Here is a 46,583-nt window from a genome sequence, read left to right on the forward strand (position 1 = left end):
CTAAACTTTTATCAGGAATAAATCCTTTTTACTGTACCAAGTACAATATCAATTATAGATAGTAAATCTTTTTCCTCCAGTAGTATTCTCTTTGTATTTAAAAGCTAACAGCACATTCAATTAGAAAGATAGTACATCTATTTAATTGAGCAATTTGACAAAAAAATTTATATCTATGAATACAAACTAGATTTCCCTACAAATTTGATTCCATTTATTGAGCAGTAGGTATCTACTATTTGGACAAACCAGTCTGGTGTCATTGGATGTAACTTAACATCACAAATGAAATTATTAATATGTCCAAATGATATATTTTTAGTCTTTATTCTCTGATTTAAATTCATTGTAGTGACTGTTATATGTCCAACTCAATTCGCTACACAGTGCGTAGCCTTTTGGAAAAGTAAGATAAAACTGACGCATATTTTTAAGATTTGCAGCAGTAAATCCCTTTCCAAAATCTTCTGTCATTTGTTTGGATAATTCCGCAATTAATCTACTGCCATACTCTGCTTTTTCGCAGCTATCCTGATGCTCCACAATACTTTTTCCAATATTCAGTATGCTTCCACCATTGAAAAGTTTGCAGTTTGATATACTTTGTTTCTGGCTACAGAAAGAATTCTTTTTATTTGTTTATAAAATTGTTGTTCCATTCCTCCCCAATTCAAAATATTAAACAAATTGTATAAAACAATTATGATTCTACTCCATTCTTCAACCTCAAAAGAATTCTTATTTATACCTTTATTACTCTAATATTTTGCAATATTTGATCGAGATATCATGAATTATCCCTCATAGTCATTTGCTGATTTTTATCCAGATAATTCGCAAACCCGCCTAGAATCAGAGTTTTCGCTCCAGCAACACCACCGTCTCCACGTGCACCGTCGAAGGAAACATATCCACGCATTCCCCTCTTTCAACTTCATACCCCGCCTCCCGAAAGATTTCCAAATCTCTCGCCAAGCTGGTCGGCTTACAGCTGATATAAACCATCTTCTCCACCCCAAAGTCAATGATTTTCTGGATCGCTTTCGGGTGTATCCCATCCCGGGGCGGGTCCAGCACAATAAAATCAGGCTTGTCTTCCAGCTCATCGATCACCTTCAGCACATCCCCTGCAATAAATTCACAATTCTCAAGCCCATTAAAACCGGCATTTTCCCGGGCAGCCTCCACGGCTTCTTCCACAATTTCCACGCCGACCACCTTCTTTGCCACCGGCGCCAGCATTTGGGCAATGGTCCCGGTTCCGCTGTACAAGTCAAAGATAACCTTATCCTTCGTCTCTCCCACATACTCCCTTGCAGTCTCATACAGCACTTCCGCCCCCAGAGAATTGGTCTGGAAGAAAGAAAACGGTGAAATTTTAAATTTCAGCCCAAGGATTTCCTCATAGAAAAAATCTTCCCCGTAAATCGTCTCCATCTGGTCCGCCTGAACCACATCGGCCAGACTGTCGTTCACCGTATGCAGAATTCCCCGGATACTTCCGGAAAGGGGCAGAGAGAGCATCTCCTCCGCCAGAGGCTTCATATCCACATCAGCCTGGGAAGTTGTGACGATGTTGATCAGCAGGTCTCCATTTACATCGGAACGGCGGATGACCAAATGTCTTAAGTATCCCTCGTGGCTCATTTTATGATAAAAATCACAGCCTGATTGTGAAAAATAATTTAATGCACAGGAGACGAGCAGATTAAAATCATTATCCACAATTTTGCAGTCCGTAATGTTGACAATATCGTGGAATGTATTCTTTTTATGCATGCCCAAGGCCAGCGGGCCTCCTTTGACTTCGTCTCCAAAAGAAAACTCCATCTTGTTTCGGTACTCCCACCATTTAGGACTTCCTTTGATTCCCTCCCATTTTTCATCGGAGATATAATCCTTTAACAGCTCCCGTACCTGTCCTTCCTTGATTCTCAGCTGATTTTCATAGGAAACTGTCTGATAAAAACAGCCCCCGCAGGCCCCGAAATGAGGACACGTTGGAATCCCATCCTCCATCTCAGACGGTTCCAGTACTTCTACCAGTCTCGCAACAGCCTTGCCTTTTCGAAGTTTGGTCACCTGTCCTGCGATTCTTTGGCCCTGGATGACTCCTTTGACCGTGATCTCCCTGTCCTCAAATGCAAATGTCCCTTTATTCGGAAACTCTGTCTTCTCAATCAAGCCTTCTACAAAATCCTTCTTTTTCATCTTTTGACCTCAAATCTATTTTATTTTCTTTATACGACGAAAAAACTGCCTGTGCCATTGACACTCGGACAGCCTCGCTGTTACTTACAGTATTCATGCCACAAACAGTTTTTTCATGTTAAATGTTCAGTTCTCTGAAATGCTCTTTATAATATCCATGGGCATAATGAGCCTCTCCCATATCGTCGATCTCCATTAGAAGAAACGTCGGCTTTCTGCCGGCCTGTCTCGGATAGGAAATACTCCCGGGGTTTAAGATTGTCATATCGTCCCCGATCTCTATGAACGGCACATGTGTGTGCCCATACATCACGACATCTACGTCGTGCATTTCTCCATATTCCCGCAGATAGTCCACCCCGGAATTCACATAATACGGATGTCCGTGGGTTACCCAGATTCGGTAGCCCTCTACCTCTATGGTCTCCTCACTGGGGAGGTCAAGATAATAGTCATTATTTCCCGCCACCATGACGACAGGGCATCCTGCAATATCGCGGATATACTGGTCACCGCGCTCTACGTCGCCGCAGTGGATCAGCATGTCGATCTCGCCGACCTGCTCCAATACCCCTTTTACATCGTCATTACGACCATGAGAGTCACTGATTACTAAAATTCTCACAAGATAACCTCCCTAAAGAATGTCTTTGATTTTCCTCAATGCTTCTCCGCGATGACTTAACCTGTTTTTCTCTTCACTGCAAAGTTCCGCACTGTATCTGCCTAACTCCGGCAGAAAAAAGATCGGATCATAGCCAAATCCATTCTCTCCCTTTATCTCATATCCAATGATACCTTCCATAGTACCACGACTTGTCCGTATTTGTCCATCCGGAAATGCGGCTGCGATCACACAGACGAATCTGGCGGTCCTTTCTTTTTCCGGCACGCCTTCCATCCGGTCCAAAATCTTCTGATTCTTAACGGGATACGGGGTGTCCTCTCCCATATATCTGGCCGAGTATACGCCTGGCTCTTTATTCAGAGCGTCGATCTCCAGACCGGAGTCATCCGCCAGAGTAAGTTCTCCGGTAAGTTCCATGATAGCCTTAGCCTTAATGACTGCATTTTCCTCAAATGTCGTACCGTCTTCTATTATCTCAGCGTCCACCCCTGCCTCTTTCATAGACACGACCTCATACTCTGTGTCCGCAAGGATTTCCCTGATCTCTTTCATCTTTCCCTGATTTCCAGTTGCAAATATCATTCGTTTCTTCATCGTTTTATCTCCTGGGCGGTTTTGGTCCGAGATACTGGCAGAACTCGGCACGGATCATTCCGTTGTATACCTTTCTGACCTTTGTTGCTTTGCCAATGTACTTCTGTGCATCTTCATAGGAAGTGATCATATATTTAGACCATGTATCCATCTTCTGAAAAATGTCTCCGATCTGTCCGTAAAGTTCCGGCAGAGCCTCTTTTTCTTCAAGGCGCTCGCCATACGGCGGATTGGTTATGATAAATCCATAAGGTTTCGGATGGCTGAAATCTTTTATCTCTCTTTGCTGGAAATGGATCAGATGATCCACCTCAGCGGCGGCCGCATTTTCCCTGGCAAGCTTCAGTACTTTTGGGTCCTTGTCGTAGCCCTGAAGGTCCATGGAAACATCCAGGTCCATCAGATCTCCGGCTTCATCGGCCGCATCATACCATATCTTTTTCGTGAGAAAATTGGTCCATGCCTCTGCCTCAAAGGAACGGTTCATCCCCGGGGCGATGCCTGCTCCCATCATGGCAGCCTCGATTAAAAAGGTTCCGCTTCCGCAGAACGGGTCTACCAGGATGCGGTCCTTCTTCCAGGGTGTCAGCATGATCAGCGCCGCTGCAAGGGTCTCTCTGATGGGAGCTTCACTTGTCAGTGTGCGGTAGCCCCGCTTATGAAGCGGAGTCCCGCTGGTGTCGAGGCTTATGGTTACCTCATCTTTTAATATGAAAACACGCACTGGATACTGGTTCCCTGTTTCTGAAAACCATGACACACGGTAACGCTTTTTCAGACGTTCCACCATGGCTTTTTTGACGATCGACTGAATATCCGGAGCACTGTAAAGTCTGCTCTTTGCAGTGGAAGCCTTTTTCACCCAGAACTTTCCGTCCTCAGGGATAAATTCTTCCCAGGCAAGTTCTGCCGTCCTGTCAAACAGCTGCTCGAAGGTCGATGCGCGAAAGGCACCAACCTTGAGCAGAATCCGTTCTGCAGTCCTCAAAAACATGTTTGCCCTTGCAATTCCGCCAAGGTCAGAAAAGAAGGTCACCCTTCCGTCTTCAACCTTTGCAATCTCGTATCCTAAATCCTGTATTTCTCTCTTTAATACTGCCTCCAGACCAAAGTGGCATGGGGCGATCAATTCTATATTCTTCATGTTTCTCCTTTGCATTATAATATTCATTCTACAATTTTAGGCCCAGAGATGTCAACTCTCCGCGGTAATAATAAATCCCGCCCACAATATTGTAGACCTCATATCCCTGCTCAGCCAGATGCCTTGCAGCGAGCATGCTCTGTCCGCCGAAGTCGCAGTAGACAATGATCTTTTTATCTCTGAAAGCATCCTGGTCTTTTATGACACCATAGGGCATACTGAGAGCCCCTTCGAGATGTCCCTGTTTATATCTATACGGTTCTCTCACATCGAACATCACATGATCATCCTGTTTTGAACGGTCAATACCTTCCTGCAAAGTTATATTTGTAAATTCCATTTTCAAACACTTCCCCTTTTATAATTTAGAATATGCAGGGACATGAAAAGACGTCCAAAGAAAATTTCTTTGGACGTCTCTCCCGCTTTCTTCTTCTAATAACTAACGGTTAGAAGAGTTCTGGCTGCTGTTCTGAGATTTGTTCTGGTTTTTGTTCTGAGATTTGTTCTGAGACCTGTTCTGGCTGTTGCTCTCGTTTGAGCTGTTGCTGCAGTTATTGTTTTTGTTATTGTTGCTGTTGTTACTGTTGTTGCTTTCGTTAGAATAATTTTTTGACATAATAAATTCTCCTTTCTGTTGGTTACACAAATATTGTCTGCAAAAGAGAAAAAAATATTCTTGCAAGATTTACAAAACGCAATTTTAAAAAATTTTTGTTTCATCCATAATTTTCATCTGACTTAAAAAATTTATTGCTTTTTTTTTGAAGATACCTTATAATGCAAATAGTAGAAGGTATTCATTATGTATATTTCTACTATATAACCCCTTATTAATTTATTTATACTCCCCTCAAAAAGGCCAGATTTCCCTATCTGGCCTTTTTACTGTCTAAAAATAATATTTTTTATTGTAATCCGATCGCCTTTTGGATTCTTTCCTTCACCTGTTCTGCAATTTCCGTAGTCTTCATATGTTTGTAATCATCATAATACAGGGGCTTTAAAAAGTGCACCTGGACTGTGACAGGCTTTATCGTATTGGAATCAAAAGGAAGAAAGGCATCAACGAGGGCCACCGGGACGATCGGACATTTCGCCTTTACGGCAGCCTTGAAGCTTCCTCCTTTCAATGTCTGCACCTCATTTCCGTTTTTCGAGCGGGTTCCTTCCGCAAATATGAGATAATTCCTACCCCGCTTTACTTCCTCTGCAACACTTAAAATCACCTGCATGGACTGGCGGATATCATCGCGGTCAATCATATAGGCCTTCATACATGCAAAAACCTGTTTTAAAAACTGGATTTCAGCCACTTCTTTTTTTGCGACCACAGAAAACGGTCTTGGACACGCCTCTGCCACCGCCAGTACATCATAAAGTCCCTGATGGTTGGGGTAGAAAATAAATCCGTCTTTCTCTGGTATATTTTCTTCCCCATGGACTTCAATCGTAACATTTCCTCCTTTGTTTGCACGGGATGTGATAAATTTCAGCATAGCAAACCGCTTCTCCTCCGGATATTTATCCACATGAGAAGCATAATAGCACAGCTTGATCCACATAAACGGCACCAGAAAAATGTTTCTGAATACCATAAGCAAAATTCTCTTCATTTTTTATCACTCATTTCATCCTTCTGCAGTAACTGCGTGTTTGATCTCCGCTTTTTTTGCTCTTTTCTCATAGTATCCGAGGGATAAAAGAGAAAAAGCAATCAGAATTCCTATAAATACAAGCACATCCGCCGTGATGCCGCCGCCGATCATGAGCGTATTTCGGAATGCGTTCACACTGTAAGTAAACGGCATAAACGGATGTATCATCTGGTAGAATTTCGGTGACAGTTCAATCGGATAGGTTCCTGCCGCTCCGCCCAGCTGCAGCACCATGAACACCAGCACGATAAAGCTGCCCACTTTATCCAACCAAAGATTGAAAAATGTGATCATGGCCATAAACGTCATAGAGACTAAAACTGCCATCAAAAATGTTGCCGTCAGTTCTTTTGGTTTCAGCCCATTGATGAGCATCAGCATAAGAACCATAACAACTGCCTGCACAGCTGCGATCACCGCCATGACAGAAGCTTTGGACAGCCACCACCTGAATCCGCTTCGCACCCTGCCGTTGTGTTCCTTCAGCGGAAACATGAGGCAGAATGCGATGCATGCCACATATAAAGCCACAGACATCATATAAGGAGCCATGGCATGACCGTTGTTCTGCACATCTGACATCTGAGAATGTTCTGTTTTTACCGGTGACGCAAACATGCCGACGGTCTTTTTTGAATCTTTTACTTTTCCTGCCTGTGCAGCTCCGTCAGAAAGTTTTGACTTTAATGTTCGGCTTCCGTCCTGAAGTACAGAAAGCCCGGTCCCCACTGTTTCAGAGCCGTCTGCCAGTTTTTCTGCCCCGCTGCCGATCTGTTCTGCCCCGTCGGAAAGTCTGCCGCTTCCGTCTAAAAGAATCCGGCTGTTTTTGTTAAGCTGACCGGTTCCTTTGCAGAGACTCAGTGTCCCGTTTTTCAGATCTGCCATTCCATGAAACAGCTCAGGCAGCTTTTCTGTCATCTTTCCAACACCTGCGTTCAGCTCTGACGCTCCAGTCTTCAGCTGTCCTGATTTGCTGTCCAGCTGCTGTAAGCCCCCGTTTACCTGGGTTACTCCGGCTGTATATGCATTCACTCCTTCTTTGAGTCCGTTTTTTCCATCCACACTGGTTTTCAGCTTTTCGGTTCCCAGGTGAACTGTCTGCATGCCCTGAATCAGTCCCATATCCGAAGGTTTTGTACCCGTTTTATCAAGGTTTGTTTTGACCTGACTAAGACCGGAGGACAAGCTGCCAATGGCATCCGCACCGTTTCTGAGAAGGTATGCAGTATTCTTCATCTGATCTGTCCCAGCTGACTGTGTACTGGCCGCAGAATTTTTGACCTTCTGTGCCCTATTCTGAATCGTCTCCGCATCAGAGGAAACAGCATCCGCACTTTTCTCCAGCCCGGAGAGTAGACTCTGCTGTTCCTCCCTGCTGAGTTTCTGAAACTCTGAAGAAGCCTTTAAATCTGCAATCTGCTGTTTTAGCTCATCTGCGTGTTCTGAGAGGTCCGAAGCCTTCTGTGACAATGTCTCCGCCGTTTTTTCTGTCTGTACGCTTACGGTCTTTGATGTCCCCTGAGGGTCCAGCTGATCGGCTGCCTGTTTCATCCCCGCGGCCAGCTGCTTTGTCTGCTGCTGTTTTTCGGGTGTCAGCGACTTTCCAAGTTCAGAGGACATGGCCTCTAATCCGGTGAGGACACTTCCGCTTCCTGACTCCAGTGCCTGAATTCCTCCGGATAGCGCCTGTACTCCTCCGTTTAATGAACTGCTGTTTTTCTCAAGCTCACTGCTGCCTGCATAGACAGCCCCGACTCCTTTCGTATAGTCTGCCACTCCTTTGTTCAGTGTTCCGGTTCCGCTTTTTAACTCATCAGCGCCGGACTTGAGAGCTTTTGCGCCTTTTGACAGCTGCCCCGCTCCCTGATCCAGCTTCTTTGCTCCCCGGTCCGCCTCAGCCACGCCGTCTGTGTAGCGTTTAAGCCCTATCTGGAGAGAATCTGCTCCGTCTTTAAATGTCAGAGAGCTGGAGGCCAGTGAGTTTAAATTGTCTGTAATGGTTTGACTGCCTGCCGAAAGTTTCTTTGCTCCGCTGCCGATCTGCTCTGCGCCTTCGGCGGCCTGCCCAAATCCTGCTCCTGCGGACTTTATCTGCCGGAACATGGTTTTTGTATAAGTCTTCGTGACCTGTTCTGCCACCTGGGAGCGGATCGTATTGACGGCCGTCTCATCCATCTTAGACGCAATGTAGTTTGTTCCCGGGTTCGTCCGGTATTCAAGTTCCATCTTCTTCGGATGTTCATTTAATACTGTAGCAGCATTTTCTGAAAAGTTCTCGGGAATCGTTATGACCATATAGTATGTTCCGCTTCTCAGCTTTGAGTCCGCTTCCGCCTCATTGACAAAACGAAAATCCATCGCATCCGATTTCTTCAGATTGCTGATCAGTTCTTTTCCCACTTCCATTTTTGTGCCGTTATAAGAAACCGCTTTATCATTGTTGACCACTGCCACCGGCAGATGTTCCGTCTCACCGTACGGGTCCCACATAGACCCGAGAAAAATCGTCGTGTACAGGGTTGGGATCAGAATGATCGCCGTCAAAACCAGCATCATCCATTTACTGTTCCGTATGTTCTGCCATTCTTTTTTCAGCATCTTTCTTCCTTCTTTCTCAGCTTCATTTTTATGTCCTTCCCACACCTTTTGTTTACAAAAGAATACTTTGTAGATATAATATATCCATGGATATTCCTTATCTACGGATACAGAGTATTATATTCATCCGGTTTTTATTTGTCAACACATCTTGATAAAACGTCTCCATATCAAGTAAAATTGTGTTTAACAAGGAGGATTTATAAAAATGAAAATCAAAGGAAGCCTGGAGCAGGCCGTCTGTATTCTGCTGGTCATCGCCCATACCAGAGGCCATGCCCCTGTGAAAAGCTATACTCTCAGCGAACGTCTGGGGTTGTCAGACTCATACTTAAAGAAAATCATGCGCCAGCTGGTCGTGGCGGGCCTGGTCGATTCCGAAGCGGGGAAAAAGGGAGGATTTGTTTTAAAAAGGGCCCCGAAAAACATCAGTCTCCTGGATGTGTTCGAGGCCATTGAGAGTACCGCTCCATTTCTGTCCACTACAAATCTGGTAGATAAAGTATTCCCGAAGGAAAAAATGATTGCTCATGAAAAAGAACAGCAGATCATCTCTGTTTTTACCCGTGCAGAACAGGCTTACAGACAAAGTCTCTCACAATTTACACTGGATCATGTAGTCGCAGAGGATCTGCCTGACAGCTGATCCTCTCCCGCTCTTTATTATTTCTTTTTCCATTTTGCATAAAGTGTATAATTTACACGCTTTCCTTTCGGTATGGTCTTGATTCTTTTCTTATATTTCTTAGATGTGTACCAGCCTTTAAACCGATACCCTTTCCGAGAGGGATTTTTCAACGCCACCTTTATATTGTAGTAACTGATCATATTCGCATTGTTGTTTTTGCCTTTATTGAGCCGGTATTTGACAGTATATCCTTTTGTTTTGCTGCTGTATGTTCCATACACTTTCCTGCCCGCAGAATCCCAACGGTAAGCTCTGATTCTGACATAATACACTGTATTTTTCTTAAGCCCTGTCAGTGTCTTTCCCCCGGCTGCAGTTTCCCATCGCTTCGTGGAACTTTTGCTGAAACCTGTATTCGGTGACACAGAAATCTCATAGCCCGCGGCACCGGGAACCTTAGAATAATCCACTGTCATCGTCGGTCCCAACGGATTCTTCATAGAGGTCAGCTTCGGTGCCGAAAGAGCGATCTTCTGCCATTTGGCATACAGTCTGCACTCCCTTTTCTGTGTAACAGATTCTACTTTCGATCGAAACCCTGCGTCCGCATACCAGCCTGCAAATAAATATCCATCCCTTGCCGGAGCTTTCAGACGCACCGGCGTATTCGAAAACTCAGAAGGATTATCTCTGTGGTTTCGGCCGCCGTTTAAGACATATTCAATAGAATAAGATCTGACGGATACTGTAATGTTACAGCTGGCCTTTATGCCGCTTCCGTCATTGGCTTTGGCAGTCACCACTGCCCGGCCCTGAGATAATGCCGTAACCTTTCCCGCGCTGTTTACTGAGGCAACCTTTGGATCTGAGCTGCTCCATTTTACCGTCTTATTCGTCGCATTCTGCGGTTTTACTTCTGCTCTCGTAGTAAAACTTTCTCCTGTATACAGTGTCTTTTCTGTCTGACTCAGCACAATCTTTTCCACCGGTTTTGGCTTTACTGTAACCTGACAGGATGAAGCGGCTTCGCTTCCGTCGTCGGCTTTTGCCGTGGCAGATGAATAATACTTTTATCATATATTTAAACTCCTTTAATTGTAGGTTTTTCCTTGATTTTTCAGCGTTTTTACAACATTTCATTTTCTTTGCTATTGGCATATCTTCGCATAATTTGGTATAAGGTTCCGCCCAAAAGTTGTAAAATTAGTTGTAAAATTATGTGTTATATACAACTTTACAACTCACTATCACATACCTGTTTCATCTCTTTTTGAATATCCTCAAAATCTAAATGTGTATAAGTATTCAGTGTTACACCAATATCGGAATGTCCCATTATTTTCTGCAATGTTTTTGGATTCATTCCCGATTTCGCCATGTTGGAACAAAAGGTATGCCTGCATACATGAGGTGTAATCTTTGGTAGTTCTTCCTTGTAAATCTTGTTGTACTTTTCACATATATGCTGGAAATACTTTTCCCAATGGAGGGCAACCATTGGCATTTCGTTTTTATCAAGATACAGGAATCCCTTATAAGCAACTCTGTTCTTATCATAAATAACAGGTTCTTTCTTAGGTTTCTTTCTATTAGTAATGATAAAGCGAAAACATTCTTGAACTTCCTCCGTCATAGGAACCATTCTCGTGCCACTGTCAGTTTTCGTAGCTTCTATGATGTATTCCATATTCCTCTTTCGTTGTAACTGATGATCAATATTGATTTTTCCATTTTCCAAATCAATATCAGATACTGTCAAGCCTACAAACTCCGATATACGAAGTCCTGTATGAAAAAGGATATAAATTCCTTCATAGTAACGGTTAAAGTGCTTATCCGCTTTGATAAACTCCAAGAATGCCCTTTGTTGTTTTCTTGTAATAGCTTCTCTGGTTACACTGTCATTGACAACCACTGTCGCAAGCTGAAATTCAAATGGATTCTTGCGAATCAAATCATCATCAACCGCCATCTGAAACGCAGGTCTTACCACACCTCTTACAGTATGTATGGTACTGTAACCTCTTCCGTCTGCTTGTAGCTTTATCAGCCAACCTTTTGCGTCTGATAATTTTACTTTATCAATTCGTTTGTTTCCAAATGCTTCTTTCTTGATAATATTGATTACAAAGTTGTAATTGGCTTCTGTATTGTGTCTTACCCCCGTTTTCTGTGAAATGTACTTTTTCACAAGTTCCAGAACTGTCATTCCACCGCCAAGAGAAACAATATCATCTTCCAAATCCTTATGTATCTGCTTTTCCTTATCTCGAAGTGAAACATCGTTTTTTGCACCTTGCGGAACAGTGTCGGTCTTGACCAGCTTCCAGCTATACACATATTTTGCATTTCCTGCATTATCAATGTACTTATACATATAACGCCCATCTTTTCGTTGGCTCTCTCCATTGCGTAAAATACGATTTCTATTATCACGTCTTTTCGCACTCATCAAATCGCTCCTTTCGTATCTTGAAAGAGCCCCGATATGATAAAATAAGTATATACCATATCTGCAGAAAAACAAGCGGCTGCGGAGCAGACATTTGTTTTTACCTGATATGGTAATGACAAAATCTTATAGCAACAGTTTGCTGCGGCAGATGTGCTATGCACATCTGGATTTTGGAATTATTCTACCATAATCGGAGCATAATCGCCACATCAGATTTCCTCCAACTCGTCTATGATTTTCTCGAATTGCTTTCGTTTAATCTGAATCCGATTCCCGTTTGTAATCAACCAACTGGCATTTCTATGTTCATCAACCAGTCTACGGAGTTTCTTTTCTCCGATACGAAAATACGCTGACGCTTCTTCAATCGTTAATGTGTATTTTTCCCATACAGGAATATCCACATTTTTCATATATACAGCACCGCCGCCCCTTTCTTTGATTTTTAGAAAAGAGATAGAATTGCACTCATAAATCTTCACTTTATTTCTAACTCAAAATTTAAAATGGCTTTCATTATGGTAGTTCGCACCCTGCCTTTTAAATCCATATCAACCACAATCCGCATATTTCCATATTCATCATAACAAGGACGTAAACATGCCTTTGATATGTATGCATTATAATGATTTAAAATCTTTTCCATAGCTATCTCATCACCGTCTACCGCTGAACAGATAGTTGAAAATCGCGGACATTTTTGTATACGTTCCATTTTGCTAATCCTCCGTATATTTTTCTCTGATAATATTTAAGGCTCTCATTCTGCTCCGATAAACAGAACATCTTGAAATACCAATAATCTCACCGATTTCTATATCTGACATTTCAAGGAAATAGGACATTAGAACAATGGTTCTCTGCCTTTCGCTCAATGCTTTGATTGCTTCACACAAATGCTCATCAAAAACACGGACTTCCGTTCCGTATACAGGAAACACTGTATATCCCATAGAATACTCATCTATGATAGCTACATGGTTTAAATCTGCTTCTGTCACATCACAAAACGGAACTTCATGCTTTGCACGTCTTCCGAGTTCTCTGTAATAGTTCTTAACTGTCCTGTCTATGATTTTACGGATAAGACAGTCAAACTGTAGTCTTATTGCTTTTTCAAATGAAGAAGGGGACATAATCTCACCTCCTTCCTGTGAAAGTTGTTAAAGCGTGAAGATTCTTACCTCTTTTCGCTCTAACACTCACCATAGAGATGAGATTTGTTACCCTGTCCGTAAAATTGTTTAAAGATATTTTGAGACAGCAAAAAAGCACAGGAACAACTAATAAATGCTGATCCTGCGCTTTTCCGATAGTTCCTGCTATGTAATGTAAAAAACCACATTCAAGGGTGTAAAATGTTATTGAATAGATATATATTTTTTTGACAATAACGGATTTATTAAGAATTGTGTTTTACAATGCTTTATCAAAGCGACTACCTCCAAGAGCCGCCAAAATAAAACCTGTATTATTCATAGAATTAGGAAAAGAAAAACGACAGCTTTTCAACCGTCGTCCAAATTTATCGTATTCAAAAAAGATGCTGTCGGCAACGGTTTTTTTATTTACGCGAGCAACGAGCCAAACGAATATGCTTGCATATTCACTTGGCGACTGCCGCGATAACCAGCGAAATTCGCAAAGCGTGTTTCGTCTGGTCTATGCCAACAGCAATAGAGTTGAGTTGTATTGATTTTACAGATTATCACATATCCAATTTTTTATAATTTTGTCATCTCCATTTCTCATAAAAGAATGTTCACTCTGCTCTGATATAGTCAATGATACAGAATTGGACTTTGCAAAATTTTCTATGACCTGTAAAGATTGCAAATTGTCCTTACCTCCATAAAGTATATAGGTTGGACTATTCCATCTTGTTACGGGATTTTTCTTTACATACTGGAAGTAATCCCAAGACAAAGTATCAATCGGTGTTGGAATTTCTCTTTTGGTATAAAGCATTTCTTCCGTGACATGAAACCACTGGAACATATTTTTGATGAGATATTCCATATTTACGATTGGAGACAGGAAAAAGCACTTTTCAAAAGTAATATCTTTATATGCCTGCAAACTGAAATATGCGCCCAAACTACAAGCAAACAAAGATACCGACTTCCAATTAGCAAACGTATAGGAACTTATTTGATGAATGTCAGAAATGCCATTCCAAATATCACACCTGTAATTTTCGCTTTTTCTTTCTCCATGTTCCGGCAAGTCAAAACTGATTGTCTGATAGCCTTTATTTTCTGCTATCCGAGCAAAAGTTTCAGCAGACTCCTTATCGGACATTTTTCCGTGAACATAAATATATGCTTTGTCAGATTTCGTTCCCCAAATAATGACAGGAATTTTCCCGATATAAAATTTTGTTGTTTTCATCTTTCATCACCGATTACATCGTATCACCAGAAAATGACATCCTCAATATACTGTCATTTACAGAAGTGTTTTTTACCTATAAAAATTTTCACCGTGGCTTCCTTTTAGATACACGGAAACACAAAAGAGAGGCCGCAAAACTACGACCTCTCGGAAATTATTTCTCATATATGATTTTTCTGATTGAATGAACAGAAAGATAATAGATATCAGCTAATTCATCAACGCTTTTCCCTTGCTGATAATCTTTTCTTATTTTTCTGTTTCTCTGCTCAATCTCATATCTACAACCGCTTAATTCGCCCCATTTCTTTTTGCTGTCTTTTCTTGAGGGAACATAAATATATCCGCCTTGTATATAACTTTGCAATTCTTCAACTAAAGCAATGGGGAGCACCGAATCTGCTTTGATATATTTCATGCAGGCTCACTCCTTTAACTTTTCATCGTCAAATAGCAAAGCCAGCATATAACGCCTTACTACTCCATGCAAATGGCGTTAGCATTTACTGACTTTGCATGGAGTGCAACATCGTTTTTTCTTTTTTTATTCATACACATCGTATCACCATCCCAACTACATTTACATTGATTGTTTTAACTGTTCAATATTTCCACTTTGTATAGCACCAATATTTTTTGCGATTCTTTTCTCAGACCAGTTCCACCATTGAATCTCCAAGAGTGCAGAAATGGTTTCTTCTGAAAATCGTTTCTTTATTGGTTTTGCCGGAACACCGCCAACAATCGTATATGGCGGAACATCTTTTGTGACAACTGCACGAGTTCCAATGATCGCTCCGTCTCCAATCGTGACACCAGCTAAAATAACAGCTTCATAACCAATCCAAACATCATTTCCAATGATAATATCGCCTTTATTATCCCATGCGTTTGTTACGTCTTTCTTCTCTAATCCCCATTCCTCAAAAAATAATGGAAATGGATAAGTGGACAATGAAGACAGCGTATGATTGGCACTGTTAAAAAGGAATTTTGCACCACAGGCAATAGAACAGAATTTCCCAATCTGCAATTTATCATGATTTATCGGATAGTGATATAATACATTGTTTTTCTCAAATAACGTCGGGTCATTTACAAAATCATTGTACATTGTAAAATCTCCAACCGTTATATAGGGATTCGTGATTACATGTTTCAAATAAATTGTTTCTTTATCGCCTGTACGGGGATAAATTTGTTTTACTGGAATAGTCATTTAAAATCCTCCTGTCAATTTGAATACTGTCTATTTAACTATTCCAGATAATGCAATGCAAAGTTTCACCAAAACCACCTCTCTTTTGATTTAAGGACAATTATATACGCTGTCCGATTGGAAAACAATAACCATGTGACATTTCTTCAAAATATCACACACCTCATTAAGTAGTTCAAAGCCTTGTATAATCAGTGTTTCGAGACTTTTTGATACTGTTTCCTATTGTATTTGTACCCCACTGTTAGATATCTGGGGTTACAAGTTGGATTGGCGTACGCCAATCCAACACAGGCTAGTCCGATCCAGCGGCTTACGCTTCGCACGCCGCAGGGCGGACTGCTTGGTATCCTTCCGTCAACGAGAACAAAACTTGTATTATAACCCTATTGAGATTTTTGCTTTTCTTCTTGTGTTTTTTGAACGAACGCAGGAAATAATTTCATAAGTATACATCCAAATGGAATTACTAAAATGTATTTAAAAATAATTAATATCCCTGAAAAGATTGGTTTGATACAACTTATGTAAAATGTCTTTATAAACATGAATTTAGTTCTATCTATCATTGCCAATTCAAATTTAATCATTTTAATACGAAATTTTGCATCTAAAGCATTTTCTTTTGCAATCGGATTACTAGAAATATCATTCACAAAAAACGCAAGTGCTTCGTTATTTCCTATACTGTTAAAATAACTAAGACCCACTTCTTTACGCATAGTAACTAATATCTCTGACATGATATAGATAATTATATTATCTTTATAGTATTTACACTGTTTAATTAAAGGATTATTCGTAAATTCACGAAATAACAAGTATTGACGATATATTTTCTTTGATCCATATAGTAAAAGAGAAGAACCTGTATCAAAAAATTGTTTCTTTAATTCATCAGATAAAATAAGCTCGCCCTTTTTATCTTTTTTAGTCCCCATAAAAGTTTCTTCCATTAAATTAATTAATTTTAAATATTGGACTTTTTTATCATCATGTTTCTTATATTTAAGCTCTTCATGACGACTTGCTACAAATATAAGAACCGTTATAATAACAGACAAAAGAGCGATATTGTCCGCTGTTATAAACCCACTAATCTTACTTAGTATATCTTCCATATTAATCTTATCACCTCCATATCTTTGTATAGGAATATCTTTGAAAAATTACAAATAAGAAGAACAGTTTTACGACGTATTCAGGTCGTGTAAGCCCATATTAGTGACATTTGGCTTTGTGATTAGCTAAAGTTTTTCCGGCTTTACTCTTTGCACTTTTGCTAGATGAATTACTAGCTAAAATTTTTCCAGCTTTTCCAACTTTTCCACCATGATGTACTGCCATATATATCAACCTCCTTTGCAAGATATTCTTGCCAAAGAAAATTTCTTTTGCTATATTTAATTTGTGAGAATAAATATGTCAAGGGAATTTTCTTTGACTCACTGCCAAGTTAAATACTTGGCAGTTTTTCTATGTAAAGAGTTTCCTCTATACATCTTTCTTTCTATTTGTCAAATACTCAGAAAAAGTATTTACCGGCAACTTACGTTTTTTCTCTAACATTTTCTTCCAAATGTCGTTTCCGGCAGATTCTGTTATCAGTTCCTTTCTCAAAGCCTCTACTAGAATCTGTCCTGTGTCAATATGCCTTAAATTGTACTTTTCAATATATGGAGCAATATCTTTGTAGTTATTACTTGCAAGAATTCCATTGTATGTTTTAGCCAATGCTATTCCACTCGCTTCGCCACGACCAATACTCTTTTTCCCTTTCTCACCACGTACAAGTGAAGTATATAATTTATATTCTTCAGTTCCCGCATCAATTGTTTTTATTGATGCATCTTTATTACTAATCAATATATCCGCTCGTTACTTTATATGTGGGATACTTGGATTGGATAGCTCCTGATAAACTGGTTCTGGTAAAACAATTCTCCCACCATAAAGTTCATGCAGAATATTTGTATCATTAACCCATAAAAAAGCAGATAAACAATCTGTATCAAAAAATAAATCATTAATCATTCAGATTAGTCTCCTCCTCATCGAAATTATATACTATATCTGCTCTATATGCTTCTAACAACAATTCTTCTCTCTTTCCATTTGAAATAAGATCTTCTTCTGCCATCTTTTCGACTTTTCGAATATATTCACCTGTTGTAAAATATTGTTTATTTTTATTAGTCGGAAAATACAATTCTTTATCATATCCCAATTTAGCAGCTACTGTAGATACTGTAACAGATTTATACTCATCTGCAATATCATTGCTAAGCATATTATCACATACTAATCGATGTAGCATTGCTTGATGGCTTATTTGAAAAAATTGTTCTGCATCAATTACTTTTTCAAGACTCCATTTTGATTTATCATGCTCATATTCTAACAGTGCATCATATGGCATTAATAAATAACTCGCAAACTGGTCTGCTTCACGTTCTGATTCAGATTTGTCACCATTCATATTCATATCACAAATTGCTCGTTGCATATTTTCCTCATACAACACATGATACAATTCATGTGCTAAAGTAAATCTTTGTCTTCCATAAGATGTTGTCGAGTTTATACAGATAACAATATCTCCTTTTTCTTTTGTACACATACCACTTATTCGTGATGACATAGGATATTTAACTATCGTAATTTTTTTATCTTTCCATCCATTAACAATAGCAAAAATATCAATTGGAGAATATCCATCTTCATTCCATATTCTTCGTGTTCTTAATGCTAACGAATTTAACTCCTGAGCTGTTCTCATAAATATTAATCTCCTATCATTTCATTCATATAGCGAATATTCATTACAATTTTATTGACCACTGCAATACTTTCTAAATCTTCTGGCTGTATTCCATTAGAGCGAAACGAAAAATTCAAAGGAATATATGCGTCATCCTCTCCCATCAAATACGCCTCTGAACATCCAAATAAACTACAAATTTTTTCAATCAGTGTAACGTTTAGATTTCGTGTTCCATTCTCTAGTTTTGTAATCATAGATTGATCAACATCCAAATATTTTGCTAATTGCTCTTGAGTTATTTTACTTTCTTTTCTAAGTTTTTTTAAACGAATATTTTTTGTATTGGCTACCATTTTATATTCTCCTTTCAAAGGACACACTCTGTGTTCACTTGTATTATATGCTTATTTTGTCATATTTTCAAGTGATTATCGAATTATTTTTATGACATTATATTCTTAGGCTATTTTTGAGTTTATAATAATTATGAATTATAAACCAAGGAAAGGGAGTCACATTGCGAACTCCCCTTCCTATTTTTTATCATATCAGAGCATCTTTCAAAAGTTGTAAATTGGTTGTAAAAATTCTTCCTGCTGTCTGGAAAAACGCATGCGATAAGGAAATTTAACAGAAATAGAAACTCCTGCTGTGATACTTGCCGTACCCGGTGATACTGCCGTTACATTTCCTTTATCGTCTACATCTGCCACAGAAATATCGGAGGAAGTCCACTGATATCCGCAGTCTGCATCGAATGGCAGAGCCCGGGCCTTCAGCTGAAAAGTTTCTCCAGCAATCAGTTCTTTCGCATTTGGACTCAAAATTATACTTGAAGCCTTTACATGATAGGACAGCAGGTCACTGCATGATATATCACTGTCTGAATACTCACCAGTATCAGAAACCGCCTGGACAGCCGCCTTGTACCCGCCTTTTCCATATCTGCTCAAATCTTTGGAACAATCCAGGCTCTCTGTACTGCTCTCTTCGTCTGTAAGAATCTCTTCGTCTCCTTTGAAAACTGTGACCAGATACCTGGATGCCCCGGGAACTTTTTCCCACGTAAGTTCACCGAATCCTTTTTCATCCCAAGTAATCTTTCTGGGCGCATCCAGCTGCGGGGCTTCCTTCAATGTTCCGATATATTTTTTGCCGCTTTTTTGGACAGGCAGCACATACCCCTTGGTATTTTTTAGCCTGACCCTGGAAATCTCAGTATTTCCAACAAAAGAATCTGCCGTCACATAAATACCCTCGGATATCATTCCCTGTTTTGGAAGAACTGTGATTGAAACCTGAGGATCAAAATCTTTAACAGTAATCTGGCTTCCGCTGGTGATCTGAAGATTTGCCTCCTGTCCGTCTGTCTCCAGTGATCCTGACTTAATATCTCCATCTACGGTGAAAGATTGTGTTCCTCCTAATATGGTCAGCCAGCCGCTGCTCTCAATGCCTCCTCCTACAAATACAGCATCATTGTTCCACTCTTCCGGTGCCGCATTAATATAGCCCCAGCCGCTGATTTTCCCCTGGATAGATCCTTTATGCAGGATAAGGAATGCCTCCTCATTTTCTCCGTTTATATTCCCGTAAGTGCCGCTGAATATATCTACCTGCTGTCCCGCATCTACAGATTTTATATATCTGATATCAGGCGGAGTCCCCTCCATCGTAAGATTATCTTCAAATACAGCCATATCTGTGTCGATCACAATGCCGTCCTGTCCGGCACACCCCGTAAAGTCCATGGTCAAAAAGCTGAATTCCGTGTATTCTCTGATTGTCAGAGGCTTGCTGACCGTAAGCTTAGCGGGAGCAGATCCGATACCGGAAATTGAAAACGTGTGTCCCGGCAGGGAAAGTTCCAGCGGCTCATCGACTGTCGTGTCTCCCGAGATAATCAAGGATATGTTTTGTTTCCCGTATTTGGCGGCCTCCAGAGCCTTTTGTACAGATGCAAATGCCTGGTCTGCCGACTCCCCGGTATTCCCGTCGTTCCCCGACGTTCCGTTAATAAAATACACACTCTCCTTATTTTTTGGCGCGGCAAACCATCGTTTCCCTGATGACGTCTCCTCTGTGCGCATCTCCCATGCATTCACATCGTTTGAAAACGACAGACGTCCGTCTGAATCTTTTCTCTCCGAAACTACCTGTCCCCTAAACCATGGAGTGATCGTTCCCGAGCCATTTACCGTCCCCTTGACATAAAGATCAGAGCTGATGTCCAGATTGGCGTCTCCCTTCATATTCAGGTTCCCTTCCAGCGTGGTTCCGCCGTTAGCGCCCATCGCCAGAATAGAGCTAAGAGTCACATTTTTAACCTGAAACAGGTTATATGTGTTAAGAGGCGCGGCAATATTCAGCAGGTCAATATTCCGTGCTGCCTCCCTGAGATTCTGTTTTGTATAGATATTTACAACGGATGCCGTGTCCAGCCGGTCGGTCAGGGCATTGTCCCTGATCGTAACCTCTGTTCCTTCCAAAACTTTTGCCCCGTTTTTCCCATAACCGTATATTCCGGCAAAGTTTCCGCCGCCCACATCAATCCTTGCCCTCCGCCCTGAGACTTCTGTGGTGTCCGGACTTCCCGCATAAATATAGGCTTTCTGATTGTCATTTTCATTCACAAAACACTGGACCGTATCGGTCAGGGTCAACGAATATCCATTGACATAAAAAACGCCTGGCCTCCTCATCAACAGAAGTAGTCTCAAGTTTGATCCTGTCAAACTTCAGATCACTCCCCAGAGTTATCCCATAACGGAGAGTCAGAGATACGCTCGGATGTTCTCCCCGGATTGTAAGTTTTTTCTCCTCAGGCGTTGTAACCCCCTTTTGATCCACATAGGAATCAATAATGACAATCGTTCCTCCATCCGCTGCAGCCCGAAACGCCGCATTAATATCATGCAGCGGCTGCTCCTTTGTACTGCCGTCTCCAGACGGATATCCGTCTGATCCAGTCAGATAGACCGTCTTAAGGCCTGATGATTTGACGGTGCTTCCCGCCGCAGATATTTTCACTGTCTGAAACAGCATTGAAAATACCATGACTGCGGCAAGGAAACAAGCTGTGATCCTTCTAAATCCTGTTAAATTCAACTTTGTTCCCCCTCAATATATTTGTATATGTCCCACATAATAATTGGACAAAGTGGCAATCCCACTTCAACTCCCACCCCCCTCATTCTTTGAGGGGTTTGACAACTTTGCGTGCCAGATGCGATTTGACGTAGTCAAATAATTTCCTTGCGCATCTGTGTACAACCCGCGGAGCGTTTGTTATTACTTAGGAAAGACTTTCACGCATTAGCGTGACAAGGTCTTTCCTAAGTAACAAAAAATGCATTGCTGTCCTAAAAACGCAATGCATAAAAACTGCAGCTGGCTGTCATAATCAATAAAATCTTAGACCCTTTAGCTTTGCGCCGCAGGCTTTCACCTGTTTTGCCCAATATGTAATATTCCTTTCTTCTAATATACTTCATCCCAGAAACTGTTACAATGAAAAAGCCGTATGAATACAACATTCATATGGCTTTTTCCGAAAAACATGCTGCCTACTGTTTATTCACTGCAGCAATTCCTCCGCATACAAGAAGAATGGATGCGATATTAACCGCAGTAAAGACGTTTTCTTTTAAAAGCAGGCCGGAAAGCAGTGTTCCGAACACCGGAATCAGCAGATTATAGATGGAAATGGAACTGACCTGATAATGGGATAAAAGCCAGGTCCAGACGCTGAATGCAACAGCAGAAAGGACAGCCATGTAAAGAAGCAGGATCAGTCCGCTTGTTTGGAATGTCAAAGTTCCGTTTCCCGCATATCCAAAAATCAAAAGCAGGCTTCCTCCAAGCAGAAGCTGATATCCGGCGATCAGCATCACATTCATCGTCTGTGCCAGTTTCTTGCTGTAAATGGATGCGAGACTCTGTGACAGTGCTGCCAGCACAATGAATCCTTCTCCATTCCAGGCAAATCCGCCGAGACTCCCTCCTTTCAGATTGATCAGGACGATGCCGGAAAGTCCGACGGCACATCCTATGATTTTCTTCGCCGTCAGCCGGTCGCTCTTAAAGAAGAACGGAGCCAAAACTACCGGAAAGAATGCTGTAAATGAGTTGATAATCGACCCCTTGGCTCCCGTGGTATGCGCAAGTCCCACATAAAAGAAATAATACTGGATTGTCGTCTGAAGAATTCCAAGAGTCAAGAGATGTTTAAATGCCCCTTTTTTCGGCAGTGGCCTCTGTCTTGTCTGAACTCCCAAAACTGCAAGCACCATGAGTCCTGCCGCCGCGAAACGAATGCCTGCAAACAGCAGCTTGCTTCCGATATCGTCTCCCTGTATCTTGAAAATCTCGTAGCCCAATTTTACGCTGGGAAAGGCACTTCCCCATAAAAAAGTGGCAAGCACCGCGAGGGCTGCCATCAATGATTTATTCTTTATTTTCATAAATTCCTCCGCTCCTGATGATTCTTCTATTCTACCATGTTTTACAGACACATTAAGAATGATTTTCATCTGTATTTATTTTTATACAAACCGATTTTTTATTGACAAATGAGTCTTCTGGAGTATAATGGGAACCATTCAAGAACAAAGGCGTTCCGATCAAGAGATTGGAATGCCTTTTTTTCTTAAAATAAAAAAGAGGAGGAATTATATTATGATGAAGAAAGTTGTAGTTGTCATCAAACCCGAGAAGCTCACAGATGTAAAGCATATCCTGGAAGCTCACAAGGTATCCGGACTCATGATCTCCAATATCATGGGCTATGGAAATCAGAAAGGATTTACACAGAAATACAGAGGGAATGAATTGAATTCCAATCTGCTGCCTAAGATCAAAGTAGAATCTGTAATGCCGGAGGAAGTTGTTGAAAAGGTGACAAAAGATATCGTGAACACCGTCCGCACCGGCGAATTCGGAGACGGCAAGATCTTTATCTCACCCGTGGAAGAAGCGATCAGAATCCGTACCGGTGAAACCGGAAAAGACGCTTTATAATCTAATCGGCAGAAATATGAAAACAATAACATACTTACATCATTATCAAAGGGGATAATGCAGCCAGGCCATAAACGGCAGGCACGCATTGTCCCCTTTTTGTCTTAAAGGAGGATATTAATATGGACGTACAGCAGTTATTAAATATTGTATGGACTTGCATCGCAGCTTTCCTTGTCTTCTTCATGCAGGCAGGCTTCGCAATGGTCGAGACAGGTTTTACAAGAGCGAAAAACTCAAGCAACATCATTATGAAAAACTTGATGGACTTTGTCCTCGGTACTCTTTGTTTCTTTGTCATCGGATTTGCTCTGATGTTCGGAGGCAGCAATCCCATCGTCGGCACCACAGGCTTTTTTGATCCGACATCCATTGACCTGCAGCAATTTAAAGATCTTACACCCGGTGTCTTTATGATCTTCCAGACTGTATTCTGTGCCACAGCCGCCACCATCGTTTCCGGCGCCATGGCAGAGCGCACAAAATTTTCTTCCTATCTGATTTACAGTGCGCTGATCAGTCTGATCATTTACCCGATCACCGGACACTGGATTTGGGGCGGCGGATGGCTGGCTGAGTTAGGGTTTCATGATTTTGCAGGTTCCACTGCAGTCCATTCTGTCGGCGGATGGCTGGCACTGGTCGGTGCTGCGACAGTCGGTCCCCGTATCGGAAAATACAAAGCCGACGGAACTCCAAGAGCGATCCCGGCTCATAATATTGCGCTCGGCGCATTAGGAGTCTTTATTTTATGGTTCTGCTGGTTCGGATTTAACTGCGGTTCCACGACTGCTGCCACCGATACTCTCGGTTCCATCGCCATGACCACGAACCTGGCCGCCGCCGCATCCACGTTAGTGGCGCTGGTTATCACCTGGGTGCGTTATGGTAAACCCGATGTTTCCATGACTCTGAACGGTTCCCTTGCCGGCCTCGTAGGTATCACAGCCGGATGTGATGTCGTATCCAACTACGGCGCAATCGCCATCGGTGCCATCTGCGGAGTCGTTGTAGTCGCAGTCATAGAACTGCTTGACAAAAAAATAAAAATTGATGACCCGGTCGGAGCCTGCGGTGTGCATCTGGCCTGCGGCGTAGCAGGAACCCTGCTGACAGCATTCTTCGCAACCGGAGATTCATTAAAACTTATGGATATCACAAGAGGCGCATTCATCAAAGCACAGTTCATCGGTGTCGCTGCCGTTGCCGCTTACTGTATCGTCGGCGGGCTCATCATCTTCCAGGGACTGAAGCATACCATCGGACTTCGGGCTTCCGAGGAAGAAGAAATTGCAGGTATGGATATATCAGAGCATGGTATTTCCGGTTATGCAGATTTCCCACTGAAAAGCGATCATTAATATTAGTGATATAACCGGGGTCCTCTCCCCCGCTTATATAAAAAGCTGGAATTCGACTAGTTTTTACTAACATGACGACTAATCTCTGACAAACTTAAGACATTTCAATGTAACTCTAATATAATACTTCAAGATTGTTTTGCTGAAAACCCCCTGAGGATGTGCTCAGGGGTTTTCTCTCGTTTCATAGGAAAGTTCTGCGGCCTTCCCTATGAAATAAAAACGCTCCGCGGGCTGTACACAGATGCGTATTGAGGTGTTGGGGAGTTGAAGCGGCCTGCCCACTTTGTTCTATTTTATCACTTTGCTTTTTTCATGGTTAGGATCACAAATCCGGCCATGGATGCGGCCGTCAGCAGCAGCATTCCCTGCACCGGCCTTCTGTCTGAAGTCTTTGCCGCGTTTGTCTTTGATGCACTTCCGTTCCTCTTACTGTATTCCCAGTCCGGAGTGTTCTTCTTTTTTGTTTCTCCTCCACTTTCTTTTTTACTGTCTCCCCCCTGCTCTTTCTTTCCGTCTCCTGTCTGTATCTGCTTCTCCGGTGTCTTCTCCCATTTTGCTCTCAGTGTCATGCCATCATGGACTGGTGTTTTGAAGTCCCATTCTTTTTCTGTCCCGTTCTCATCCGTGTAAAACCATCCCGCAAACTCATATCCGTCTTTCTTCGGCTCTTTGGGACGGACCAGGCGGTTCCCGCCTTCCACCGTCTGTACCTCCGGTGTGTAGTCTCCTCCGTTGGGATCAAAGACTACCTGATGTTTTCCGGTCAGCGTTACTTTCACCTGCACCTTTGTGCCGTCCTCCATCGAGAAGGTCATCCCAAACATTCCCGTCTTTCCTGCCTTTTTCGCCTCATTCAGCGCAGTCAGCTGGTTTTTGTCCGCTTTAAGGTCCAGAGTGTCTCCATTTTTGTTCTTTCCCCGGGCCTTACAGAGTTCTATGATCTCTTCTTCTGTAAACGCCTCTCCTCCGGTCTCATGCTCCGCATCGTCAGCCCCGATGGCTGCAGCCGGGTTCTCCGGATCATAGGCTGTCCCGTCACTTCCCTCGTCTGTAAGATACACAGTAACTGCCACTTCGGTTCCGCCCTCTGTCTTTATGGTCAGCGGAAACTCTCCTTTGGCCCCTGCTTTCTTTGCCTGATTGATCTTCTCCACCTGACTGCTGTCAGCCAGGCTGATCTGCCCCTCCGGAAGGGGTTTTCCGTCCTGGTCAAGCCCTGATGCCTTGGTCATGGCCAGCAGCTGCTCTTCTGAGAATGCAGCTCCCCCGGTTTTACTGATCACATCTTTTCCTTTCAGCGTTTCCCCGTTTTCTGGGTTCTCCGTGGTCTGGTCATATTTGACCAGGGTCACGCTGATCACGGCTTTCTCCCCGTCTGCGGTCTCGTAGGTCAGCGGAAAGACCCCGGCCTTCCCCGCTGTCTTTGCATCGTTGATCTTTTTATATTGTTCTGCATTTAAAAGATAGTGCCCGTAGGAGATATTGTTCCCCTCCGGGTCCTTCCCCTTCAGCTCCCCAAGCTTCTTGATCTCTTCTTCTTCAAACGCCTCTCCCCCGGTTTCCTCTTCAAAGTCGTTCGCACCGATCATTGACGTCGGTTTCTCCGGATCGATCTGGGCCGCATCGGTCCCGTCCATTCGAAAGGATACGGTGACCGTAGCCTTAGTTCCATTTGCCGTTGTGAAAGTAAGAGGGAAATCCCCGATCTGCCCTTTCTTCTTTGCCTCGTTGATGGCTTCCAGCTGTGTTTCATCGGCGATGCTCAGCTCATCGGCCGGGAAATATTCACCGTTTTCCTGCTTTCCCGTTACCTTGGTCAGCTGTTTTAGCTGTTCCCCGGTAAACGGTTCTCCGCCGCTCTTGCTGATCAGGTGGTTGGCTCCGATCTGTTCTTTGCTGGTCTTGTCAATGTCATTGGCATCCCGGAACGGTCCGAAATAGACCTTTGTATAAAACCTTCCGACCTTGATATCCGTCGATCCTGAGAAAGGCGTGCCGTCCATGAACGTATAGTCTGTCAATGAAGTACCGTCCTGGATATACCCCTGATAGCCGGTATCCGGAGATGCCTTGACGTTTTTCACCTTGCTGTTTCCTCCGCCGGACCCGATCCCCGGCATACCTCCGGCATCCCCGATGGCCGTGACCACCGTGTCTCCTCCGCTGATGACTACATTTTCTGTCTCTTGAGTTTGAAAAGAGGTAAAAGCATCTAAAGTACCAGACGCACCGATGCCCGGAGCATACTGTCCTCCCGTTGCCTTTACCGTTCCTCCCGTGATCCTGATGCCGTCTACCTTTGTGCCCATCCCGGAACCGATACCGGAGCCATACTGGGTCCCCACAGCGGTTACGTTCCCGCCCGAGATCAGGATATCTTTTGTATAGCCGCCTCTTTCCTGTGCCCGGCAGGCCGCTCCGATCCCTGGACAGTGTGCTCCGGCAGACGCCTCGATGTTGCCTCCTTTGATCGTAAAGTTGACAAACCCGGTCTCGATGGGCTTTGTATCCGGATTGATGGCCACCCGGTAAGTACCCCCGATAGCTCCGGCATGGCTTTTGCTCGGATCTCCTTTTGCGGATAAGGAACCGCAGCTTTCATCACAGCGGTGTCCTTTTTTGTCTTCGTTCTCGCACTGAATCGTCAGGGAGCCATCCATCCCGTCTTTTGTGATCGCATTTCCGTTCTTATACTTGTCAGCCGTACCTCCGGCCTGACTGTACAGACGGTTTTTTCGTACCAGTGTGATGACCACATCGGCATGGGAGACATTGATACAGTCGAGCTTTGTGATATCCACGGTAATGTCCACGTTGTCCAGAGTGATTGCCGTGGTCACTCCAGGCTCTGCCACCAGATGATACTTTGTCGTGGTCCCGGTGATCCAGTATCCCTTTTCGTTCAGGGCATCGTCCACCGCAGTGCCGTTCAGAGTGGCTCCTTTAGAAGTGATGATGATATCTCCTTTGCTGATATCCAGCCTGGTCTGTCCGTTTTCGGCCTTCTTAACATCTAAGCGGGATGATTTCTTTTTTCTGGAAATACCCCCCCCCGATTTCCTGGGAGACTTTTGCTTCTTTCACCCCTTGCTTTTCTGTTATTTCCTGATTTTTCTCACTGGCTGCTGCCGATGCAGACTCTGGCTGTTCCTCTGTCTGTACTCCCGTCTCCTCCTGCAAAGCACTCTCATCAGCCTCAGCAGTTACTGCTTCTTCCGTTCTCTCTGCCGGTGCTGCTGAAACGATTCCTTGTCCCACAGTCAGCAGTGCTGCCAGAATGACAGCAAACCATTGTTTTTTCCTTTTCATCCTGTGATCCCTCCATGATAAATTTTTATGTACTTTCAGACATGTTGCTACGTATGTCAGGTAATGTGAAGAAATAAAAAAGTTAGTTCTATTATGACAAAAAAAGTGCCCCTCCCGGGACACTTTTTCAATAACATTATGATACAGATTCTACTCTTTTGCTTTCCTCTCCACAAGCCCCATCATCATCAGCTGATAGCTCACCAGATATCCGATCATGATCCATATAATTCCTGTGAAGAAAGAAATCCCCGCCGTAAGGCCGATGGTTCCGATCAGTTCACATGGTACCCTGGCATAGATAGACATTTGAAAAATCTTCCCGAATGCCATGGGCTGGTTTCTGGTTTTCATATTCAGAGACACCAGCCAGGAGATCAGCAGACAGTAAAACAAATACTGAAGGACGATTCCTGCATAGACAAAAAGCAGGGAGACAAAGATCAGGAAGTAGACCAATGGAAGCATATTCGCCATATCCTGATTCGTAAATGTGACATTTTTCATGGTGCTGAAATTCTTTGTTATGGTCTGTCCCATGACAGAAGTCTTGACCACCATATTATTCTTTGAAAAATGAACTTCATCGGAATATTTATCATCGAAGTCATCTGCCCCAACGGACTTTTTATTTGAATCTGCCGAGATATGAAGTGCACCCAGGTTGAAATCAACCGCGCGTTCCAGCTTTAATTGTCCGTCTTTCAGTTCAAAGGCTGGCAGCCGGTTCATGACAAAGTTTCTCGGGCCTCCCACACTCACAGCAAATCCTGCCAGATCCATCACCGGTCCAAGCAGAGTGATCACCAGACCCATCAGTAATGTAAATATAGCTACTTTCCATTTTTTCACGTTCAGCAGTTTCTTATACTGCCTCGGTTTGGTGCAGGCAATGTAGAACTGCTCCAAAATGCTTATTTTTTCTGTACTTTGCATTCTTATTTTTCCTCGTATATGATGCTTTCCAACAATTTCTCTTTGGCCTCTGTTCCAAGCAGAAGTTCCGCCAGTTTCCCCGCAAACGGAATGGCAGTTCCCATACCCCGGCTGGTAATCACCCTGCCGTCAACGACAACGGATTCCGTCACATATTCTGCTTCTCCAAGCCCATCCTCCTGACCGGGATAACAGGTCGCTTTCTTTCCGTCTAAAAATCCATACTTTCCAAGCACTGTCGGTGCGGCGCAGATCGCTGCCAGATATTTTCCATTATCATACGCCTTTTTCAAAAGCTTCGCAAGTCCTTCATGCTCTCTCAGCGCGATGGTGCCCGGCATTCCTCCCGGAAGCACGTACATGGCTCCTTCCGGCTCCAGCACTTCGTGGAACATGCAGTCTGCCTCCACTTCGATATGATGGGAGCCTGTGATCATCTTAGAAGGTCCCACAGAAACCATAATCACTTCAATTCCCGCCCGGCGCAGCATGTCTACAACGGTCAGCCCCTCGATCTCTTCAAATCCATCCGCTAAAAATACAAATACCTTATTCATAAGTTCATCGTCCTTTCTTAATCTGTTCAAAACGAAAACATTCTTTTACTACTACTTTATGTAAAACAAGCAGGCATATCAGGTTTGGTACTGCCATCAGCCCGTTCATTGTGTCCGAAAAATTCCATACAAGCTGGAGCGGCACGGTGGCCCCCACAAAGATTACAAAAGAGTATACAACACGGTATAATTTAATATAAGAAGTCTTTTTCACCAGGTATTCCAGCGCTTTCTCTCCGTAATACTCCCATCCTATGATCGTGGAAAAGGCAAACATGACGATCCCCAGACCGACGCATATCTCTCCTGCCGGTCCAAGTGCCTTTTCAAATGCTTTCATCGTCAGCGCCGCTCCGGTGATCAGCTTGCCGTGGGAATCCACGCTTCCGAGCACCCCCGAGGAAGCCACGATGAGGCCTGTAACACTGCATACGACCAGCGTGTCAAAGAACGTCCCCGTCATGTTGATATATCCCTGCCTGGAGGGATGATCCGTCTTAGCCGCTGCCGCAACGATCGGCGCAGAGCCCAGACCTGCCTCGTTGGAAAAGATTCCTCTGGCGATTCCCCACCTCATGGAAGAAAATAATCCTGAGACAATCGTACCTCCGACTCCCCCTGCCACAGCCCTCGGAGAAAGGCCCATTTTGAAGATCATTGCGATCCCCTGCCCGAGATTGGCCCTGTTCATATAGATGACAGCAATGCCCATCACAAAATAAAACACCGCCATCTTCGGTACAAAAAATCCGCACACCCTGCCGATGCTTTTGATCCCTCCGATCAGGATGGACAATGCCAGCAGAGCGATCACAGCTCCGGTCAGCCAGTGGGGAGTCCCCCAAAGGCCTGCCATTGACTCGGCAATGGAATTGGCCTGGGTCATATTCCCGATGCCGAAAGATGCAAATACAGTAAATAAGGAAAAGAAAAATGCCAGCACGAGACCGATCCATTTGATTTTAAAACCATTCTTCATGGCATACATAGGTCCGCCGCACATCTCTCCGTTTTCATTGACTTCCCGGTACTTCACCGCCAGAACACTCTCCGCATATTTGGTGGAAAGCCCGAAGAGGGCACTGATCCACATCCACAGAAATGCCCCTGGACCGCCCATGACCATGGCGGTGCTGACGCCGACGATATTTCCGGTTCCTATGGTAGCTGCCAGAGCTGTCATCAATGACTGGAATCCGGAGATATCCCCGTCTTCTCCCCCGCTTTTATCCCTGACAAACACCATCTTTAAGGCATAGGGCAGATTCCTCCACGGAAGAAATTTAAGGCGTATGGTCAGAAAAATACCTGTCCCCATCAAGAGCACAAGCATGACAGGTCCCCATACAAAATCATTGATCGCTTTCATAAACTACCTCCCTGTATCTTTCCGGCCCGAGCACAGAAAGATCCTATTTAACTACTTTAATGAAAAAAAATGAAAAAGTCAACGCCGTGCAACTTTTTTCATTGACTTTTCATAAATGAATCGTTACAATAATAGATGTGTTTCACGGGTCTGTAGTTAAATGGATATAACAGCCCCCTCCTAAGGGGCCGTTGTGGGTTCGATTCCCGCCAGGCCTATTTTATAAAAAGTTCCGTTTTAACGGGACTTTTTTTGTTTCTCAGGAAAAACTTGTACATAAGAACATGACAAGCTTTTCCTGAGAAACAAAAAACGCTCCGCGAGGCTGTACACAAATGCGTAAGGAAATGATTTGACTGCGTCAAATCGCATTTGGCACACAAAACTGTCAGGCACTCTAAAAATTCAGAATCAAAAAATTGTGACAGCCTGCCAATTTTGTATTTTAAATTTCTCAGGAATATGTTGATAGATTAGTTTATGCTGTCAGGAGGTTATATTATGATAGACGCCATCTTAAACCGGCGCAGTATCCGGAAATTCAAAAAAACTGATGTTTCTCCTACTATTATAGAGGAGATCATTCAGGCCGGTATTCTGGCCCCGTCTTCAAAAACCAGGCAGCCATGGCGGTTTACCGTCGTCTCAGGCGCTGCAAAAGCCGGGATGCTCTCGGTTATGGAACAGGGTATTCTAAGAGAAGAAGTGAATCCACTTCTGCCGGACAGCAGCGCCCATCTGAACGGTGCGCGCTGTACCCTTGAAATTATGAGACAGGCTCCGGTTACGATCTTCATCACCAATGCTTTAGGCCTTGACCTGTCGCGCTCTCTGACAGAAGAAGACCGTATTTCTGAAATCTGCAATGCCCAGTCGATTGGAGCCGCAATCCAGAATATGACTCTTACCGCCTGTGAACTTGGGTTGGGAAGCCTGTGGATCTGTGATATTTTCTTTGCCCTTGAAGAGCTGACAACATGGCTTCACGCGGAAGGCCAGCTTTTTGCCGCACTGGCAGTCGGATATGCGGATGAATCCCCTGATCCCCGGCCGAGAAATGACATCAGCTGTATTACCAGATGGAAAACCGAATAGTTTGTTTCGTTCCATGAATAAGCCCCTTTACTTTCCCGAAAGAAAAAGTAAAGGGGCTTGATCAATTTGCATACTCATCATGAATCAATAAGCCTGTTTTCTCTATTATTCAGGAAAACCGCAAGAATGATGAAAACCCTTCTGCCCTGTGCAGTTATAATCAATTCCAGTGAAAGGAGAATGAAAAATGCATCACACAAAAATAGAACAGATCATATCGGTCATCGACTATATTGAATCTCATCTGTCCGAAAAACTGGACCTGGAAATCATCTCCGGAGCAATGCACTATTCAAAATATCACCTGCACCGGATGTTCACTGCTGCTGTGGGCCTGACCCTGCACGATTATATTCAGCGCCGGCGCCTGACTGAGGCCGCTAAACTGCTTGTCTTTTCAGAACAGCCGATTCTTGATATCGCTCTGAAGTCAGGATATGAAAGCCAGCAGGCCTTTTCAAATATTTTTACGGCAATGTATAAGACATCTCCGGCAAAATACAGAGATAATGAAAAATTCTATCCCCTTCAGCTTAAATTTGATTTTGGAGGTAACTATCCTATGTTAAACAGCAAAGAAGCTTCGAACTGGAATGTGACATTCGCGGCAGAAAATGACATCCCCTGCTGGATGGAACTGGTACGCCTTGTCATTGACGGGTTTCCACACCTGCATGCGGATGAATATGAAACAGTTCTGCGCCAAAAGATCAGAGCAAAGCAGGCATTGATCTTAAAAGACGGAAACAGCGCAGTGGGTGCCATGCTCTTTTCGTATCAAACCGGTGCGATTGATTTCATGGGTGTACATCCTCTGTATAGAAAAAAAGGCATACCAAAAGCCTTTCTTGAGAAAGTCATGACAGAATTGCTGAACGGAAAAGAAATCAGCATTACCACGTTCAGAGAGGGGGATAAGGCAGACACAGGGCACCGCAGAGAAATCCAGGACCTGGGATTTGCAGAGGCGGAACTGCTCATTGAATTCGGCTATCCCACGCAAAGGTTTGTTTTGAACAGGGAGGAGCAGAATCATGGAAAATAAAGAATTACAGTTCCCGGATGAATGGGAGCACCTTACCTTCATCCAGACCAGGCTTGACCAGGCGCTTGGCGAGGCGGAGGAATCTGTCAGCCGGCTGGACCGGCAGTACACAGATGCCAGACAATATATGTCCGATGCCCGGGGAGAGATCGATCCTCATGAAATGTTTCAAAATGAGCTGCTTTTAAAACAGACTGACCACACAGGCGCATTTGCAGCCGAAATGTATGAAAGGCTCTGCAAATTAAAGGATTCTCCCTATTTTGCCCGGATTGATTTTTGTGAAAAAGGAAGCTTAAAGCCGGAAACATATTATATCGGACGTTTTTCTTTCCGCCATGGATATGAACTTTTGATCCTTGACTGGCGGGCGCCAATCTCCGGTATGTTCTATGATTACGAGATCGGTCCGGCCGGATTTGATGCGCCGTCGGGCAGGATTGAGGGAAGCCTTACAAAGAAACGGCAGTTTGGCATCAAAAACGGGATCCTTACATATGCCCTTGAGACTTCTGCAAATATACAGGATGACGTCCTTCAGAAAGAACTGAGCCATACTTCCAGCGAAAAGATGAAGACGATCATTTCTACGATTCAAAAGGAGCAAAACCGGATCATACGGGATGAAGAAACCGAGACATTGATTATCCAGGGGGCTGCCGGTTCAGGAAAAACTTCCATAGCACTGCACCGCATCGCCTTTCTCCTCTACCGTCTGAAAGACCGTCTCAGTTCCAAAAACGTGACCATTCTTTCCCCAAATAAAGTGTTTGGAGATTATATTTCAAACGTCATCCCTGAACTCGGTGAGGAACCCATCTATGAATTGAGTTTCTCCGAACTTGCCGGAATCCAGCTGGAACATTACGTTGATTTTGAATCAGAAAAAGATCCTCTGGAATTTAACGATGGGTCCTATATACAGAGAGTCCGTTTTAAGTCATCGCTGGATTTTGTACGTCTCATGGATATTTATATAGAAGAAATGCCCCATCAGATCTTTGTTCCTGACGATGTGTCCTTTGGCCATTTTAAGGCGGAAAAAGAATGGATCACGAAACGGTTTGACGCATACAGAAAACACCCTGTTAAGCAGCGTCTGCAAATGACGGCAGACGATATCTGTGACCGGTTTCATTCCGAAAATACCATGCAGGAAGATCTGCCAAGTGCCAGTCAAATATTGAAAAAGCTGACTTCTATGCTTTCTGTGAAAAGTACTCTTGCACTATACAAAGATTTTTACAGAAAAGCGGGAGTACCGGAAATGCTGGTGCTGCCAGCAAAAAGCACTCTGGAATGGCCTGATGTATATCCTTTTCTGTACCTGAGCGCTGCCTTTGAAGGATTAAACGTAAGCAGGATCACAAAACACCTGGTGATCGATGAAATGCAGGATTACACTCCGATACAGTATGCTGTCATCAATCTTTTATTTCCATGTTCAAAAACTATTATTGGTGATTTCGGGCAGTCCGTACATCCATATCACCTTCACAGCCTGGAAGATATCAGGACTGTTTATAAAGCTGGAAAGTTTACGGAACTGAAGAAAAGCTACCGCTCTACGTATGAAATCATGACGTTTGCCAAATGTATTCTTGGTACTGACTCCTTAGAGCCGGTGGAGCGCCGCGGTGAACCGCCTGCCTTCTATGCCTGTGCCGATGAAGCGGACCATCTTGACAGACTTAAAACTGCTGTCAGACATTTTATAGAGGGACGCAGTTCTTCTCTTGGGATCATCACAAAAACAAATGCCGGGGCCTCTGCAGTTTTTAATCTGCTTACGAAAGAATTTGAAGTCCATCTCCTCACTCCCGAGAGTACCAGTTTTCAGAACGGCATCACGGTCACTTCCGTCAGGATGTCCAAAGGCCTGGAATTTGATGAAGTCATCCTCCCCGATGCAGACAGCAGAACTTACAAAGCCGAACATGATAAAAATCTGCTTTATATTGCCTGCACAAGAGCCATGCACCGGCTGACCCTCCTATATACCGGAGAAATCTCCCGCTTCGCGGAGCGTGCCCTGGAGAACGATATATGATATAATATGTCTATATTAAAATGAGCACGTGAAAAGGAGGAGGATTTCGTGGATACGTCTTACCGCACAAGCCTGGAACTGAACCAAAAGCAGCAGCTGTCCCAGTCACAGATCCAGTCTTTGAATATACTGGCACTGGATAATGGGGAGCTGTCTGAGTTCCTGCAAAATGAATATATTGAAAATCCAATCCTGGATTATTCACCGTCCCCCTCTTCCTATACCGTTTCTGAAGACCGGAGTTTTGACATCCCGGCCGAAAACACGGAGGAAGTCAAAACCTTTTTGCTGGATCAGCTGAACCAGAATGATTTCACACCGATGGAATGGCAGACCATGAAGTTCATGATCGACTGCCTGGACTCCGGCGGTTTCTTTAAGATTTCTGTTCATGAACTTTCTGTTCTTTTAACCATTCCGGAAGATGAGATCAGGAAGTGCTATGATGTGCTCTCCGATCTGGAACCGGCCGGAATCTTTTCTGAAAACCTGTCCCAGTGTCTGCTCAAACAGCTGGAGGTGAAAGGTAAAAAAACCGATATTTTGGAGACGATCATCCTGGATCATCTGGATGACATTGCCCTGGGACATATCAGCACTATTTCCAGGAAACTAAAGCTCAGCACGGCAGAAGTCCGAAAAAACATTGCCGTCATCCGAAACCTGAATTCCAAGCCGCTCCAGGGCTTTTCAACGGCGAGGACCGAATATATCACGCCGGATATCATTGTCACATACCAGGAGGACCAGTGGGATATCCGGCTGAATGACGACTGGGTAGGAAATTATTCTCTGAATGACTATTATGTAAAAATGCTCAGAGACGCAAAAGACCCGGAACTGAAAGACTATTTTCAAAAAAAATATGAGCGGTGCCGTTTTATCATCGCAAGCATTGAACAGCGCAGACAGACCATGTTAAAGATCACAGAAGCCGTTCTTGCACGACAGCCTGATTTCTTTTTAAACCATGGCTGTCTGAAGCCCATGACCATGAATGACGTCGCCGGGGATATTGACATGCACGTCTCCACGGTGAGCCGCGGCATCAAGGGCAAATATCTTCAGTTTCCGTGCGGCATCGTTTCCATGAGATCCCTGTTTTCCGGCGCTGCACCTGCCTCCGGCGCGTCTGTCAGCACGGGAGATATCAAGATGATCTTAAAAGAGCTGGTAGCCTCAGAAGACCCGAGAAAGCCGTACAGTGATCAAAAACTCTGCAATCTTTTAAAGGACAAAGGAATCTCCATCTCCAGAAGAACTGTGGCAAAATACCGGGAACAGATGGGGATCAAAGGCACCTACGACAGAAAAGAGACCTAGAGGGCAGGCTGAAAATGTCCCGGGCTGCACCGGCTTCTCAGTCTCTTTGCCGTTTTTAAAGAATGAAACCGATGCTCTCCCAGACTCTCCACAGGCATAACGCCCATAAGGGAATTGGTCAGAAACATTTCATCGTACATTTCTATGTCCTCCGGCCGGATGACCGTCTCTTCCGCCTGAAAAGACCGGCATATATATGCTCTCATGATACCGGGAAGCATCCCGCAGGAAACGGGCGGAGTATAAAGCTTCCCGCCCTTTACAAAAAACACATTGGATACGGTTCCCTCTGTGATCTCTCCTCTTCCGTTCAGAAAAACAGCTTCGCCGAATCCCTGCTGTGCCGCCTTCCTCTTTTCCATCAGATTTTCTGCGTAGTTTAGTGTCTTATAGTATGTGAGCGGCGATGTCTCGTTTCTTCGAATCCCGCTGTATGCTGTACGGATTTTTGTATCTGGCTCTTTTCCCGCATATGGGTTTGGGCGCACAGAGATCACAAAATTTTTCTCTGATACCGCAGTCTTCAGGGCATCATGCCCGGAAAGCTTTTCTTTGTTCCGGTCCAGATATTCCCACACCATTTTTTCTGCCGTTTTCCTTTCAAAAAATATTCCGAAATACTTAACAGCCTCCTCAAGCCTGTCCATATGCCGGTCAAAAAATACCGGTTCTCCGTCTTCCAGAGCCATTGTCTCAAACGCCCCGATTCCAAAATAATACCCTTCATCCATCTGCAGTCTCATTGCTCCTGTCTCCTCTCTCCTGCCGCGATAGCTTCCAGCACCGCTTTTGCTTTCTGCATCGTTTCCTCATGTTCAAACTCCGGGTCCGATTCCCATGTAATACCGCCGCCCACGCCCAGATGGTATGTTCCATCCTTATAAACTGCTGTGCGGATTACAATGTTGAAGTCGCAGTCCCCGTTCAGTGAAAAATACCCGATAGAGCCGGTATAGAGTCCCCTTCTGCTCCTCTCCAGCCGGTCAATGATCTCCATTGCCCGGATCTTCGGAGCCCCGGTTACCGATCCCCCCGGAAACATGGCTTTTATCAGCTGGTCAACAGACATCTGATCTTCCAGTTTCCCTGTCACGGTGCTGACCAAATGAAATACGGTCGCATACTCCTCCGGCACACAATGTTCCGGCACCCGGACACTTCCGGGCGTGCACACGCGGTTTAAGTCATTCCGTTCCAGATCCACGATCATCAGCAGTTCGCTTCGGTCTTTTTCCGACTCTGAAAGCTCTCTTTTCAGCAGTGCATCTTCCTTTGCGTTTTCACCCCTTCTTCTGGTTCCCTTAATCGGTCTTGTCACGGCGGCGCCGTCTTTTACGCTGAGAAAATGTTCCGGAGAGGCACAGATCACCTGAAATTCCCCATAGTTCATATAGGCTCCAAACGGAGACGGATTATAAGTGCGCAGATACCGGAACACCTCATAACACCTTCCGTTTCCCGGAATCGAAAGCTGCTGTGTCATGTTGGCAATATAAATATCTCCTTCTTCAATATGAGCAATCATCTGTTCCACCGCTTTCTCATACTCTTCCTTCCTGAAATCCGGAAAAAACTCTGCTCTCCCCTCCTGTTTCTGTAAAAAATCAGGAACCGTATTGTTTTGCAGTGTCTCCTCCATCTCCAGAAATGCTTTACCGGCGCCGGTAAGTTCCTCTCTTGACGCCAGATAAAGCTGTCTCTCTTCCTGGTCCGCTATGATGAGACGGTCATAAAAAGCGAATACGGCATCCGGAATCTTTAACGTGTCTGCATGTCTGGATGGGATCATCTCAAATTTTCTTCCGAAATCGTAAGACAAATACCCAAATGCCCCGGAAACCACAGGCAGTCCGGTGATATTTTCTTCTTTATATAAGTTCAGATAATGATCCAGAACTTTCTCAATAGGATCACGGGAAATGTTTTCGTTTATTTTGCACACTCCATTTTTCTCCTCCAGAATAAGATAAGGTTTCAGGGCAATGACAGAATATCTGCCCTGTTCATTCTTCATAGAAGAGTCAAGAAATACGGCATATTTTTCGTTCCTGTACGGATAAAAGGCCTCTTCCGGCTCCTTATAAAAATCCAGCTTTTTTATTTTTGTCTTCATGCTCTCCACCTCTCACACAGTCTCATATAATTTGCAAGCAGCTCCGGCCCGTACTCGGTAAGTACCGCTTCCGGGTGAAACTGGACGCCCCAGACCGGCTCTGATCTGTGGCTGACCGCCATCACCTCCCGGTCCGGGGAGACAGCGTCCACTCTGAGTGTCTCCGGAAGGCCCGCTTTGTCCGCAGTCAGAGAGTGATATCTGGTCACAAGAAAATCCTGAGGAAGCCCTGCGAACAATTCCTCCTGTCTGTGCCTTACCGGGGTCAGTTTCCCATGCATAGGTCTTGATCCTTTGATAATTCGGCCGCCGAAGGCATGACAGATAATCTGATGTCCTAAACATACTCCGAGAATTGGAACCCTGCCTGTAAACCTCCTCACCAACTCCACGGATTTTACACATTCCTCCGGACTGCCAGGACCCGGAGACAGAATCAGTCCCTGAAGTTCCTTCTGCCTGTCCAGTCGCTTCAGAGATTCAAAATCTATGCAGTCGCTCCTTACCGGTTTTACTTCTGCTCCCAAACTTTGAAAGTCCCTCACCAGATTATAAACATAGGAATCATAGTGATCCACCATCACATACATTTTAACGCCTCCTCAGAATCATTTTTATACTCATTTGTGTGCTGTCTGTACAAATATCTTTTTATTTCACCGGGGATTCCAATAAAACAGAAAGACTGCCAAAAGCAGACACAGCCCTCAGGCATATGTCCGCTTCCGGCAGTCTTCCGTCTTATTCTCTCCTGACCAGCAGGATTTCATCCGGGCACACCAGCATATTTTGTTTTCATTTCTTTCTGAATCTTACCACACATTTACTGAAACTTCAATCATCAGCGGAACAGACGACAGATCTCATTTTTTACATGCGTTTTACTCTTTCGGCGATCTCCCGGATACAGTCTTCCGCCTGGGGCAGTGAACCGATCCGGTCAAAAAACCCGTGGTCCAGGCCCTCATATAAGATCACCTCCGTATTTATCCCGGCCTCAGTGAGCCGCTTTACAAATTCGTCATTGCATATTTTAAAATAGTCAAATTCTGCCTCTATCATCAGAGTCTCAGGCATTTTTGATAAGTCTTCTGCATAAAGAGGCGATACATTTCCGTCCATTGTAGAATATCCATTCTGCACATACAGCTCTTCCATATAACCTGCCAGTTCTTTAAAGCGGAACAGCCGGTTCATAATATAATCCTTCTGCCCCTCATACATGTCATATAAAGAATAGTCCCAGTGATACGGCGTCTTCTCTGCCGGAGTCAGGTCGAGGGCTCCATAAATATAAACCGCCAGCTTAATTCTCTCTTTCTGATCCATAAGACAGCAGTTGGCAGCCAGGGTGCCGCCTGCACTCTCTCCCATAACTGCAATCTTATCCTCATCGATTTTCAGTTCCCCCGCATGTTCCGTCATCCAGTCTAAAGTTCCCAGCACATCATCTGCCGCTCCTGGAAACGGTGTCTCCGGGGCCAGACGGTATTCCGGCGAGATCACCACTGCCTCTGCCTGTTCCGCCAGATACCGGCATTGATTCCCCTTTGTCTTCACATCCCCGCCAAAAAATGCGCCTCCATGGATAAACAGCACCGCATTCTTTTTCTTTCCGGTGTCCTTTCCCCCGTATATATGGATATTGATCATATGATCTTTTACTTTAATAATCTTCGAGATCTCCCAGATTTCACTTGTCGTGATATCCTCACCTTCCCGTTTCATCTCCGTGCGCAGAAGGGCCAGGTCAAGATCCTCCGACGGGATCTGATTTTTCTGATAAAACATACCGACCCTCGGCTCCCCTTTTGCCATCTCCCTCTCCAGAACTTTCTTCTCAAATGCATGGGGCGTTATCTCTTCTAATTTTTCTTTCACACAAATCTTCATTTTTCTCCCTTTCTATATCAAAAGAAAAAATCCCAAAGAAGCTTGTTCTTTGGGATTTTTGTCTTTAAACAACCTGCTCCAGCAGACATTACGTCCATTTTCACCAGTTCGGAGGCCTTGCATTCGAAGAAATGTTAGTTTTTCTTCTTGAAGCAAAGTTTCGCAGGCGGTGCGCAAAGCGCAGTGAGGCTGTCTGAGCGTTAGCGAGTTCCGAACGGGCCGCCGGAGGAACTTTGCTGAAAGTTAGAAAATCTTACATCCCTGAGACAGCAAGCCGGAGAACTGGTGAAAATGTCATACTTTAGCCAGATATTCTGCTACATTGTCATCTGTGATCAGCACATTGATCAGCTGGCCTTTTAATACGCTTAAGATCGCATCTTTTTTCTCCATGCCATATGCCACGCCGACGCGGATCGGTATTTTTTTCAGGTCTTCCAGGCTTAAACTGATCAGTCTTCCTTCAAAGTCATCTTCGATCAGTTCTCCGTCCTTGTTGACCACATGGGAAAGGATTTCTCCTGTTCCGCCTTTTTCCTGCATCCGCTCAAACTCTTCCACTGGAATGAGTTTTGCATTGATGATAGCGGAGTTTTGATCCACGGTTCCGATTCCCATTACCGCCACATCTGCCGCTCTCGCCAGGTCCATGACTTCCTTCACACTGGCCTCGTTGAGGAAATGTTCTTTTATTTCCGAGGACGTCACATACTGCGGTGCCAGCAGCTGATAGCCGTTGCCGTTGATGATCTTTGCCACCTCATCGATCAGGTAATTAGAGTAAGCCAGACGAAATGATTTCTCTGCAGTAAGAGGAATGTTGGTCGTGGCCATCAGAGGCACCACCTTAACATCGTCCACCTTGAGGAATCTCAGCCTCACGTCCTTCGCCAGGCACTCCACCGTCTTCTGCAGGGTCACTCCTCTTGTCAAGGCAAGAGTCATATGGTTCTTCAGCGTTCTCAGTATATAGTCTGACGCATAAAAGGCAATTTCTTCACTGAGGTCTTCACCATCTTTTACACAGGCGATCACTGCCTCCTTTAAATGAAACTTTTCTTCCAGAATCGTCTCTGTACTTGTCATGGCCCCGTCAGGATAATTGATCTTGATCTGTACATACCCTTCTTTTCTGGCCTGAGCCAGGGTCCTTGATATGGTCGTCCTCGAAACGTTCAGTTTTTTCCCTATCTCCAGCTGTGACATCCCCTGTTTATAATGCATTTCTACCACTTTGATGATGAATCTTTCTTCTCTCAATTTGCCCACGCCTTTCTGTTTTCAATCTATACCCTTCGGGTAAACGTGCTTCGCACGATAAGGTATTTTTCTATTTCTAGTATACATAACTCCGGAAGGACACGTCAATCGAAAGAATCAGCTGAATTAAATAATAACTCCCAAGCATCCCAATACTAAAGAGACTATTGTAACTCCCAAAGTGGCCGCAAAATAGTTTCGTTTTACTTTTGAAAGATATCCCCATACACAGAGTACAACGATCAGCGGAAGCAGTCCCGGCACAATAGAGTCAAAAATGGACTGGAGTGTCGTCGTGTATGCGCTTGTGGCAAATTTTATTGGTGTGGATACTGTCACATAGGTAGAGGCAAGCCCTCCCATCATAAACAGTCCTAAAATACTTGCTCCTGCAATAATCTTGTTGACTAAGCCTGACTTCAGCATATTTTCTGCAAAAGAGTATCCAAATGTGTAGCATTTCTGTGTTAAGAAATATCCGATTCCAAAGCAGATCACAGTCAGCAGTACGATTGGCCCGATGCCGCCCAATGGATTTCCTTTCTTAGCAAGGGGAAGGAATAAACCGATTAAAAGGTACATCAGGGTTGACCATGAGATCGTGTCACCGATACCTGCCAGCGGTCCCATCAGACCGGTTTTGAGGTTCATGATAACCTCTCCCGGAATCGCTTCATAGTTGCGTGACTTCTTTTCTTCCAGTGCTAAGGTAAGTCCAAGAATCGGTCCTCCGCCCCAGTGTGCCTCTGTGTTAAAGAATGTCATATTTCTTTTCAATGCTTCAATATAACGCGGTTTATTTTCTTCTCCCGGATAAAACTTCTTCAGTGCCGGTACCAATGATGTACAAAAACTTGGCGCCTGCATTCTCTCGAAGCTGTGGCAGGTCTCTGCGCTGAACCACCAGATCACCCAGGATTTCAGGATATCTTTTTTACTCAGCAGTTTTTCTGCCGGTTCTTCTTCCTCATCTTCGTCGTCCTCATCCTCGTCTGTCTCTCCCTGGAACTCGTTGGATTTAAATGTGATGTAAAGGAATGTCAGGAATCCTCCCACCATCAGCAGCGGAATGGTTCCGATCTTCGTATACTGGATCAGGAAAAATCCTGCGAAGAAAAATGGAATATATTTTGGTTTTGAGATCAGGTTTGCAATAATGGCAAATCCTACTGCCGGAAGACAGGCTCCCATGGCAGATAAACCGTTTGTCACTGCTGCCGGTATATTATCCAGCACTCCCTGAAGGGCACCGCTTCCAAAATATAATGCGATGGCAACCGGGACACCAAAGCAGATAATTCTTGCGATGGCACAATATATCACCGACCATCTGGTCATTCCTGCCGCATTGCCCTTTTCTACGAATGTATCGCCTTTCTGGGCAAAAAATCCGGCCATTAAGTAAATCAGATTTGTAATCTGTGCTCCCAGCAGTCCAACCGGCACTGCCAAAGCAACTGCTGCTGTAGTGTTGAGTCCGGAAGCCATAGCAACCGGAATTGCTATATAAGCGGCCAGACAAGGATCTGACGGCTGATTTCCTCCCGCTGAGATGACTCCCAGGTAAATCAGCTGCAGTGACGCACCAATAATCATTGCCTGCGGCATGTCTCCGAGCACGGCTCCGACAACCACCGCGTTAAAGATGACGGTATTGAACATGAAAGCTCCGGCCGTATAAGGAACACAGCATTTTGCTATCCCGCAGAATAAGCCAAGCAGCACTGCCTGTAAAATTGTAATCGTCATAGTTTCTCTCCTCCTATGTAAATAAGTTAGTGCAGATCAGGAAATGTTTTCTTCATGATTTCCAGCGACTCTTTTTTGTCTGTGGGCTGCATCTGGAAGTATAACTTCACTCCGGTCTTTTCAATATCCATTAAAGTCTGTGCCTCACTCTCTGACAGACCAACCTGCTTATAAATCTGCTTTCTGTCGTTGATGATCGCCATTTGTCCGATGGTGATCTCCTCGAAGGACACCCCTTTTTCCTGGAGTTCGGCGATCTGTTTTACATCTCTGAAAAGTACGAACACATTTTTCGTCCCGAACTGGTTTTTCTCCCATGCTTCCACTGCTTTGTCCACAGAGAAAATACTTACTTTGATATCCGGCGGCGCTGCAAACTTTAACACGCTTTTCTGCATCTTATCTTTCGCCACATTGTTGTCTATGACCACGATGTGCTGCGCTTTAAAGACATTGACCCACTGTGTTACCACCTGTCCGTGAATTAACCTGTCATCCACTCTCACTGCTAATTTCTTTGCCATAAGCTCTCTCCTTTTATTTTGATGGTTATTTACTCATCATCATCGTTAAGAAATCCTTCCACATCGATTCTGAAAATTCCCTTTTTGCCATTTTCCACTGTGTCCATGCTGAATTCCTTTCCTATGAGTTCTTCCCTGGACATCACTGCATTGATCAGCATCGGTAAATTCATTCCTGCCGCAACTTCCAGTGTCTTTCCTGTCTCCTGAATGTATCTCATAACCTGGTTGCACGGCGTTCCGCCGAACAGGTCAACCATGATCAGGCTTCCCTCCGGAAATGCTTCGATCATTTCTGTAAAAGCTCCTCTGTACTTGTCAATATCATCTCCTGCTTCCAGAGAAAAGGCTGCGATGTTTTCACTGTCTCCGAAAATCATCTGTGCAGTTTTTACCAGAGAGACTGCAAACGGTCCGTGACTTAATAAAATGATCCCCGGCAGGTCTTTGTTCATTTTTTCCTGTCTGTAAACCTTCAAAATTCGATCCTCCTGTTCATACTTCCATATAAGTGTGATTATGTTCTCTATGGTGTTATTATATCCAGCTGTTTCCTCTTTGTCAATAGAAAATGCACATTTTTTCATTTTAGTGGTTAAAATCACAAAAGAGCTCCGGAAACAATTCCGGAGCTCTTCGTGCCAACAAATAATCTATCTTTTTTTCTAAAAATCCAGCATGGTCTTCCCCTCACCGCAGCAGCTCTCAAAATCACGGATAAAGTCTTTCACCGCGTTTTCTGCAATCCCGTTAAATGCAAGTGACTTTAACAGATCGGAACTGACTGTCACCGCACCGATGCCGCCTTTCCCCATATCAATGACCTGCTGTGCGTTTTTAAATGACGCTCCAAGGACTTCGGCCTTATAGCCTGCAGCTTTTACCATCATGTGGATATCCAGAGCAGTCTGTACACCGTTGTATCCCAGATTGTCCAGACGGTTTACATAAGGCGCCAGAAACTCTGCTCCCGCCTTGGCTGCCAGAAACGCTGACATCGTGCCGTAAATGGCCGTGGCTGTAACACGGATATTCTCACTGCTTAAAATAGAAATTGCTTTTAATCCATTTTCCGTGACGGGGACTTTGATAAAGGTATCTTTTCCCAACACAGATACCATATATTTCGCCTCTCTCACCATATCTTCCGTTTCCACAGATAATACCTGTGCGTGAAGCATGGCATCTGAAGGAATCAGGCTGCGGATTTGTTTCAGCTGGTCCATCGGATCAGGATTTCCTGTTTTGCTCAGAATGGTAGGATTTGTTGTCACCCCATCATATGGGTATTTGCTGTACAATTCCTCAATATTTCTTAAATCTGCATCATCAATTAACATTAACATCTGAATCTTCTCCTATATATGATAAAATTTTTTGTTTCCACTGTTCCTGTACTTCTTTGGAGGGCACAGAGAATTCTATGCTCTCACCTTTTCCTAATCTCTTTTCTTTTGCAATGCCCATCCGGTGGTAGGGCATGATTTCCCATCCTTTCAAATTCCTCAGTTCTTTTATGAGTCCCGCGATTCCTCTGAAATGTTCCTCTGTGTCGTTCACTCCCGGGATTACCGGGCACCTCAAAGTGATCACTGCACCCTTCTGGTAAAGAAATCTTAAATTTTCAAGAATCTTCTTGTTTTCCACTCCGGTCAATTCCCTGTGCTTTACATTGTCTGTCTCTTTATAGTCCCATAAAAACTCATCCGCATAGGGAAGAATCCGTTCATAATTCCTCTGGTCAGAATACCCGCTGGTCTCTATGGCTGTGGACAGTCCCATCTCCTTCGATTTCTTTAACAGCTCAAGAACAAAGTCTGCCTGTATCATCGGCTCCCCGCCCGAAAGAGTAATTCCACCTTTGCTTGTACGGAAAAATGCCTGGTCTATACAGACTTCTTCGAGAACTTCCTCTGCCGTCATTTCTTCTCCCACCAGTTCCAGTGCACCGTAAGGACAGCCTTTTGCATATGTTTCTTTTATGGACTGTGACTCTTTGGATACGGTCTGCAGATTATGACAGATGCCGCCGCATTTGCCGCACTTCCGGCATTTGTTTTCAAAATACTGCAGTTCAGCGGCCGGTGCCAGCCCTTCAGGGTTGTGACACCACAGGCATCTGAGCGGACATCCCTTCATAAAAACATTGCTCCTGATTCCGTCACCGTCATGAATTGAAAAATGCTGGATACCAAAAATCAGCCCCTTCACTTCCTCTTCCATATCTCTATCCTTCCCCGTACATCGTTCTTGCAATAATTTCGTTCTGCAGCACTCTGTCGAGATTCACAAAAAACTCGCAGTAACCGCCTACGCGTACGATCAAATCCCTGTGCTTTTCAGGATGGACCTGGGCATCTTTTATATCGTCCAAATTTGTTGTATAAACCTGGATCTGCGGTCCTCTGTTTTCTATGTAGGTCTTAAGGAGGCTGATGGCAGCCTGCCTCCCTTTTTCCTCATTTAAAAATGCAGGATTCAGCTTATAATTCAAGGCATATCCGCCCGTTATATAGTCATCATTCAGCCGGATGACAGAATGGAGCAGCCTGGTAGGGCCCTTTACGTCTTTTCCCTGTCCCGGTCCCATGCTGTCACTGAACGGTTCTCCTTTATGCCTGCCGTTTGGTGTCGCACCGGCAATTTCCCCGTGATAAATGTGGAAAAAGTAACCGAAGAGCGTC

49 protein-coding genes, 1 tRNA gene and 1 riboswitch are annotated in these 46,583 nt (G+C 44.0%); of the genes, 8 read left to right on the forward strand and 42 right to left on the reverse strand.

What is annotated here, in order from left to right; translation table 11 throughout:
* Nucleotides 1-318: 318 nt before the first annotated feature.
* From QVP35_RS06380 to QVP35_RS06420, 9 genes are all read right to left on the reverse strand, one after another.
* Entirely contained in the window at nt 319-543 is a 225-nt protein-coding gene (locus QVP35_RS06380; RefSeq protein WP_263636017.1) for a DUF1016 N-terminal domain-containing protein, read from the reverse strand.
* Between the two features lie 309 nt (nt 544-852).
* Nucleotides 853-2,211: a 23S rRNA (uracil(1939)-C(5))-methyltransferase RlmD gene (gene rlmD / locus QVP35_RS06385; protein WP_009289180.1), complete on the reverse strand. Its 1,359-nt coding sequence runs from the start codon at nt 2,209-2,211 to the stop codon at nt 853-855.
* 118 nt (nt 2,212-2,329) lie between these two features.
* Nucleotides 2,330-2,836: a metallophosphoesterase gene (locus tag QVP35_RS06390; protein ID WP_006568650.1), complete on the reverse strand. Its 507-nt coding sequence runs from the start codon at nt 2,834-2,836 to the stop codon at nt 2,330-2,332.
* Between the two features lie 12 nt (nt 2,837-2,848).
* Nucleotides 2,849-3,433 (reverse strand): XTP/dITP diphosphatase, encoded by a 585-nt coding sequence (locus tag QVP35_RS06395; RefSeq protein ID WP_006568651.1) that lies wholly within the window; start codon nt 3,431-3,433, stop codon nt 2,849-2,851.
* Nucleotides 3,434-3,437: 4 nt separating this feature from the next.
* A complete protein-coding gene (locus QVP35_RS06400) occupies nt 3,438-4,577 on the reverse strand; it encodes a THUMP domain-containing class I SAM-dependent RNA methyltransferase (protein WP_009289181.1) in 1,140 nt (379 codons plus the stop codon).
* 28 nt (nt 4,578-4,605) lie between these two features.
* Nucleotides 4,606-4,917 (reverse strand): rhodanese-like domain-containing protein, encoded by a 312-nt coding sequence (locus tag QVP35_RS06405; RefSeq protein WP_009289182.1) that lies wholly within the window; start codon nt 4,915-4,917, stop codon nt 4,606-4,608.
* A gap of 102 nt (nt 4,918-5,019) precedes the next feature.
* Nucleotides 5,020-5,196, reverse strand: a complete 177-nt coding sequence (locus QVP35_RS06410; protein WP_022260919.1) for a hypothetical protein — start codon at nt 5,194-5,196, stop codon at nt 5,020-5,022.
* A 289-nt stretch (nt 5,197-5,485) separates the two neighbouring features.
* Nucleotides 5,486-6,193, reverse strand: a complete 708-nt coding sequence (locus QVP35_RS06415) for a lysophospholipid acyltransferase family protein (protein WP_009289183.1) — start codon at nt 6,191-6,193, stop codon at nt 5,486-5,488.
* A gap of 15 nt (nt 6,194-6,208) precedes the next feature.
* The gene (locus QVP35_RS06420; RefSeq protein WP_022260921.1) at nt 6,209-8,833 is read right to left on the reverse strand and encodes a YhgE/Pip domain-containing protein; all 2,625 of its coding nucleotides are present in this window, start codon (nt 8,831-8,833) and stop codon (nt 6,209-6,211) included.
* Nucleotides 8,834-9,041: 208 nt separating this feature from the next.
* Between QVP35_RS06420 and QVP35_RS06425 the strand changes: the two genes are divergently transcribed.
* Nucleotides 9,042-9,479, forward strand: a complete 438-nt coding sequence (locus QVP35_RS06425) for an Rrf2 family transcriptional regulator (RefSeq protein WP_009289185.1) — start codon at nt 9,042-9,044, stop codon at nt 9,477-9,479.
* 17 nt (nt 9,480-9,496) lie between these two features.
* Here QVP35_RS06425 and QVP35_RS06430 read toward each other — a convergent pair whose 3' ends face one another.
* The 17 genes from QVP35_RS06430 to QVP35_RS06510 all read right to left on the reverse strand — a co-directional run bounded on the left by QVP35_RS06430 (nt 9,497) and on the right by QVP35_RS06510 (nt 22,756).
* Nucleotides 9,497-10,435, reverse strand: coding sequence for an InlB B-repeat-containing protein (locus tag QVP35_RS06430; RefSeq protein ID WP_022260922.1), 939 nt, complete (start codon nt 10,433-10,435; stop codon nt 9,497-9,499).
* Nucleotides 10,436-10,695: 260 nt separating this feature from the next.
* On the reverse strand, nt 10,696-11,913 hold the full coding sequence (locus QVP35_RS06435) for a tyrosine-type recombinase/integrase (RefSeq protein ID WP_022260923.1): 1,218 nt from the start codon (nt 11,911-11,913) through the stop codon (nt 10,696-10,698).
* 212 nt (nt 11,914-12,125) lie between these two features.
* The gene (locus QVP35_RS06440) at nt 12,126-12,329 is read right to left on the reverse strand and encodes an excisionase (RefSeq protein WP_129702161.1); all 204 of its coding nucleotides are present in this window, start codon (nt 12,327-12,329) and stop codon (nt 12,126-12,128) included.
* Between the two features lie 65 nt (nt 12,330-12,394).
* Nucleotides 12,395-12,631, reverse strand: coding sequence for a helix-turn-helix domain-containing protein (locus tag QVP35_RS06445; protein ID WP_022260925.1), 237 nt, complete (start codon nt 12,629-12,631; stop codon nt 12,395-12,397).
* Between the two features lie 4 nt (nt 12,632-12,635).
* Nucleotides 12,636-13,052: a sigma-70 family RNA polymerase sigma factor gene (locus QVP35_RS06450; RefSeq protein ID WP_022260926.1), complete on the reverse strand. Its 417-nt coding sequence runs from the start codon at nt 13,050-13,052 to the stop codon at nt 12,636-12,638.
* Between the two features lie 562 nt (nt 13,053-13,614).
* Entirely contained in the window at nt 13,615-14,307 is a 693-nt protein-coding gene (locus QVP35_RS06455; RefSeq protein ID WP_022260927.1) for an alpha/beta hydrolase, read from the reverse strand.
* A gap of 157 nt (nt 14,308-14,464) precedes the next feature.
* Nucleotides 14,465-14,728 (reverse strand): CD3324 family protein, encoded by a 264-nt coding sequence (locus QVP35_RS06460; protein WP_021985835.1) that lies wholly within the window; start codon nt 14,726-14,728, stop codon nt 14,465-14,467.
* Between the two features lie 162 nt (nt 14,729-14,890).
* Nucleotides 14,891-15,529 (reverse strand): CatB-related O-acetyltransferase, encoded by a 639-nt coding sequence (locus tag QVP35_RS06465; RefSeq protein WP_022260928.1) that lies wholly within the window; start codon nt 15,527-15,529, stop codon nt 14,891-14,893.
* Nucleotides 15,530-15,915: 386 nt separating this feature from the next.
* Nucleotides 15,916-16,650, reverse strand: coding sequence for a hypothetical protein (locus QVP35_RS06470; RefSeq protein WP_022260929.1), 735 nt, complete (start codon nt 16,648-16,650; stop codon nt 15,916-15,918).
* Nucleotides 16,651-16,750: 100 nt separating this feature from the next.
* Nucleotides 16,751-16,876, reverse strand: coding sequence for a hypothetical protein (locus QVP35_RS06475; protein ID WP_022260930.1), 126 nt, complete (start codon nt 16,874-16,876; stop codon nt 16,751-16,753).
* 147 nt (nt 16,877-17,023) lie between these two features.
* A complete protein-coding gene (locus QVP35_RS06480) occupies nt 17,024-17,395 on the reverse strand; it encodes a hypothetical protein (RefSeq protein WP_022260931.1) in 372 nt (123 codons plus the stop codon).
* A 12-nt stretch (nt 17,396-17,407) separates the two neighbouring features.
* Entirely contained in the window at nt 17,408-17,563 is a 156-nt protein-coding gene (locus QVP35_RS06485) for a hypothetical protein (RefSeq protein ID WP_022260932.1), read from the reverse strand.
* Nucleotides 17,556-18,308: an ImmA/IrrE family metallo-endopeptidase gene (locus QVP35_RS06490; RefSeq protein ID WP_022260933.1), complete on the reverse strand. Its 753-nt coding sequence runs from the start codon at nt 18,306-18,308 to the stop codon at nt 17,556-17,558. Before QVP35_RS06490 ends, QVP35_RS06485 begins: the two co-directional genes overlap by 8 nt.
* A 5-nt stretch (nt 18,309-18,313) precedes the next feature.
* Nucleotides 18,314-18,646: a helix-turn-helix domain-containing protein gene (locus QVP35_RS06495; RefSeq protein WP_022260934.1), complete on the reverse strand. Its 333-nt coding sequence runs from the start codon at nt 18,644-18,646 to the stop codon at nt 18,314-18,316.
* Nucleotides 18,647-18,853: 207 nt separating this feature from the next.
* Nucleotides 18,854-20,956 (reverse strand): Ig-like domain-containing protein, encoded by a 2,103-nt coding sequence (locus QVP35_RS06500; protein WP_022260935.1) that lies wholly within the window; start codon nt 20,954-20,956, stop codon nt 18,854-18,856.
* On the reverse strand, nt 20,919-21,401 hold the full coding sequence (locus tag QVP35_RS06505; RefSeq protein WP_009289188.1) for a hypothetical protein: 483 nt from the start codon (nt 21,399-21,401) through the stop codon (nt 20,919-20,921). The genes QVP35_RS06500 and QVP35_RS06505 overlap by 38 nt, the downstream gene beginning before the upstream one ends.
* A 274-nt stretch (nt 21,402-21,675) precedes the next feature.
* Nucleotides 21,676-21,761: riboswitch (cyclic di-GMP riboswitch) on the reverse strand.
* 98 nt (nt 21,762-21,859) lie between these two features.
* Nucleotides 21,860-22,756, reverse strand: coding sequence for a DMT family transporter (locus QVP35_RS06510; RefSeq protein WP_009289189.1), 897 nt, complete (start codon nt 22,754-22,756; stop codon nt 21,860-21,862).
* Between the two features lie 217 nt (nt 22,757-22,973).
* Here QVP35_RS06510 and QVP35_RS06515 point away from each other — a divergent pair, with 217 nt between their 5' ends.
* Together QVP35_RS06515 and QVP35_RS06520 are read left to right on the forward strand one after the other, a co-directional pair.
* Complete coding sequence (locus QVP35_RS06515) at nt 22,974-23,312, forward strand: P-II family nitrogen regulator (RefSeq protein ID WP_039930244.1); 339 nt, start codon at nt 22,974-22,976, stop codon at nt 23,310-23,312.
* 122 nt (nt 23,313-23,434) lie between these two features.
* On the forward strand, nt 23,435-24,673 hold the full coding sequence (locus QVP35_RS06520; protein ID WP_009289191.1) for an ammonium transporter: 1,239 nt from the start codon (nt 23,435-23,437) through the stop codon (nt 24,671-24,673).
* Nucleotides 24,674-24,972: 299 nt separating this feature from the next.
* Here QVP35_RS06520 and QVP35_RS06525 read toward each other — a convergent pair whose 3' ends face one another.
* The 5 genes from QVP35_RS06525 to QVP35_RS06545 form a co-directional block, all read right to left on the reverse strand.
* Nucleotides 24,973-27,594 carry an InlB B-repeat-containing protein gene (locus QVP35_RS06525; RefSeq protein WP_009289192.1) on the reverse strand — a complete coding sequence of 874 codons (2,622 nt, stop codon included), beginning with the start codon at nt 27,592-27,594 and terminating at the stop codon, nt 24,973-24,975.
* 88 nt (nt 27,595-27,682) lie between these two features.
* Nucleotides 27,683-27,985, reverse strand: coding sequence for a hypothetical protein (locus QVP35_RS06530; RefSeq protein WP_006568666.1), 303 nt, complete (start codon nt 27,983-27,985; stop codon nt 27,683-27,685).
* A 150-nt stretch (nt 27,986-28,135) separates the two neighbouring features.
* Nucleotides 28,136-28,921 carry a DUF1189 family protein gene (locus QVP35_RS06535; RefSeq protein WP_006568667.1) on the reverse strand — a complete coding sequence of 262 codons (786 nt, stop codon included), beginning with the start codon at nt 28,919-28,921 and terminating at the stop codon, nt 28,136-28,138.
* 2 nt (nt 28,922-28,923) lie between these two features.
* Nucleotides 28,924-29,478 carry a DJ-1 family glyoxalase III gene (locus QVP35_RS06540; protein WP_009289194.1) on the reverse strand — a complete coding sequence of 185 codons (555 nt, stop codon included), beginning with the start codon at nt 29,476-29,478 and terminating at the stop codon, nt 28,924-28,926.
* A 4-nt stretch (nt 29,479-29,482) separates the two neighbouring features.
* A complete protein-coding gene (locus QVP35_RS06545; RefSeq protein ID WP_006568669.1) occupies nt 29,483-30,847 on the reverse strand; it encodes an alanine/glycine:cation symporter family protein in 1,365 nt (454 codons plus the stop codon).
* A 146-nt stretch (nt 30,848-30,993) separates the two neighbouring features.
* Between QVP35_RS06545 and QVP35_RS06550 the strand changes: the two genes are divergently transcribed.
* The 5 genes from QVP35_RS06550 (at nt 30,994) to rpoN (ending at nt 36,360) form a co-directional block, all read left to right on the forward strand.
* Nucleotides 30,994-31,065, forward strand: a tRNA-Arg gene (locus QVP35_RS06550).
* A 283-nt stretch (nt 31,066-31,348) separates the two neighbouring features.
* Nucleotides 31,349-31,942, forward strand: coding sequence for a nitroreductase family protein (locus tag QVP35_RS06555; protein ID WP_009289195.1), 594 nt, complete (start codon nt 31,349-31,351; stop codon nt 31,940-31,942).
* A 187-nt stretch (nt 31,943-32,129) separates the two neighbouring features.
* Nucleotides 32,130-32,987: a GNAT family N-acetyltransferase gene (locus QVP35_RS06560; RefSeq protein ID WP_022260936.1), complete on the forward strand. Its 858-nt coding sequence runs from the start codon at nt 32,130-32,132 to the stop codon at nt 32,985-32,987.
* A complete protein-coding gene (locus tag QVP35_RS06565; RefSeq protein WP_009289197.1) occupies nt 32,977-35,037 on the forward strand; it encodes a HelD family protein in 2,061 nt (686 codons plus the stop codon). The genes QVP35_RS06560 and QVP35_RS06565 overlap by 11 nt, the downstream gene beginning before the upstream one ends.
* 48 nt (nt 35,038-35,085) lie before the next feature.
* The gene (gene rpoN, locus QVP35_RS06570) at nt 35,086-36,360 is read left to right on the forward strand and encodes an RNA polymerase factor sigma-54 (protein WP_006568674.1); all 1,275 of its coding nucleotides are present in this window, start codon (nt 35,086-35,088) and stop codon (nt 36,358-36,360) included.
* Here rpoN and QVP35_RS06575 read toward each other — a convergent pair.
* The 11 genes from QVP35_RS06575 to QVP35_RS06625 form a co-directional block, all read right to left on the reverse strand.
* Nucleotides 36,357-37,103 carry an aminotransferase class IV gene (locus QVP35_RS06575; protein ID WP_006568675.1) on the reverse strand — a complete coding sequence of 249 codons (747 nt, stop codon included), beginning with the start codon at nt 37,101-37,103 and terminating at the stop codon, nt 36,357-36,359. The two genes, rpoN and QVP35_RS06575, sit on opposite strands and share 4 nt — an antisense overlap.
* On the reverse strand, nt 37,100-38,473 hold the full coding sequence (pabB, locus tag QVP35_RS06580; protein WP_006568676.1) for an aminodeoxychorismate synthase component I: 1,374 nt from the start codon (nt 38,471-38,473) through the stop codon (nt 37,100-37,102). Before pabB ends, QVP35_RS06575 begins: the two co-directional genes overlap by 4 nt.
* Nucleotides 38,470-39,063 carry an anthranilate synthase component II gene (locus QVP35_RS06585; protein WP_006568677.1) on the reverse strand — a complete coding sequence of 198 codons (594 nt, stop codon included), beginning with the start codon at nt 39,061-39,063 and terminating at the stop codon, nt 38,470-38,472. Before QVP35_RS06585 ends, pabB begins: the two co-directional genes overlap by 4 nt.
* Nucleotides 39,064-39,343: 280 nt before the next feature.
* On the reverse strand, nt 39,344-40,366 hold the full coding sequence (locus QVP35_RS06590) for an alpha/beta hydrolase (RefSeq protein WP_006568679.1): 1,023 nt from the start codon (nt 40,364-40,366) through the stop codon (nt 39,344-39,346).
* Nucleotides 40,367-40,660: 294 nt separating this feature from the next.
* Entirely contained in the window at nt 40,661-41,635 is a 975-nt protein-coding gene (locus tag QVP35_RS06595; protein WP_006568680.1) for a sugar-binding transcriptional regulator, read from the reverse strand.
* 117 nt (nt 41,636-41,752) lie between these two features.
* On the reverse strand, nt 41,753-43,375 hold the full coding sequence (locus tag QVP35_RS06600; protein ID WP_006568681.1) for a PTS system mannose/fructose/sorbose family transporter subunit IID: 1,623 nt from the start codon (nt 43,373-43,375) through the stop codon (nt 41,753-41,755).
* Nucleotides 43,376-43,401: 26 nt separating this feature from the next.
* Entirely contained in the window at nt 43,402-43,899 is a 498-nt protein-coding gene (locus QVP35_RS06605; protein ID WP_009289202.1) for a PTS sugar transporter subunit IIB, read from the reverse strand.
* A gap of 29 nt (nt 43,900-43,928) precedes the next feature.
* On the reverse strand, nt 43,929-44,378 hold the full coding sequence (locus QVP35_RS06610) for a PTS sugar transporter subunit IIA (RefSeq protein WP_039947023.1): 450 nt from the start codon (nt 44,376-44,378) through the stop codon (nt 43,929-43,931).
* Between the two features lie 186 nt (nt 44,379-44,564).
* Entirely contained in the window at nt 44,565-45,245 is a 681-nt protein-coding gene (locus QVP35_RS06615) for a transaldolase family protein (RefSeq protein ID WP_006568684.1), read from the reverse strand.
* The gene (locus tag QVP35_RS06620; RefSeq protein WP_006568685.1) at nt 45,229-46,122 is read right to left on the reverse strand and encodes a glycyl-radical enzyme activating protein; all 894 of its coding nucleotides are present in this window, start codon (nt 46,120-46,122) and stop codon (nt 45,229-45,231) included. The genes QVP35_RS06615 and QVP35_RS06620 overlap by 17 nt, the downstream gene beginning before the upstream one ends.
* Nucleotides 46,123-46,126: 4 nt before the next feature.
* A partial coding sequence (locus QVP35_RS06625) for a glycine radical domain-containing protein (RefSeq protein WP_288187770.1) occupies nt 46,127-46,583 on the reverse strand: 457 nt, incomplete at its 5' end.

Origin of the sequence: Anaerostipes sp. CAG:276 (assembly GCF_000432215.1) — a bacterium.
GTDB classification, from domain to species: domain Bacteria; phylum Bacillota; class Clostridia; order Lachnospirales; family Lachnospiraceae; genus Anaerostipes; species Anaerostipes caccae.

Coding starts and splice junctions, on each gene's coding strand:
- QVP35_RS06475 (WP_022260930.1), bottom strand. CDS start 16,876: ATGGCAGTACATCATGGTGGAAAAGTTGGAAAAGCTGGAAAAATTTTA.
- QVP35_RS06560 (WP_022260936.1), top strand. CDS start 32,130: ATGCATCACACAAAAATAGAACAGATCATATCGGTCATCGACTATATT.
- pabB (WP_006568676.1), bottom strand. CDS start 38,473: ATGAAGACAAAAATAAAAAAGCTGGATTTTTATAAGGAGCCGGAAGAG.
- QVP35_RS06420 (WP_022260921.1), bottom strand. CDS start 8,833: ATGCTGAAAAAAGAATGGCAGAACATACGGAACAGTAAATGGATGATG.
- QVP35_RS06440 (WP_129702161.1), bottom strand. CDS start 12,329: ATGAAAAATGTGGATATTCCTGTATGGGAAAAATACACATTAACGATT.
- QVP35_RS06495 (WP_022260934.1), bottom strand. CDS start 18,646: ATGGTAGCCAATACAAAAAATATTCGTTTAAAAAAACTTAGAAAAGAA.
- QVP35_RS06455 (WP_022260927.1), bottom strand. CDS start 14,307: ATGAAAACAACAAAATTTTATATCGGGAAAATTCCTGTCATTATTTGG.
- QVP35_RS06405 (WP_009289182.1), bottom strand. CDS start 4,917: ATGGAATTTACAAATATAACTTTGCAGGAAGGTATTGACCGTTCAAAA.
- QVP35_RS06530 (WP_006568666.1), bottom strand. CDS start 27,985: ATGAAAAGGAAAAAACAATGGTTTGCTGTCATTCTGGCAGCACTGCTG.
- QVP35_RS06470 (WP_022260929.1), bottom strand. CDS start 16,650: ATGGAAGATATACTAAGTAAGATTAGTGGGTTTATAACAGCGGACAAT.
- QVP35_RS06600 (WP_006568681.1), bottom strand. CDS start 43,375: ATGACGATTACAATTTTACAGGCAGTGCTGCTTGGCTTATTCTGCGGG.
- QVP35_RS06585 (WP_006568677.1), bottom strand. CDS start 39,063: ATGTATGTGATGGTGGATCACTATGATTCCTATGTTTATAATCTGGTG.
- QVP35_RS06620 (WP_006568685.1), bottom strand. CDS start 46,122: ATGGAAGAGGAAGTGAAGGGGCTGATTTTTGGTATCCAGCATTTTTCA.
- QVP35_RS06540 (WP_009289194.1), bottom strand. CDS start 29,478: ATGAATAAGGTATTTGTATTTTTAGCGGATGGATTTGAAGAGATCGAG.
- QVP35_RS06465 (WP_022260928.1), bottom strand. CDS start 15,529: ATGACTATTCCAGTAAAACAAATTTATCCCCGTACAGGCGATAAAGAA.
- QVP35_RS06565 (WP_009289197.1), top strand. CDS start 32,977: ATGGAAAATAAAGAATTACAGTTCCCGGATGAATGGGAGCACCTTACC.
- rlmD (WP_009289180.1), bottom strand. CDS start 2,211: ATGAAAAAGAAGGATTTTGTAGAAGGCTTGATTGAGAAGACAGAGTTT.
- QVP35_RS06395 (WP_006568651.1), bottom strand. CDS start 3,433: ATGAAGAAACGAATGATATTTGCAACTGGAAATCAGGGAAAGATGAAA.
- QVP35_RS06615 (WP_006568684.1), bottom strand. CDS start 45,245: ATGTTAATGTTAATTGATGATGCAGATTTAAGAAATATTGAGGAATTG.
- QVP35_RS06575 (WP_006568675.1), bottom strand. CDS start 37,103: ATGAGACTGCAGATGGATGAAGGGTATTATTTTGGAATCGGGGCGTTT.
- QVP35_RS06445 (WP_022260925.1), bottom strand. CDS start 12,631: ATGGAACGTATACAAAAATGTCCGCGATTTTCAACTATCTGTTCAGCG.
- QVP35_RS06535 (WP_006568667.1), bottom strand. CDS start 28,921: ATGCAAAGTACAGAAAAAATAAGCATTTTGGAGCAGTTCTACATTGCC.
- QVP35_RS06590 (WP_006568679.1), bottom strand. CDS start 40,366: ATGAAGATTTGTGTGAAAGAAAAATTAGAAGAGATAACGCCCCATGCA.
- QVP35_RS06605 (WP_009289202.1), bottom strand. CDS start 43,899: ATGGCAAAGAAATTAGCAGTGAGAGTGGATGACAGGTTAATTCACGGA.
- QVP35_RS06425 (WP_009289185.1), top strand. CDS start 9,042: ATGAAAATCAAAGGAAGCCTGGAGCAGGCCGTCTGTATTCTGCTGGTC.
- QVP35_RS06435 (WP_022260923.1), bottom strand. CDS start 11,913: ATGAGTGCGAAAAGACGTGATAATAGAAATCGTATTTTACGCAATGGA.
- QVP35_RS06400 (WP_009289181.1), bottom strand. CDS start 4,577: ATGAAGAATATAGAATTGATCGCCCCATGCCACTTTGGTCTGGAGGCA.
- QVP35_RS06555 (WP_009289195.1), top strand. CDS start 31,349: ATGATAGACGCCATCTTAAACCGGCGCAGTATCCGGAAATTCAAAAAA.
- QVP35_RS06460 (WP_021985835.1), bottom strand. CDS start 14,728: ATGAAATATATCAAAGCAGATTCGGTGCTCCCCATTGCTTTAGTTGAA.
- QVP35_RS06490 (WP_022260933.1), bottom strand. CDS start 18,308: ATGAGAACAGCTCAGGAGTTAAATTCGTTAGCATTAAGAACACGAAGA.
- QVP35_RS06450 (WP_022260926.1), bottom strand. CDS start 13,052: ATGTCCCCTTCTTCATTTGAAAAAGCAATAAGACTACAGTTTGACTGT.
- QVP35_RS06515 (WP_039930244.1), top strand. CDS start 22,974: ATGAAGAAAGTTGTAGTTGTCATCAAACCCGAGAAGCTCACAGATGTA.
- QVP35_RS06520 (WP_009289191.1), top strand. CDS start 23,435: ATGGACGTACAGCAGTTATTAAATATTGTATGGACTTGCATCGCAGCT.
- QVP35_RS06415 (WP_009289183.1), bottom strand. CDS start 6,193: ATGAAGAGAATTTTGCTTATGGTATTCAGAAACATTTTTCTGGTGCCG.
- QVP35_RS06485 (WP_022260932.1), bottom strand. CDS start 17,563: ATGATTAATGATTTATTTTTTGATACAGATTGTTTATCTGCTTTTTTA.
- QVP35_RS06545 (WP_006568669.1), bottom strand. CDS start 30,847: ATGAAAGCGATCAATGATTTTGTATGGGGACCTGTCATGCTTGTGCTC.
- QVP35_RS06510 (WP_009289189.1), bottom strand. CDS start 22,756: ATGAAAATAAAGAATAAATCATTGATGGCAGCCCTCGCGGTGCTTGCC.
- QVP35_RS06410 (WP_022260919.1), bottom strand. CDS start 5,196: ATGTCAAAAAATTATTCTAACGAAAGCAACAACAGTAACAACAGCAAC.